Origin of the sequence: Yersinia sp. Marseille-Q5920, assembly GCF_946902935.1 — a bacterium.
GTDB lineage: Bacteria > Pseudomonadota > Gammaproteobacteria > Enterobacterales > Enterobacteriaceae > Yersinia > Yersinia rochesterensis.
The window spans coordinates 1-57671 of sequence record NZ_CAMPQA010000004.1 but is presented as its reverse complement, the minus strand read 5'-3'; the positions used below and the strand labels follow the sequence as shown (position 1 = coordinate 57671).

Sequence of the window (57671 nt, the reverse complement as noted above, 5' to 3'; positions counted from 1 at the left end):
CGGGCCGAGGCACGCCACAGCACGCACACGTTGCGGTTCTAAATACCCCAAACGAACCGCCACATTGGCACCAAAACGGAAACCAAAAACACTGACGCGCTGGTGATCAATCCAAGGAACTTTTGGCAATGCTTGCAACACTTGCTGATGCAGGAAACTGGTGTCTTGAGTAAGTTTCCACTTTGACGAAGCCCCGACGGACGGCATGTCGATGGTCAACATCGCTATCCCTTTGGGAGCCAGATAGTCTCGGAACAGGCGATAATAATCACTTTGCAATGTATCCAGCCCGCCGCACATCAGTACCGTCGGGAATGGCGCGCTGCCGATGGTTGGCAGATGCAGGAACCCATTAAGAGTCCCGCCATCTGAAATATCAAAACTAAGCTCTTTCAAAGTGTAAGGCAGATGCTTGGCGGCGGCTTCATAAGCGCGGTTAGACAGCACCTCGACTTGCTCGGCCAACTCATCACCTTTCAAATGTGGATAACCGGCGATGCTGTATAAATTAGCCGCATTTAGCCAATACTGGCCGGCATTCATTGGGTCCGCTTCATCCATGGCTTTTTGCTGCCACTGCATCCCCTGATGGGCCCATTCATAAATCCAATTACCGTTACGATAACCCACCACGGTATCCAGCAAGTCATTATCGCTGTGTTCCGCTTTCGAGCAGGCAATCCGTGATAATACCTCTTCGATTTCCAGAGGATCAACACCACGCCAAGTCCAGATAAGGCGGTTAATCATGCGGTACCAATGATGGGTAGTATCGCCATCCAGTGCCGAGTGAACCGTCACCGCATTATTGCAGTGAGCATGCCGCACTAAAGTAGAGGTTTCAGGATGCTTGAATTTTGGTTTGAACAGAATTTCAGAAAGGTTGGCTTGTGCCATAGTAACAATAGCCTCCATAAGCCGTGATTCAGGCCCGTTAAGGGCTGGTCAGATGGGGTCAGTGTACTCATACTGCGCGGAAAATGAAACGCCCGGTAGGCACCGGGCATTTAAATTACACTAAATTATTTGCCGCTCAAAGGCGCGACGAAAGTTACCGCCATATCCCACGGCTGCTCAATCCAGGTACCTTGAGGAATATCAATCACATAGTCATCGACTAGTGGACGACCCGCTGGTTTGGCAAAGATGGTCACAAAATGTGCTTTAGGATACATTTCACGGATAGCTTTCGCCGTACCGCCAGTATCAACCAAGTCATCAATCACGATAAAGCCTTCACCGTCGCCTTCTGCGCGCTTCAAAACTTTAAGCTCACCTTGGTTATCATGGTGATAGCTGGCGATGCAAACGGTATCGACATAACGAATACCCAGCTCGCGCGCCAGAATACCCGCCGGCACTAACCCACCACGGCTAACCGCGATGATACCTTTCCATTGTTCAGCAGGCAGTAAACGCTGTGCCAATTTGCGGGCATGAATTTGCAACATATCCCAAGTAACGACGTATTTTTCGCTCATAAAGTGTAATCCCAGCCAGTATAGAAGTGGCTTGCCATGATTCAGAAAGGGGAAAAAAGGTTGCGCGAGATTATAGAGAGCCAGCCGAATAAAAACCAGCAATTATCCGGCTAATTAGTAAAAATTGCGGGTATCAAACTGGTATAAAAAGCAAAAGTCACTGTCAAAAATGCCATCAAATGGCGTATGGTCGAATGCTTCAAGAGAAGCTGTAAAGTCGAAGACCCCCGCCATAATCAGAAACATTGATGACCACAGTGCTTTGTTGTTTAACAACACCAATTTTAACAAAAATCTAAATTTTAAAATGAAAGAACTGCGGTAATAATTTAATGATACTTTTACAGAAGACTCAATAAGACCACATAACATCTCATCATAAAATCTTAATACATAACAATTAGTTAAGTTTTATTGGCAGCTCACGAATCAGCCTTAGACACACAAATCTACTCATCATCAGATATACACAACAAAATGGTGGGAAAAGAATGATGGGGAAGTCGCCCACACCACATATGTGCCGCCACTCAAATAAATAACACTAAACTAATTATCACGTTTCGCTTGTAATTCTAGAGTATAAATACGAAAATAACTGAAATATGTGGGATTGTTATAACACAAAAATCTGGGTTGTTGAGTCAAAATATGACGCCCCTTAAGCTAAATGGAAATTGTGTAGAAACGCCCGCAATTAGCCACTAAGATAAGAGCGCAATATCAGTGCGTTGGCAGCTGTAAGCCAAGGGCGGTAGCGTGGATAATTGCGTTAGAGGTAGAGTACAAATAGACCAGAACATTTCTCTAAGTATATTTATCCACTAAGAAATTGGTTTTTTAGTTGTTCTTCCTTTAGGACTTACTCCTATTCCATAATTACTATTTGTAAATCATATCATGTTAATAAAACAAGTTGCTTCTCATTAATAAAAGAAGAGTTGAGCTTTACTAAAAAATACAATAATTAGATAATTAATATACAGATAAATATTAACACTTTTAGTCCGTAATAGGAAAAAGATAAATGATCGATTAAAATACAACCATTGAATCTCTGAACTGCATCAAGGGGGAAATTTGATTTAAAATAATCAAACTCCAAACTCTTCATGGCATTTTATTAAATAATCACCCTGCAAGAACATTGTTATTATTCAAAAACCAAAATTAATCATTATAAATTATAATTGTTAATTTTGGTTTTAGTCATTGTTATAGTAAATATTTCAACTAAGACATGTCAATTAAACTTAAATTTTAAGAATATATAATTTGGATTAACCATGAAAACAATAATTACATTTGGAACATTTGATGTTTTCCATGTAGGTCATATAAATATATTGGAACGTGCGGCATCTTATGGAGATAAACTTATTGTTGGTGTTTCATCAGATGAGTTAAACTTTAGCAAAAAGAAAAGATATCCTATTTATTGCCAAAATGATCGAGTGAAAATTATTAGCTCATTACGATTTGTTGATGAAGTATTCATTGAGGAATCTCTAGAGCTAAAACTAGATTACATCAAGCAATATAATGCAGCAATTTTAGTCATGGGCGATGATTGGGTCGGGCGTTTTGACTGGGTGAAAGAAGCCTGTGACGTCATTTACTTACCAAGAACACCATCAATATCTACCACTGAAATTATCGAAGTTGTAAGGTCAATGCCCAAATGATAAGTAAAAAAAAAGCCGCTAGAATTATAAAAAAAGTAATTAGTGCTATAAGTGGAATCATACCTAAAAACAATAAAAAAATAATATTTAAGAGTCGACCAGATATCTCAGGGAATGCTAAAGCACTAAGTGAATTTATAAGTAAAAATCACAATGATTACAAAATAATTTGGCTCGTCGAAAGCGACTGTAAAGCTAATGATCTCAATATTAATATAATTAAAACAGGCACATTTAAGTCTCTCTACCATTATTTTACTAGTAAATACATTATTACAACCCATAATGAAATGATTGGAACTAAAGCAGCTTCACAGATATATATTAGTTTATGGCATGGAATGCCTCTGAAAAAAATATGCTATCTAGGTGAGTTTGATAACGTAGGTATGGAAGACTATTCTGCAAATAGAATAGCTACATCCGAGATCATGCGTTCTATAATTTCAGCCTGTTTCAGAGAGAAAGCGAATAATGTATATATAACAGGGCAACCTAGAAATGATTTTTTATTTCAAAGTCGACCGATAGATGTTACAGATAAAAAATCCAGAATTAATAAAAAGAAAATAATATATGCTCCAACCTTTCGAGAGAATCAAACAGCATTGCAGTACTCGGATGGCAGTGCAATTAAAGAAAATAACTTTTTACGTGTCACTGACTTTAACATAGAAGCTCTGGATACTTTCCTTGATGAAAATAATGCAGAACTTTTTATTAAACTTCATCCTTTCGAAGAAAAAACATTCATTTCAACTGAATTGACCAATAATATAACAATAATAAAGACAGAGACCTTACATGAAATAAATCTAGATATCAATCACTTGCTAAACAAGATGGATATTTTAGTTACGGATTATTCCTCTATCTATTTCGATTATATGCTGCTCGATCGGCCTATTTGTTTTCTTGTCCCCGACATTGATGCATATGGGAACTCAAGAGGTGGTTTTACACTTGAACCCGTTAAATTTTGGATGCCAGGAGCTCACACCTTCAGTCAGTATTCCTTGCAAGATGAATTGAAAAAATTGCTCGATGGACAAGATGATTATCAGGAGCAGCGTAATATAGTTAACAATGTAATTAATTTTTATAAGGATGAAAATAGCAGTGAGCGAGTTTTCCAAAAATTCTTCATCTCCAATCAATAAAAAGATAGCAATCAAGATTTTATTAGGAGATATTTCATCCAGAGGAGGAATAGAGAGGGTATCTGTTTCTTTAGCTAATGCACTTTCAGATAATTATGACGTTGAAATAATTAGTTTATATAAAACAAACTCCGAATTATATTTTCAACCGTCGAAAAAGGTTAATATTCACATTCTGAAAAATGAATATGAAGAAAGCATGTATAATAGGAAAAAAAAACTTATTGAAGGCATGTTATTTGATTTAAGATATATAAATAAAAAAAAGAAGTCGCTAGAAAAATCAATTGGACACAATGACATTGTCATATCATGTGATACAAAAATGTCACTATTAGCAAAATTATCCGGTAGCAAACACATCATTGCTATTGAACATTTTGAATATGACGTTATCAATCCAATTTTAAAATATATTCGAAAAATTATTTATAAAAAAATATCAGCAGTTGTTACTTTAACTAATGAAGATGCAAAGAAATACTCTTGGCTTCCCTCGCATAAACATAAAATAATTCCAAACATTGTTGAAATACCAGAAAAAAAATCATTAAAGAAAGAAAATAATGTGTTAGCTATAGGGCGTTTTGTCGAGCAAAAAGGGTTCGACCTCTTGCTTTCAGCCTGGTCTAAAATATCAACTGAAGGCTGGTCTTTGATAATAGTTGGGGATGGGCCAGATAAACCTCTACTTGAAAAATACATTAACGATAATAAATTAAGTAACGTAGTGCTAGCCCCATTCACTGATAATATAGGAAAGCATTACGAACAAGCTAAGGTATTCGTTTTATCATCACGCTATGAAGGCTTGGGCATGGTCCTTATTGAAGCCCTTTCATATGGTCTACCTTGTATAAGTTTTAATTGTCCAGCAGGACCGAAGTCAATACTTAACAAAGATAATGGAATTTTAGTTAAAGCGGAAAGCAGTGAGGAATTATCAATAGCAATTAAAAAGCTTATGGATGATGAAAGCTTAAGAGAACTATACTCCGCCAAAGCAGTACCCAGTATCAAAGAGTATACTAAAGAGCAGGTATTAAAGCTCTGGGTTGAAATCATTGAGCAGGATGTTAAATGAATACTTACGATTTTATTTTTATTACTAATGTTCCTGCATTCTATAAAGTGAATCTTTTTAATAGACTGGCCAAGCATTGTCGAATCAAAGTGATTTTTATCGCAAAAAAATCAAAAATGCGAAATGATGATTTCTACAATTATAATCATGAGTTTAATAGTGAGTATATAAATACTGGTGATTTTGAAAATCGTGATAAATTAAAAACACTTATCAAAATATATAAAACAATAAGAAATGATGAGTTCACGAAACTTGTTTACCCAGGCTGGGAAATAAAAGAATTATTATTTTTATCTTTTCTAGTGAGAAGGGATAAAAATTCTGTTGTTATTGAAAGTAGTATAAATGAAACAAAAACAGATGGTTATGCATGGTTATTAAAAAAGTTTTTCTTAAAAAGAATGAGTTCAGCCTACCCTTCTGGAGTTTTACAAAAAAAAATACTAGAAAAAATAGAGTTTAAAGGAAAAATAACATTTACTCATGGTGTAGGTATTCCTAATTATATAAGGAGTCCTTTTAAATATTCTTATAAGAAAAAAGATGATTCAACATTAACCTATCTGTATGTTGGAAGATTATCTGAAGAGAAAAACTTGTCATTTCTAGTAGATATATTTAATGAAAGACCCGAAAAGTTGATTATTGCCGGCGATGGGCCAGAAGCAAATAACCTAAAAAGAAAATCTAAGAGTAATATTAGTTTTTTAGGTTATATAAACAATACAGATCTAAATCAGATTTATAAATCAGCTGATGTTTTTGTTCTTCCATCTAAGTCGGAACCATGGGGACTAGTAATTGAGGAAGCGCTTACTTTTGGTTTACCTATCATAGTAAGTAATAAAGTGGGGTGTAAGGACGATTTGGTAACTAGCGAAAACGGACTGGTTTTTGATATCGATAATAATAATTCATTTGAAAATTGCTTAGACGAGATGAATAAAAATTATAAAAAATACTTTGAACATGTAAATGCTTCAGATATGTATTTGATATACGAAAAACAAGTTGAATCCTATTTGATATCGCTAAAATAAAAATGAAATCTAAAACATTAACAGATTTTTTTAATTATGCTCTTGGTGATGTATTCGTTAAGGGCTTCTTATTTATTTCCCTACCGCTACTTTCTCGTTTACTTGACCCGATACAATATGGATATCTCTCTCTAATTAATACAGCAACAATAATTTTATATGTATTTATTAGTTTAAACTTGCAAAATGCAATAACTAATAGATTCATGATAACGAGTGAACATTTTGATAGCTATTTATTAAGTATTCTTTGTTTTATTATCCCATTTCAGATCATATTGATAATACTAGAACCTTTATATAGAGCCCCCGTCAGCTCCTTTCTTGGCATAAATGAGAAAGACTTTATATCCGTATTATCAATATGTGTAATGCTTTCATATATATATATATACACATGTTATCTACAAGCATCGAGACAAAGTAAACGTTATGTCATTTTTAATATAGTCGCTAAAATTAGCGAAATGATACTAATTTTTGCTTTTGCATATTTTTTAACATCAAATCAATATATGTCAAAAATCTATGCTCAGATGATTGTCAATATAATCCTTATTACATACGTTTCAATGATTTTATGGAAGCTAAGTCGTGGTAAGTTCAATTTTCTCTATCTAAAAGAAGCACTAATATTTTCGTTACCCTTAATTGTACATGTTCTTTCAAATTCACTTTTATCGCAAGCCGATAGACTTATTATCAATAAAATAATGGGCACTTATTCAGCGGGCATCTACTCTTTTGCATATAATTTAGGTATGTGTGTTATTGTTGTTATTATGGCATGGAATTCATCATGGCAACCCAAGCTTTATAAATTAATCAATATTAGAGATGATGAGGCAATAAAAAAAGCAACATATGCAAGTACAGTATTGATATTCTTAATCTGTGCCCTCAGCATGTTGTTTTCTAAAGAAATGGTGGTATTTCTCGCTAGTGATAAATATTATGATAGCATTCCAATATTACCATTAATAATTATTGGGAATTCATTAATTCATATCTATTTGGTTTATGTTAATTTTATTTTTTATAAAAAGAAAACAGTTATTATTTCTTGTGCTACGTTGGGAGCATTAGGGATTAATATCATCTTAAATTATTACTTAATTCCAAAATTCGGTATTGCCGGTTCTGCTTGGGCTACCGTTGTAGCTTACTTTTTCTTAGCTGCACTCCACTATACAACAGCTACTTATATTACTAGAAATAATATCATTCCATTTAAATATCTTATTTTCTATAGCGTTGGGTTATTATTAGTTTATCCCGTAACATTATATTTAAATGAGATGGACTTAATTTCGGGACTAGTCTTAAAACTCATAATTTTTCTAATGGTCATAGTGTTTGTAGCCAAATCTAAAATTTTAAAATCACTAAGTGAGTAATATGATAATTTATGGTTTGTTTTCCGTACTAACATTACTCATTGCTAATATTGATATTGCTTTTTCTAAAAATAAATTAATTGTTAAATATGTTTTATTCTTACTAATTATTTTAGTGATTGGATTACGTTATGAACTTGGGGTAGATTGGCTTTTTTACCGAGACTCTTTTAACGGTAATAGTACAAATACTTTAACAATAGAACCGGGATACCAACTGCTGTCCTCATTTATAAGTTATTTGGGTTTTGGATTTTGGTCTTTTGTATGCATGATAAGCATATTTATATTATTTATCCTTTATCGGTTCTTTAAAAAATACTCACCTTTTCCACTTTTTTGTTTAAGTATTTATTTTATTTCATCTTTTGGTTTTAATATTGAAGCCTTAAGGCAAATCATTGCTGTTGCTATTTTCTATATTGCACTTAGTTACTATTTAAATGGTAAGAAGAAACATTATATAGCTTTATGTTTACTCGCTTCATCTTTCCATATATCAGCGATAATATTGATAATATTACCATTTATAGATAATGCAATATTTAAGCGACTAATGAAAATTAGTGTGCTGTTTGGTGTAGTAATGTCCGTGGTTGGATTATATCCAATAGAAATTATTTTAGAAGCATTAACATTATTCTCTTATAATCCCTATCTTGAAAAGATTCATCTTTACACTTTAAATGCTAGCACTGGAAATATATTTACATATAATCTACTCGTCAAAATTATTATTATTTCTTATTACTTTATCAAGAAAAAGCACATTTACTTTGAGTTTGCCAATAAAAAATTACCATTAAACTTCGCATCTAGTTTAGAAACGATTATATTAACAATGCTAATCATTGATGTTTATTTTGGCAAATATGGAACTATCACCTCCAGAGTTGATGAATACTTTGCTCCAATATTTATAATATTAGTTAGTTACTTAATAATGATAAATAAAAGTATAGCTAATAAAGTAGCCTTCTCAATTTTATTTTCTTGCTATATACTAATCGCTTTTATTAGATTCACCTCAAATGAATATTTCCAAAATCAGTATCTACCCTATAGAAATTCTCTCTATTCTAAAATAATAGGTGAAAATGCGTCGTTGGCTCGAGAGCAAGCTGTAAAATTACATTGGATTGAAAGGAAGAAATGATGCTATTAGTCAATGCCAGTAACTTATATATTGGAGGGGGACTCCAAGTTGGTATTTCAGTTATTGAAGAATTTACTGCACTAAAAGTTAATTTTATTGCTGCGGTATCACCAGTGGTTTTTGAACAATTATCCAGCCAAGCACAAAAATCATGCGAAGTGATTGAATCAACACCATCAGGTATATTCAACTTCTCAACAAGAAAAAGATTAGATGAGCTGGTAAAACAATATCAAATAACAGATGTATTTACTATATTCGGCCCAAGTTACTGGAAACCTAAGGTTAAAAATCATTTAGTCGGTTTTGCTCAAGCTTGGTTAATTTATAATACATCTGTTATTTTTAACAAGCTTTTATTAAAAGAAAAAATAAAAATTATAATTCTTAGTTTTATTCAACCTTTTTATTTTAAGAATAACTCAACTAAACTTGTTACTGAAACAGATGATGTTAGGCTAAAAATTGGAAAGCGTCTTAAAATTAATCCTCAAAATGTGTTTACAGTTTCAAACACAATTTCATCTGTATTTTACGAACCGAAAAAATTTGATCGCCAAGTTCTAAATAGACTTCCTATTAAAAATGATGATATTTGGCTACTCACAATCTCACATGATTATCCGCATAAAAATTTAGCTATTATTGCTGATCTTGTAGAAAAGCTTCCTTCTAGATTTAAATTTATTTTAACAGTCAGTGACGAATTTAAGAAAAATATTCCAACAAAATATCAAGATCGGCTTATCATATTGGGTAAAGTAAGTAGTGCACAGTGCCCTCCTCTATACGAAGTATGTGATGCATTATTCCTGCCTACACTATTAGAATGTTTTAGTGCCTCCTATGTAGAAGCGATGTACATGGGAAAACCTATTTTCACTTCAAATCGAGCATTTGCAAAAACGGTATGTGGAGATTCGGCTTATTACTTTGATCCGCTAAAAGCCGATGATATTGCCAATACTATTATTACAGCCTATGAAAATCCATTAGTTATAAATAAAAAATGTTTGGATGGAAAAGAACTCGTAAGTCGGTTTCCATCCGCAAGAGAACGAGCTGAAAAATATTTGAGTATTTTATATGCTAAATGATATTAAAGAAAAAAGTATTGTTTTACTTGTTGATGACTATATTCCTGATAGTACAAAAGTCGCAGCAAAAATGATGCATGAACTTGCTTGTGAATTAGTTCAACGAGGATATAAAGTAACAGTAATAACACCATCTAGTCATTTAAAAAGTAATTATCATAGTGATTATATCGATAATGTTGAGGTTGTAAGATTCAAACTTGGCCCAATAAAAAATTGCTCACTTATCAAACGAGCTATAAATGAATCACTTCTTCCATTTAAAGCATGGTTATACACAAATAGACATCTGAAAAATAAAAACTTTGACTTAATTATCAGCTATTCACCATCTATCTTCTGGGGATGGTTTGCTATAAAACTTAAAAAGAGATTTCAGTGCTCTTTGTATTTAATTTTGCGTGATTTCTTTCCTCAGTGGATCATAGATAACGGAATTATAAAAGCCAATAATCCTATCACTAAATATTTCAGATTTATAGAAAGATTAAATTATAGCTCCGCAGATGTTATCGGAATTCAGTCTATTGCTAATATTAAGTATTTCAAAGAGTGCTTTAGTGACCGTTACAAAACTCGCCTGCTATTTAATTGGGTTAGCCCTAACTTAGAGAAAAATAATATAGACTTCAAAAAACACTTAGGTCTAGAGAATAAAGTTTTATTTTTCTATGGGGGAAATATTGGCAAAGCACAGGACATGAAAAACTTAGTGAGACTTGCCAAACGCCTTCAGCATAAATCGGAAGCACATTTTGTTTTTCTGGGACAAGGAGATGAAGTCACACTTATTAAGGATATGGTAATTCAAGATAAAATAAATAACGTCACTATATTACCATCGGTATCACAACAAAAATTCAAAGCTATTTTGCACGAAGTCGATGTAGGTCTATTCTCTCTTTGTCGTAATCATAAAAGTCATAACTTTCCTGGGAAAATACTAGGCTATATGGCTAATAGTATACCTATCTTAGGAAGTGTAAACAAAGGAAACGATCTGCAAGAAATAATACAAGAATACAATGCAGGCTTCGTTACTATTAATGGTGAAGACGATATTCTTTATCACAATGCACTGACTCTTCTTGAAAATGCTTTATTAAGAAAACAGTTAGGAATTAATTCAAACCGTCTATTACATGCAAAATTCACAGTTGCTGCTGCTGCTGATGAAATTATCAATAATCAAGGTTAAAAATGTTCAATTCAAAAACATTACTTATTACCGGTGGGACAGGCTCATTTGGCAACGCTGTCCTCGATCGTTTTCTGGAAACGAGTATCTCTGAAATTCGAATCTTTAGTCGTGATGAGAAAAAACAAGATGATATGCGTAAGAAGTACAAAAATGATAAATTGAAGTTTTATATAGGTGACGTTAGAGATTACCAGAGCATTTCTAACGCAATGCGTGGTGTAGACTATATTTTCCATGCAGCGGCTTTAAAACAAGTCCCTTCTTGCGAGTTTTATCCTCTTGAAGCAGTTAAGACAAATGTCTTGGGGACTGAAAACGTTATTGAATCCGCAATAAATCATAACGTTAAACGTGTTGTTTGTTTAAGTACAGATAAAGCAGTTTATCCTATTAATGCAATGGGTATTTCTAAAGCCATGATGGAAAAAATTATGGTGGCAAAATCCCGTAATTTATCTTCCTCTAACACAGTTGTTTGTGGTACTCGATACGGAAATGTGATGGCATCACGTGGTTCTGTTATCCCGCTGTTTGTTAATCAGATTTTAAAAAATGAGTCTGTCAGTGTAACTGATCTTGAAATGACACGCTTTATGATGACTCTTGAAGATGCCGTTGATCTGGTTATCCATGCTTTTACCCATGGCTCAAATGGTGATATTTTTGTTCAAAAAGCACCGGCAGCAACAATTGAAATTTTAGCAAAAGCTATTACTGAACTTATGAGTAAACCTGAGCATCCGATAAATATAATCGGAACGCGCCACGGAGAGAAACTCTACGAAACATTGTTGACCCGAGAAGAGATGCTTCATGCAGAGGATCAAGGAAACTATTACCGTATTCCCGCAGATAACCGTGATTTAAATTATGGTAAATTCTTTGAGAATGGTGAGAAGAAAATAACTGAAATTGCTGATTATAACTCTCATAACACAACCAGACTAAACCTTGAAGATACAAAGAAATTACTACTAAAACTGAAGTTTATGCGGGAAATAGTTAGTGGTAATACTGTACAGCCGGAGTATTAATTATGCGTAAAGTACTAATCACTGGCTCTAATGGTTTTATAGGTAAAAACCTGAGTGTAGCGCTTAAAGAACGTGGTCTCATAGTGCTAACGTTTACACATGAAGATGATATATCTGAGCTTACCAATAAAGTCATAGCCGTAGATATAATTTATCACTTAGCTGGCGTTAATAGGCCATTAACTGATGATGAGTTTGTTAGTGGAAATACTGATTTTACAGAAACTCTAGTCAAAATTATTGCTGAGAGAAATCCTAAAGCCTCACTGATTTATTCATCATCAATACAAGCTGAAAAAGATAATGCCTACGGAAAAAGCAAATTAAATGCTGAAAGAATAATTCAGGAGGCAGTGACAAAATCAAATATTAATGCATCTATCTACCGTTTACATGGGGTTTTTGGTAAATGGTGTCGACCAAATTATAATTCAGTAGTTGCTACTTTTTGTCATAATGTTATTAATGATATACCATTAACCATCGACAATCCTTCATTTAACCTAGAGATTGTTTATATCGATGATGTTATTGAGGCATTTGTTAGCCATCTGGATATTAAAAATAACAATGATATTTTTTATGATATTCCAGTTAAATATAAAATATCACTCCAAGATTTGGCGGATAAAATAATAGGGTTTAAATCTTCACGCAATGATTTAACTATAGATTCGGTGGGTGAAGGTATTAGCCGTGCCCTTTATGCTACTTATCTTAGTTATTTGCCCCCTGAAAAATTTTCATATTCCGTTCCGGTATATGAAGATCCCCGAGGTAGTTTTGCTGAGTTGCTGAAAACACCAGCTTATGGCCAATTTTCATTTTTTACCGCTAAACCAGGCATAACTCGCGGTGGACATTACCATCATACTAAGAATGAAAAATTCATTGTTGTATCTGGCAAGGCACTATTTAGGTTTGAACATATTATAACTCATGAAGTTATTGAGTTTGAAAAAAACGCTGCCAATATTGAAATTGTTGAAACAATACCGGGTTGGGCACATAACATCAAAAATATAGGTTCTGATGAACTCATTGTAATGTTGTGGGCAAATGAAATTTTTGATCGTAATAAACCTGACACAGTAGCTTGGGATATGTCATATGAAAAATAAATTATGCGTGCTTAGTGTTGTTGGGACACGACCTGAAATTATCAGACTCTCAGCAGTCCTTAAGAAGCTTGATGTACATTGTGAGCATATCATTGTTCATACGGGTCAAAATTACGATTTTGAATTAAATGAAATTTTCTTTAATGATCTTGGTGTTAGAAAACCAGATTATTTTCTTAATGCAGCAGGTGATAATGCAGCAACCACGATTGGTAATATTATTATTAAAGTGGATGAACTACTTTCTAAAATAAATCCCGATGCTATGTTAGTGCTGGGTGATACCAACAGTTGCTTAGCTGCATTGCCTGCCAAAAGAAGAAAGATACCTGTTTTTCATATGGAAGCAGGCAATAGATGCTTTGACCAGAGAGTTCCAGAGGAAATTAATAGAAAGATCGTTGATCATATTTCAGATGTCAACTTAACCTATTCAGATATTGCTCGTGAGTATCTTATTTCTGAAGGTTTAAGCCCAGATCGTGTAATAAAAACTGGCAGTCCAATGTTTGAAGTTATTAATCAGCATATTGATAAAATTCATAAATCAGATGTACTTACCCGAATTAAACTCGAACCTGGTAAATTTTTTATTGTCAGTGCTCATCGTGAAGAGAATGTAGACAGCCCAAGCAACATTAAAAAATTAGCAGATATCTTAAATAAGATTGCAGAGAAATATAATTTTCCGGTTATCGTTTCAACACATCCTCGAACTCGGAAACGTATAGAAGAAAATAATCTTACTTTTCATCCCAATATTCAACTTCTAAAACCTTTAGGCTTTATTGATTATATTAAATTACAACTTGAAGCCAAAGTGGTACTTTCGGATAGTGGCACCATTACGGAAGAATCATCTATTCTTAACTTCCCAGCATTAAATATTCGTGAAGCACATGAAAGGCCAGAGGGAATGGAAGAAGCTTCGGTAATTATGACTGGTTTAAGTGTTGAAAGAGTTATGCAGTCATTGTCTATTTTGGAAAGCCAGCCAACTGGTGAACATCGTTTACTACGACCAGTGAGCGACTATTCTATGCCCAATGTTTCGGATAAAGTTGTGCGTATAATACACAGCTATGTTGATTATATTAATCGTGTCGTTTGGAAAAAATATTAATTTCTTATCGCGGAGGTTAAGTGTTCCTTTTTGACGAAAAATTTAAAATTGATTTATATAGTAAAGCTGCTACATCCCCGCGTCGACGTGATCATTTCAATATTCATAATGATTATCAGGACCCAGTACAAAGGATTGCTATTGCTTTACTGCATGGAACATACATTCCACCGCACAAACATACACAATCTCATCAATGGGAGTTTTTCCATGTTGTTGAGGGAGAAGTAAAACTAATACTCTTTTCAGAACAAGGGACAGTAACAGAAATCTATTTATTAGGTGATAAACATAAAGTTTTTGCCGTGCAGCTTCCACCCAATATATTTCATACCTTGGTTTGTATCTCAAGCAAAGCATTTATTTTTGAATGGAAGCAAGGCCCATTTGTTCTCGATACTGCTAAGGAGATGCCACACTGGTCTATGCCTGAAAACGACATAAATATATCTTCAAAAGTTCAACACCTTGAAAAGGTGATCATCGGTGATAACTTTACTGATAACATTTAAATTTTAGCGACTTTTGTCCTATCGGGTAACATTTTTATTACCTACCATAAAGTATTGTTATCTTAGTCGATATACGCAGTAGTAATAACCTCATGATTTTCTGAGAAGAATATATTTAGTTTTCTTTATTTTTAATAGATTGGATATTTTAAATATGAGTGATAATAGTAATAAAAATGATACTGCGCCGATAAAAAGTCAATATTATGACTTCTCTACATTATCTCCGCAAAAGGATGATATTAACTTCTTTGAATTGATTACAGTTATTTTAAATTCTAAATTTAAAATAATAATAGTTACTCTTTTATTTATAGCGGCCGGTTTTACTGTAGCTTATACGCTTCCTAACCAATGGACAAGTACTGCTATTGTAGTCAAACCAAGTGATGAATCAATTCAAGTTCTAGATAAAATAACCTCTGATTTAGCGGCATTAGATATTGCAATAGATATTGATTCGGATTATTTATTATCCACATTTAAGCAAAATTTTGACTCTCGAGATATGCGTGCTGAATATTTGGTCAGTACTAACTATTTTAAGAGGTTAATGGAGGAGGATCCACAAAATGAGGCACGGAGAAGATATCTAATTGAAAAAATAATCAATCAAGATATTAACTCTGTTGGTTCTCAACAAGATAAATCTGATGATAAATCTGAATACCGTTATTATAAATTATCTCACAGAGCAGATACGGCTAATGATGCCCACGATCTTTTACTGGGATATATAAATTATGTAAAGAAAATCGTTGATGCTGATATTACACGAAAAATAAAACGAACTATTGATACAGCTAAAAACCTTAGTACAGAAAAATATAATTTAGATTTATTAAGAGCTAAAAACAATCAAGAAGTTAGAATTGAACGATTAAAATATGCAATTGATATGGCTAATGCCGCTGGCATTAAAAAGCCTATATATGGTAGTGGCACTGTGATTAATGATGACCCAGACTTCCCGATTACTATTGGTTCAGACACATTGAACAAAAAGTTAGAAATTGAGAAATCCATTACCGACCCAGCTTTAATTGATCCCGACCTTTTGAATCGTAAGTTATATATAGAAAAGTTGAACGGATTAAAAATTGATGATATCGATATAGTTCCCTTTAAATATCTACAGCAACCGACAGAACCGACAATAAAAGATGCATCTAAACGTTTACTGGTTCTAATATTCTTTACACTGATTGGTTTCGTGGGTTCTGTAAGTTTCGTTTTGATAAAGCATTTTATGCGTGAGTGGAAGCAAAAAAATCAAGATACCCATATTGGTTGATATCAACAGTTAAACACGGCTCATTTATCCAATAGCTAAAGTAGCTTCACCGCCGAGCTATTGGATAAGATCATTACCAAGATAGAAATCCATTACTTTGTACGCGTAATAAACTAACAATATAACCAGATGATTTATATAATAATCATCTGATATCAATCTCGATCTAACTTTGTACAGGAGACTTACAGTGTCTGAACTGTCTCAACTTTCGCCTCAGCCGTTGTGGGATATTTTCGCAAAAATCTGCTCGATTCCCCATCCGTCTTACCACGAAGAAGCACTGGCACAGCATATTATGACGTGGGCCAAGGAAAAAGGTCTACATGCGGAGCGTGATAAGGTCGGTAATATCCTGCTGCGTAAGCCAGCTACCAAGGGGATGGAGAACCGTAAGCCCGTTGCGCTACAAGCTCACTTAGATATGGTGCCACAAAAGAATAATGATACGGTACATGACTTTACCAAAGACCCTATCCAACCCTATATCGACGGTGAATGGGTTAAAGCCCGTGGCACCACATTAGGTGCGGATAATGGCATTGGTATGGCCTCCGCATTGGCGGTGCTGTCTGACGATAGCGTCGAACACGGCCCACTTGAAGTGCTGCTGACCATGACCGAAGAAGCCGGTATGGATGGCGCATTTGGTCTGCAACCTAACTGGTTGAAAGCCGATATTCTGATTAATACCGATTCCGAGCAGGAAGGTGAAATCTATATGGGTTGCGCCGGGGGTATTGATTTTATTACCACTTTAGCACTAAAGCGCGAAGCGGTTCCTACCGGTTACCAGACGTTGAAGTTGACCATTAAAGGTTTGAAAGGCGGTCATTCAGGCGCTGATATCCATTTAGGGCTAGGTAATGCCAATAAACTGCTGGCCCGATTCCTGTTCGACCAGGCCAAAGATTTAGACCTGCGGATATTGGATTTGAATGGCGGCACGCTGCGTAATGCTATCCCACGTGAAGGTTCTGTGACCTTGGCGATTGCCGCAGATAAAGTCGATCAGCTGAAAAACCTGAGCCAGGAGTATCTGGCAACCTTGAAAAATGAGCTGGCCGCAGTTGAAAAAAATCTGACTGTATTGCTTGAGCCGCTATCTATTGATAATGCTAAGGCTCTGACAAAAGATACCCAGCAGCGCCTGATCGCCTTATTGAATGCCACGCCAAACGGTGTCATTCGTATGAGTGATGCAGTAAAAGGTGTGGTTGAAACCTCACTGAATGTGGGTGTGGTTACCATGAATGAGAATGAAGTAGAAATCATCTGCCTAATCCGTTCTCTGATCGACAGCGGCAAAGATTACGTGGTGGGAATGTTGACTGCGATTGGTCAGTTGGCTGGCGCAGAAACCTCGCCAAAAGGCGGCTACCCTGGCTGGCAACCTGACCCAACCTCGCCGGTGATGGCATTGGTGCGGGAAACTTACCAAAAATTGTTTAACAAAACACCCAATATCATGGTTATCCATGCCGGTCTGGAATGTGGTTTATTTAAAAAACCTTACCCAGAGATGGATATGGTGTCGATTGGGCCAACTATGACAGGGCCACATTCACCGGATGAACAAGTTCATATCGAAAGTGTGGGTCAATATTGGCAATTACTGACTGCGCTGCTGAAAGCGATTCCTGAGCGCGCATAAGAAACCCGGTTTTGTTTTATATGATTAACGGCGGCGCTTAGGCCCGCCGTTTTTTATTCGTCAGAGTTATTCCCAACTCAACAGTAATTGCCGCTCGAGTTGCGGATCCAGCAAAGTGACATGTAACCCCACCAAACGCACCCCCCGCTCCGCCCGCCGCTCATTCCATGCTGCCCGCGCTACTTGCAATAAGTCCGCTTTATTCAGCTCCGGCCAAACATGCTCTTGTGTAGTTTGCTGAAAATCATGAAATTTTAATTTTACCCCTTGTCGGGCGATATGCAGATCCGGCCTAACCTTACGAAGACGGGTTTCCAGCTCAATATAAAGCTTTTCAATCAATAACTCACAGCTTTCCCAATCATGAATATCCTCAGCCAGTGTCCGCTCGACCCCAACCGATTTGCGCAAACGGTCGGGAGAAACTTCGCGCTCATCAATACCGTGGCTGCGCTCCCATAGCACATGACCAAACTTACCAAAGCGCTTTAATAATTCAGCCTGTGGATAGTTTTGTACATCACTACAGGTTATCAGCCCCAGCTCTTGCAGACGTTTCGCGGTCACTTTGCCCACACCCGGAATTTTACTCAGCGGCAAGTCAGACAAGAAAGGCAATATTTTATCTGGGGTTATCACATACTGACCATTGGGTTTATTTAAATCAGACGCGATCTTGGCTAAAAATTTGATGGGAGCAATGCCCGCAGATGCAGTTAGATTAAGCTCCATAGCAATAGACTGGCGGATTTCTTGTGCAATTAATGTGGCGGAACCACTGCATGCCAGACAATCAGAAACATCCAGATAGGCTTCATCCAGTGAAAGTGGCTCAATCAAAGGGGTGTAGCGCGCAAAAATCTCACGGATATGTAGCGACGCTTCTTTATATGCCGCCATTCGGCCAGGGATCACTTTCAGTTGTGGGCAGAGTTTCAGCGCCATAGCGGTCGGCATCGCGCTGCGAACCCCATAACGTCGAGCAGGATAATTGGCGGTGCTAATGACACCGCGCCTGTCCTGACTACCGCCAATCGCAATAGGAATATCACGCAAACTGGGGTCATCGCGCATTTCAACAGCCGCGAAGAAGCAATCCATATCGACATGAATAATTTTCCGCATGTTTATCCCCCGCCAAAACCACTGTATAAGAATACAGTTAAATCGGAGAAATTCAAGATTAACCGAGATCCTGACCACGCAAATTTCGTGATAGCGAAAAACTAGCCTGGAAGCAGAGCAACCGCTTCAATTTCCAAGGCCAAATCATGATGTAAAACGGACACTGGCACCACGCAACGAGCCGGTTTGTGTGGCCCTAACCAATCAGCATAAAGCGCATTGAAATGTGGCCATAGGGCAATATCACACAGATAAACTCGCACCTGAACCAAGCTATTTACACTGCAATGGCAGTCCGCGAGTATCCCTTCAATATTGGCAAAAACCTGCATAACCTGAATATCAAAAGGTTGGTTTGATAATGCCACGCCCTGCGCCGTGACGGGCAGTTGGCCAGAAAGATAGACCATACCGCCCGCGCAGACAGCATGGCTATAATGGCCTGCTGGCGGCAGGCCCGCTGTTGAATTTATTAAGATAGGCTCGGACATCATCAAGACTTATCAATAAAGTGGGCCAAACGCGCTAAATCGACATTGCCGCCCGAAATAATCACCCCGACTCGTTTACCACGTAAATCCAGCTCATCACCAAAAGCGACAGCCGCCCCTAAGCAACCGGTGGGTTCAACCACAATCTTCATTCGGCTGGCGAAAAACTTCATTGCCGAGATCAATTGGTCATCGCTGGCAGTCAGAATATTATCAACCCACTCCTGAATAACCGGGAAAGTATAGTGACCCAAAGCCTGAGTTTGCGCGCCGTCCGCAATAGTCACTGGCGTGTCAATTTTAACAATTTTTCCGCTGCGGAAACTCTGCTGCCCATCATTACCGGCGGCGGGTTCCACCCCAAATACCTGGCAATTGGGATAGAGCGCTTTGGCCACCGTGGCACAGCCGGACAATAACCCGCCGCCGCCCAATGGCACCAGCAGCACATCCAGCTCGCCCACTTCTTCAAATAATTCTTTTGCCGCCGTCCCCTGCCCGGCCATCACATCCGGATGGTCATAAGGTGGAATCAAGCTTAGCCCCTGCTCTTGTGCCAGTTTACGGCTAATGGCTTCACGGTCTTCAAGATAGCGGTCATATAGCACCACTTCGCCGCCATAACCTCGTGTCGCCGCGATTTTAGCTGCTGGCGCATCTTTAGGCATGACAATAACCGCGCGAATACCTAATTTACGCGCAGACAAAGCAATAGCCTGCGCATGATTCCCCGACGAGAAAGCAATAACCCCTTTTGCTTGCTGTTCCGGCGATAATTTCACTAACGCGTTATAAGCGCCACGGAATTTAAACGCCCCCATATGCTGGAAATTTTCGCATTTAAAAAACAACTGCGCACCGGTCTGCTCATTGGCGGTGGAGGAAGTCAATACTGGGGTTTTAAGTGCAAAACCTGCAATCCGCTGATGTGCTTGGATAATATCGTCATAACTGATGACTAATGGGGCCATCTTCAACTTCCTTCAGTAGGGAGATAGGTATAAACAGTAGAGCGGGCGACGCCCAGATTATTAGCAACCACGGTCTGGGCATTCTTCAAATCCATCAAACCCGCTTGCGCCAGTTGACGGACAATTTCACGTCGCTGTGCCGGGTTTAGCGCGCGTGGAGTGGTATTGTGCGCGGCAGCGAATTGCTCCAGTTGAGTGCGCAGCATCTCAAGGCGAGGTGATGCCAGAGACTCCTGAACCTCTGCCGGTGTCGTTTGGATCAGTTGAGATAAACTGGCGCTAACGGCGGAAAACAGCGAGATATCCATATTTAGACAAAGTGCCCCGATGAATTCCCCTTTGCTATTTTTCAAGCCAATTGATGTACTTTTTGCCGGGCGACCATCAGGAAATTGATTCGGATAGTTAACAATAACTTCAGGAAAGTTAGGGTCGGCAATACGGCTCAACCCCAGTTCAGTCGCTGGCTCACCGATTTCACGACCGGATAAATTGTTTGAAATCGCCGCAATGGCATGTTCAGGTTGAGTCAGGTCATGCAAAACAAACTCCACTAAGGGTGCAAATGTTTTTCCCAGTGCCTCAACGATTTTTTTGCTCTCCCGCAACAGGAGTTGATCTTCTGTAAGTTTCATAATTAAAATATTGTCATTTATTGACGATTTGTCAAGTCAATTCTAACAGCAATAAAAAAGCTGCCCGAGGCAGCTCTTTTTTCAGAGAATAGCGGTAGTCAGTCTTATTTCAGGATGGAGCTTTTCAGCGACTTATCTTGCTGATGGCGCTCTAAAGCCAACTCAATCAGTATGGTGATCAATTCTGTCGAGCCCACACCGGTGGCGCGCCATAATTTGGGGTACATACTGATATTAGTAAATCCAGGTAACGTATTTATTTCATTGATAATTACGCGGTTATCTGGGGTTAAAAAGACATCCACCCGCGCCATACCACAGCATTCGAGCGCTCGAAATGCTGCTAAAGCTACCGCGCGAATATTGTCACTGGCAGCACTGTCTATTGGCGCAGGAATGATGACTTGAGCACCGGTTTCATTTATGTATTTAGTGTCATAAGAATAAAACTCGTCGCTGATAACTACCTCGCCACACAAACTGGCTTGCGGGTTGTCATTGCCCATGACGGCACATTCAATCTCCCGCCCAATAATAGCCGACTCCACCAACACTTTATGGTCAAAATCAAAGGCTAACGTCACCGCCTGTTGATATTCGGCCGCATTGCGCACTTTACTCACGCCCACCGAGGAGCCCTGATTCGCCGGTTTAATAAATAAAGGTAATCCGAGTTTTTCTGAAACCTTTTCAAAATCGTAGCTGTCTTTATTGCCACGTGTCAGTGTAATAAAAGGGGCGATATTCAACCCAGCATCACGCAGTAACCGCTTAGTGATGTCTTTATCCATACTAACCGCAGACCCCACGACACCTGAGCCGACAAAAGGAATATTGGCCATACGCAACAGGCCTTGCAAGGAACCATCTTCCCCTAATGTCCCGTGTACAATAGGGAAAATGACATCCAACTGAGCCAATGCAGCTGCATTATCCGTAGCAATGAGTTGCTGACTCTCTTGGCCAAGGATCAGCGCTACATTTTTGTTTGAATGATTCAGGGAAATCAACGCCGGATTTTCTGCATTTAACAAGTAACTGGATGCATCATTAATATGCCATTTACCTTGTTTATCAATGCCCAACAGTGTCACTTCAAACTTTGCTTTATCAATCGCATCCACGATATTTTTGGCCGACTGCAATGACACTTCATGTTCAGCCGATTTACCGCCAAAAATCACACCAACTCGCAATCTCGACACACTACATTCCTCTTTAGGACCGAGTACTTAGGGGCACGACCACCCCATAAAATTACACGTATACCCTAATACAACCTTTAGCTGCCCAACTAATGTTTTTTAAGATTTATTAAGGATTTTCTCATTATGCTGTGGGATGAGCTTTGCCGCCTTAGACGTGAATTTAGCCCCCAACCTCCCTCAAGAACATCACAAATGAAATCGCCATCGGTGATATTAACAATTATCCTAATCAATATGACAACCATTTTAGAAAAAAACAGAATTGAATTCTGTTATTGGTTTTTTTATTCTTTTTGTCATTTATTTTTAATGAGAAATCATTAAATTCGACAAAGCCGAAGAATATTGGCTATATGATTAACATCAACTTTTAAAAAATTCATTAGTCAGTCAATGGATGGAAACTAAATATTATGCGAAATTATATAATGGCAACTTTATTACTCTCTGCTAGTTGTGTCACAAATGCTAATTCAGCTTCTTCAACGGCCCCTCAACAAACACCACAAATTATTGCTCACCGGGGTGGAACTGCCGATGCCCCTGAAAATACGATTCCAGCCATCAAGAAAGCATTGGCTAATGGTGCGGATGCAATCTGGATAACAATACAGTTATCAAAGGATAATATTCCGGTTTTGTATCGCCCATCTGAACTCCAGGAATTGACCGATAAGTCGGGTAAAGTTTCTAGCTATACCGCGCAGCAACTCGCCCAAGCCGATGCCAGCTTTAAGTATAATAAAACTCATAATATTCAGCCAAAAACAGGTTCACATATCGGCATCCCTACGCTTGATAACGTATTGAAAACATTTCCTAAAACACAATTTTACCTCGATATTAAATCCCCAGATGCAGACCCAGTAACACTCGCCAAAGCGCTGAAAAAAACACTGGATGCAACCAGTAAAAATGAAGAAAACCGACTGAGCCGAACTCGCGTCTATTCAACTGATGATAATTATTTGACAGCGTTGGATAAAGTGAATGAAAGCAGCGATGCTGCACATAAAATCCAACGATTTGAAAGCCGTGATTTTACACGAACACAATTAGCCAATATTACTATGGATCATAAGTGTGAATTACCGGCGGACAATAAAGAGCGCTGGTATGGTCTGGAGTTACACCGAAAAGTTGAGGTTGTAGAGAAATATACTCTCGGTGAAGGCCGCTCTAACGCAATATTAAGTTGGGATAAAGAAGCCGTTGACTGTTTCCGTAAAAATACCAACGCACATATTATTTTCTTCGGAATTAATACCCCAGAAGATTATCATAAAGCAAAAGAATTAGGTGCCAATGGCGTGATGGTTGATTCTCCGGCCAAATTTAAGAAGATAATCCACGACAATAAATAATTACACCCGCCATACTTCAAGCTGTATGTATGTTGGTTTACTGCAACTCAAATTATTTAAGATATATAAAACAAAAATCCCCGCTCAACTCCATATTGAACGGGGATTTTTATATACAGAAAGACAAATCATATGTCCGTTAGAGAATGCGATATTGCTCCAATGCTTTCTGGCGCGCAGCCTCTTTAGCTAACCGTTTTTTGCGTGAATCACAAGGCTCGGGGCAATCACACACTTTTTCCATTCCCAAAGCCCCAATACCTCCGCAACTGCCCTGCAAGGTTTTACGTTTTACGATATAACCCAGTGACAATCCCGCGATGGCTAAGAGAAAAAAAACAAAAGACGCGATAAAAACAGTCAACATAATCTTCTCCTATCAAAGCCGCTTTTGTAGATACGGTTTGAATGACTCAGAAGAGTGTTCCTCAAAGCCTTCATCAGTTTTGACTATCATAAACACCGGAATACCCAGCAAATTAGCCAATGCCATCCCGCGTTCTGGCCCAAGGACACCTAACCCCGTCGAGAGCCCGTCGGCCGTCATACAACTCGGATCTAAAACCGTAATTGAGACTAAACGATGGTTAATTGGCCGACCTGTTTTGGGATCAATGGTATGTGAGTAACGCACACCATTTTGCTCAAAATAATTACGATAATCACCAGAGGTGGCTACCGCCATGCGACCAGGTTCGATAACCTCTTGAGTACTTTGTGAGGAGCCGGCAACAGGTTTTTCAATTGCGATGCGCCAAGGTTTATTTTCCCCATTATTACCCCGGGTCCGGACTTCCCCGCCAATATCGACCATATAGTTATCGATATTCTTCGCTTCCAAATATTCAGCAACCACATCTACGCCATACCCTTTAGCTATAGCAGAAAGATCGACATACAGCTCGGGAATGCGTTTTACCAAGGCACCATTTTCTACTGCCAAATTATCAATGCCAACCCATTCCTGGCGTTTAGCAATTTCAGCATCTGTCGGCACCACATTTGGCCGCCCTTCAGGGCCAAAGCCCCATAGATTAACCAATGGCCCGACCGTCACATCCAGCGCCCCATCAGTCAAACGGTTAATACGGATAGCCTCCCGTACCACTTTGGCTGTCGCGGCTGAAACAGGAAATGCCGTATTCACTTTCTGACTTTTGTTGAAACGGCTCAATTCAGAGTTTGGCCGGTACGTCGACATTTGATCATTAACCTGTTCCAGCTTGCGGTCTATTTCCTGCTGTAGCTGCTCCGGGCTGAGAGTTTTTGAGTCACTCATATACTTAATTGAATATGAGGTGCCCATGGTTTTACCTTCGAGATTGATTTGCTCAGGGCCACAACCCGTTAGCAGCAAAACGCCCACCGCAGCCATCAACCAATGCATTATATGTCTTCGCGCTATATGTCTTCGCACAATATCCCCAATTGCAGTCAAAACCCGAGTGGCGGCAAATCAGCCACCGAAGTCGTCGAGCATAATGTTTTCATCTTCCACACCAAGGTCTTTTAACATCTTGATGACTGCCGCATTCATCATTGGCGGGCCACACATATAGAATTCACAATCTTCAGGTGCCGGATGATTTTTAAGATAATTTTCTAATAACACGTTATGAATGAAGCCGGTATAGCCCGTCCAATTGTCTTCTGGTTGCGGGTCAGACAAAGCAACATGCCAACGGAAATTATCATTTTCAGCCTGTAACTGATCAAAATCTTCTTCATAGAACATCTCGCGCCGTGAGCGCGCGCCATACCAGAAGCTAATCTTGCGCTTAGAATGCAGCCGTTTAAGCTGATCAAAGATATGCGAACGCATAGGCGCCATACCCGCACCACCGCCAATAAAGACCATTTCGGCATCAGTATCTTTGGCAAAAAACTCACCAAATGGCCCAGAAATAACGACTTTATCACCCGGTTTCAGTGACCAGATGTAGGAAGACATGATCCCCGGAGGAGCATCCGGAACTGACGGTGGCGGCGTGGCGATACGCACGTTCAGCATGATAATACCGCGTTCTTCTGGGTAGTTTGCCATGGAATAAGCCCGCACGGTCGGCTCGGTAACTACTGACTCAAACCGGAACAAATTGAATTTATCCCAGTCGCCGCGATATTCCGCTGGTACATCAAAATCAGCGTATTTTACTGTATGAGGCTCGGCCTCAATTTGAATAAAGCCCCCAGCACGGAATGGTACAACCTCACCATCAGGAATTTTAAGTTTCAACTCTTTGATAAATGTCGCTTTATTATCATTAGAGATAACTTCACATTCCCACTTTTTCACCCCAAAGATTTCTTCCGGCAATTCAATTTTCAGGTTTTGCTTCACACTAACCTGACATGCTAACCGGCAACCTTCTTTTGCTTCCCGCTTGGAGATATGAGAAAGCTCGGTCGGCAAAATATCCCCGCCGCCTTCTTTGATGGTTACCCGGCACTGCCCACAAGAACCGCCACCGCCACACGCAGAGGAAACGAAAATGCCATGGCTGGAAAGCATGTTGAGCAGCTTATCCCCTGCCGGAGCAGTAAAACTTTTATCCGCATCTTCATTAATATCAACTGTGATATCACCGGTATTCACCAACTTTGACTTGGCAAATAAAATCATCACCGTCAATGCTAGTACAATGAGGGTGAACATGACTACGCCCAGAATTATTTCCATGAATTATTCCTACCTTTATAGGTTTACGCCAGAGAAAGACATAAACCCTAAGGCCATCAATCCGGTGGTGATAAAGGTGATCCCTAAGCCCTGTAAACCTGCGGGCACATTGGCATATTTCATCTTTTCGCGAATACCCGCTAACGCGACAATCGCCAGCATCCAACCGATACCAGAGCCAAAGCCATACACAATGGATTCAGGGAAGTTGTAATCACGCTGGGCCATAAATGACACACCGCCGAAAATGGCGCAGTTCACCGTAATCAGTGGCAGGAAAATACCCAGAGCGTTGTACAGTGCGGGGAAATAGCGATCAAGAATCATCTCCAAAACCTGTACAATGGCAGCAATTACGCCAATAAAAGTGATGAAATTCAGGAAGCTGAGATCAACACCTTCAACCAATGCGCCATCTCGCAGAACCAGGTTATAAACCAGATTGTTAGCAGGTACGGAGATGCCCAACACCACTGTTACTGCAATGCCCAGGCCAAAAGCAGTCGAGACTTTCTTGGAAACCGCGAGGAAAGTACACATCCCCAAGAAGAACGCTAACGCCATATTCTCGACAAACACTGCGCGGACGAACAGACTGATGTAATGTTCCATCGTCAATTACTCCTTCTCAATCTGCGCAGGTTTCAGGGTTCGTAAGCCCCAAATCAGCAAACCAATGATAAAGAATGCGCTAGGTGCCAGCAGGAACAATCCATTAGGCTGATACCAACCACCATTCTGGACAGTTTCTAACACTGTTACGCCAAATAATTTACCCGAGCCAATCAACTCGCGGACAAAGCCTACCAGCACTAGCACTACGCCATAGCCCAAGCCATTGCCGATGCCATCCATAAAGCTTTCGATTGGCGGGGATTTCATTGCATAAGCTTCGGCACGCCCCATCACAATACAGTTAGTGATAATCAGGCCAACAAATACTGAGAGCTGTTTAGATATCTCATAGGCATAGGCCCGTAGGATCTGATCCACCACAATCACTAGCGAAGCAATAATCACCATTTGAACAATGATGCGCACACTGTTTGGAATATGGTTGCGAATCAGTGAGATGAAGAAGCTGGAGAACGCCGTAACCAAGGTGACCGCCAGTGTCATCACTAAAGCGGTTTCCAGTTTGGTGGTGACGGCCAGTGCTGAACACACGCCCAGAATTTGCAGCGCAATTGGGTTGTTATCAAATAACGGCCCCAATAAAACCCGTTTAATTTCTTTGCTATCAGCCATTTTTTAACGCCCCTTCGCGTACTTTTTTCAGGAACGGGCCAAAGCCGTTTTCACCGAGCCAAAAATCAAAGCTGTTTTGTACACCATTGGAGGTCAGCGTTGCGCCGGACAAACCATCTATGGCATGAGGATCGTTAGCAGGCGCTCGCCCTTTAACAATACGAATAGCCGGTTGCCCTTGATCATCAAATAACCGCTTACCAATCCATTGGTTACGCCAGATAGGGTTCTCAATTTCTCCCCCTAGCCCCGGTGTTTCGCCTTGATCGTAATAGGTAATACCGCGGACTGTTTTACCGTCAGTATCAATGGCAACAAAGGCATACATCATTGACCACAAACCAGAGCCGTAAATCGGTAACACGATTTTGTTTATCTGCCCGCTGTCATTGCGTACCAGATAAATTTCAACCACATTAGCCCGGCGGCGGATACCCGCAATATCCTGTGCTGGTGTCAGCGCAATGCTCATTTGGTTATCGCGTAGTGCCTGCGCGCGATCAAATGTCGCAGGATCTTGTTGAATAAACTCACCACTTTGCAAATCGAGCAGGCGCGGTTCAATCCGCTGTGCAAACTCACTCTGCACTTTTTCTGCTGGCATTCTCGGTTGCAGTAAACCGGCCACCGCCAGAATATTACGTTGCTTATCCAACAAGCGCTGTTCTTGTTGCTTGGCTTTCAAACCTACCGCCGCGCCAGCCACGATGACTGAACACACCAAACACAGCACAATCACCACCAGCAGTGTTTTGCCAATGCTGTCATTGTTTCTTGGTTTATCATTCGCCACGGGCTTTCCTCCGCTTGATATTGGCCTGAACAACCACATAATCGAACAGTGGTGCAAACAGGTTAGCGAACAGAATCGCCAACATCATTCCCTCCGGATACGCCGGATTAGCCACGCGGATCAAAACACACATCGCGCCAATCAAGCCGCCATACCACCACTTGCCTTTATTGGTAAAGGAAGCGGACACCGGATCGGTCGCCATAAAAATCATGCCGAAAGCAAAACCGCCGAGCACCAAATGCCAATACCACGGCATAGCGAATAATGGGTTGGTAGTTGAGCCGACCCAGTTAAACAGGTAGGCCGTCGCCACCATGCCAATCATCACCCCGGCCACAATTCGCCAAGATGCCACGCGCCCGAAGAGGATAATGGCACCGCCAATCAAGATCATTAACGTGGAGACTTCACCAATAGAACCAGGAATATTGCCGAGGAAAGCATCCATCCAAGTGATAGGTTGGCCGCTAATCGTATTGACCAAACTGTGGCTACCATTAACACTCCATTGCGATAAAGGCGTCGCACCAGAAAAACCATCGGCGGCAGTCCAGACCAAGTCACCGGATATTTGTGCTGGATAAGCAAAGAACAAGAAAGCGCGCCCCGCCAGCGCCGGGTTGAGGAAGTTGCGCCCTGTCCCGCCGAAGATCTCTTTACCAATTACAACCCCAAATGAGATCCCCAGCGCCGCCTGCCATAGTGGCAATGTCGGCGGAACTATCAGGGAAAACAGAATCGAGGTCACAAAGAAACCTTCATTGATTTCATGCTTGCGAATGATAGAGAACACCACTTCCCAGAAGCCGCCCACCACAAACACGACGGCATAAATAGGCAGGAAGTAGACCGCCCCCAGCACCATTTTACTTACCCAACCAGCATCTGATGCCAATGAAGCGCCCAGCATTTGTGCCAGCCGGTAATGCCAATCGCTGGCAATAATCTGTTGCAGCTCCGCGCCATGGTAGAGTTGGTTCAAGGCCGGAATCGCCTGCCCACCGACGTTATACATCCCCCAGAACATTGCTGGGAATACCGCCAGCCATACCAAAATCATCATTCGTTTCAGATCAATAGCATCGCGAACGTGAGAGGCACCCGGTGTCACTTTACCTTGCGTATAAAAAATAGTGGCAGCAGCTTCATACAGCGGGTAATACTTCTCGAGCTTCCCACCGACTTCAAAATGGTGCTCTATTTTTTCAAGAAAACTTTTCAGGCCCATCGGTTATCCTTCCTGCTCAATCTTGGTCAGTATGTCGCGCAATACCGGCCCATATTCATATTTACCGGGACAGACAAATGTACACAGAGCCAAATCTTCTTCATCCAATTCCAGACACCCCAGAGCTGCCGCGCTGTCGGTATCGCCAGATAACAGGTCACGTAGTAAATGAGTGGCCAGAATATCCAGTGGCATAACGCGCTCATAGTTACCAATCGGCACCATAGCGCGCTCCCCACCGTGCATATCAGTGGAGAAAGCAAACAATTTGCGCTTGAAGAAATGGCCCAATGTGGTGCGAGTAATGGAATATTTATCACGCCCAGGCATCACCCAGCCGAATAGTTCTTTCTCTCGCCCTTCGCGGATGACGGACACTTGCTGATGGAAACGCCCCAGATAACCATGAGTGGCAGAGAAAGCGGTGCCGCTGAGCACCGAACCGGAGATAATGCGGTTATCCCCCTCTTTCAGCCGACTGGCGGTCAATTCAGATAAACTGGCCCCGAGACGAGTGCGCAGCAAAACTGGCTGATTTACTTGTGGGCCTGCGACAGCGACGATACGGTCAGTCCACAGCTCACCACGGGTAAATAGTTTGCCAATGGCAATGACATCCTGATAACCCACATGCCAGACAATCTTGTTCAGACTGACCGGTTCAAGGAAGTGGATGTGAGTCCCGACCAGACCGGCGGGATGCGGGCCGGAGAACTCATTGTAAGTCACCTGCGCATTGGGATGACTGGCCACTATTTGCCCCGGCGCATGACAAACATGCACTTTGCCCTCCGTCAGACGGGCTAATACTGTTAAGCCTTGATTGAAAGCATCAGACTCGGTGGCAATAATCACTTGCGGATCAGCAGCCAGCGGTTGGGTATCCATGGCGCTAACAAAAATAGCCCGTGGACGGCTATCAAGGGCCGGAGTTTTGCTGAAAGGCCGGGTCCGCAATGCTGTCCATAAGCCGGATACCTGCAAAAGCCGCTGCACTTGTTCTGCACTCAGTTGGCTGAGAGATAATTCATCATAATGCTCGAACGGGATTTGCTCATCGCCGTCAATGTCAATCACAACAGATTGTAAAACCCGGCGCTCACCGCGGTTGATGGCGCTCACTTTGCCACTAGCAGGGGCGGTGAATATCACGCCTGGATTTTTTTTATCTTCAAATAGCGCCTGGCCTTTCTTAACCCAATCACCTTCCTCGACCAACATTGAGGGGCGCATTCCCACGTATTCTTCACCGAGCAAGGCCACATGATGAATTGTTGGCCCCTCTTCTATGATCTGTGCGGGTGCTCCAGCGATGGGAAGATCTAGTCCTTTCTTTATTTTAATCATAGAGTTGAACTACTTTATTAGTTATATCAAATGCTGCACTTAGCCCAGAATGTACAGCCACACAAAGGGAAGATTCTTTCATAGTTCAGTTAAATGGCACTTTAATACTGAGTCAATTAGACAAACATGAATATCGACTGAAAGAGCCTCAGAAATTAATGCTGACACCCATACAAGGTGTTAATGAATAGAAAATAACCATTAATTGAACAGGTCATCAGCAGTGGGCAATTTTAGCATTTCCCTTTGGCACTGTCTGACAAATGCAGTGACCTGAGTCAAGCAAATACAAATAATTTACTGCAAATTTGTATATGTATTCGGTAAAATCGTATTGTCAATTCACCTTTACCGACTTTGTATTTATTTTATACAAAACATATATTGCTAAAAAATTTCTGACTGATAATCTGCGCCTATAAATCAAAGAATGCAGTGGCATAATTTACATAATATAAGTAGGAATAATAAATGGGCAAAATCGCGCCGTTATTTACGACGAGAATGTTTGCGATGAGACTCTTTGCAACCATAACGTTTGCAGCGATAATTTGTTTGCCTGCGGTATCTTTCACCAGCTCAGCCAGCGAGCCGGTGGCGGTATCCAAAGAGCTAAAACAGCAATTACTCGGATCCTCAGTCTATATTCAAATCTTCAAAGAAGAACGTACCCTGGAATTATATGCCCGGTTACAAGGTGAATATCGTTTGGTACAAAGCTACCGTATCTGTGAATTCTCAGGTGGACTTGGCCCAAAGCGCCGTGAAGGGGATTTTAAAAGCCCGGAAGGTTTTTACACTATTGATATGCGTCATTTGAAACCTGACAGTAAGTTTTATCGGGCAATCAATATTGGCTTCCCAAATGATTATGATAAGTCGCAAGGTTATTCAGGCAAATATCTGATGATTCATGGCGCTTGCAAATCAATCGGCTGTTATGCAATGACCGACGCCTATATGGACGAGATATTTAACTACGTGCAAACGGCATTTATCTTTGGTCAGGAAAAAGTAGATATCAATATCTACCCTTTCCGCATGACTGAGCAAAATATGCAACGTCACCGTAACTCTTCGGATTATAACTTCTGGCGTCAATTGCAGCCGGGTTACGAATATTTTGCCAAAAACCGCATGCCGCCGTCAGTTTCTGTGGTCAACGGGCAGTATGTGCTTAGCCGCCCGCCAACCTCCAGTGCGCCAGAGTCGCAATACGCCCTGATAAAATCAGATGCTCTGACCAAAACCAATGCGCTCACCAAAACAGAATAATGCAAACTCACCTGGTGCAATTTTGTGCCAGGTTTCATTACCGGTTAAGGGCTGCGTAGCAATCACCGTGACCACATCGTTGGGTGTGGTCTGGCGCTGAAAATCGATTTCAACATCTTGATCCAGTAAAGTCGCTTTACCGAAAGGGGCGCGGCGCGTTATCCAATATAAATTGGTCGAACAGAACGCCATGACAAAACGCCCATCCGAAAGCAACATATTAAACACCCCTTTAGCACGCAATTGCTCACACAAGGTGCCAATATAGCGAAATACCGCGGGCCAGTTACTCGGCGTGCGGGGGTAGCGTTTTGCCAGTTGATTCAGTAGCCAGCAGAAAGCATATTCACTGTCTGTTTGGCCAATAGGCCGGAAAGTTCCGGTATCCCATTGGCGATAGCCTCTAAGTTGGCCATTATGAGCATAAGTCCAGTTTCGCCCCCACATTTCGCGGGTAAAAGGATGAGTATTTTCTAATGCCACTTCACCCCGATTTGCCTGACGGATATGGGAAACCACCGCACAGGATTTGATGGGATAATCTTGCACCAACCGAGCAATGGGCGAATTAAAGCTGGGTTGGGGATCTTTAAACGTGCGGCAGCCATTACCTTCATAGAAAGTAATTCCCCAGCCATCTTTATGTGGGCCAGTTCCCCCACCCCGCTGCACCAGACCGGTAAAGCTAAAGCAAATATCCGTCGGAACATTTGCGCTCATTCCGAGCAATTCGCACATATATTCCTCCGCGCACCGAATAGGGCTTCAAGCGCCGTATTGTTCACTCAGCCACAAGGTGATCAACTGACCGTTGATCACCCCAGAAAATCAGGCTTTTACCATCTCTTTTTCAATCAACTGAATCAAGATGTGAATCACTTTAATATGAATTTCCTGAATACGATCTGCATAGCCAAAATGAGGAACACGAATTTCGATATCCGCAGAACCCGCCATTTTGCCGCCATCTTTACCTGTCAGGGTAATGACTTTCATGCCTTTAGCACGCGCAGCTTCAATTGCTTTAATGATATTACCGGAATTCCCTGAAGTGGAAATACCGAGCAGCACGTCGCCTTCACGGCCTACAGCTTCAACATAGCGAGAGAAAACATAGTCATAGCCAAAATCGTTACTGACACAAGAGATATGGCTGACATCTGAAATCGCAATCGCCGGATAACCAGGGCGGTTTTCTCGGTAACGGCCGGTCAGTTCTTCGGCAAAATGCATGGCGTCACAATGGGAGCCACCATTACCGCATGACAATACTTTACCGCCAGCTTTAAAAGAATCAGCCAATAATACGGCTGCGCGCTGGATGGCACCGATATTGGCATCATCTTTCAGAAAGTTTGCCAGTGTGTCTGCGGCTTCGTTCAGTTCACTGCGGATTAAATCCTGGTACATGGGAGCCTCTTTATCGTTCTATACCTAAATATTCGTCCGCCATCAGTGTACCGGATAGCATAAACTGCGAGAAGCACTGTAATGAACTTGCCAGTAGAGTTTTGAACTAACCCATATAGTTTTGAACTAACCCATGGAGTTTTGAATTAGCCAGTACAGTTTTAGCGGTTAGCGCTGCCAATTTGTGAGGTGAGTTGTAAATAATATGTAATGGTATTGATAAAAACAATGAGATGAACTACAACAAATGTATCACTCAACAGGTCAGACCTCCTACATCTCAGGAGCTTCATTATGATGGTTCTTAGCATTGTTGCCTTGCTGGTTCTTATTGGTGTGCTGTTTTATCACCGGGTGAACCTGTACCTCAGTAGTTTGGTTTTGGTGGTTTACACCGCCGCTATGGGTGCTGCGCAGTTATGGTCATACTGGGTATTATTGCCGCTGGTGATTGTTCTGCTACCTCTGACCCTCACGCCACTGCGCCAATCCCTATTTTCAGCACGTGCATTGCGCATGTTCCGTAAAGTCATGCCGGCCATGTCTCGCACTGAAAAAGAAGCGATTGATGCGGGTACCACTTGGTGGGAAGGGGATTTGTTCCAGGGCCAGCCGGACTGGAAGAAGCTGCACAATTATCCCAAACCGCAATTGACCGCAGAAGAACAAGCTTTTATCGATGGGCCGGTTGAAGAAGCCTGTCGGATGGCGAATGACTTCCAGATTACCCATGAATTAGCAGATTTACCGCCAGAACTGTGGGCTTATTTGAAGGAAAATCGCTTCTTTGCGATGATCATTAAGAAAGAGTACGGCGGCCTTGATTTCTCGGCCTATGCTCAAGCCCGGGTACTGCAAAAACTGTCTGGCGTGTCGGGTATTTTGGCCATCACCGTCGGCGTACCTAACTCCCTTGGCCCCGGTGAATTACTGCAACACTATGGGACTGAAGAGCAAAAAAATCATTATTTACCGGGTTTGGCCCGTGGCGACGAAATTCCTTGTTTCGCCCTGACCAGTCCGGAAGCAGGTTCAGATGCCGGTGCCATCCCAGATACCGGGATAGTTTGTATGGGGGAATGGCAAGGTAAACAGGTGCTGGGCATGCGCCTGACCTGGAACAAACGCTATATTACCCTCGCGCCTATCGCCACTGTACTTGGGCTGGCATTCAAATTATCTGACCCTGAGCATTTACTGGGTGAAACCGTTGATTTGGGGATTACCTGCGCGCTTATCCCGACCAATACTCCAGGGGTAGAAATTGGTCATCGCCACTTCCCGCTGAATGTGCCATTCCAAAATGGCCCAACTCGCGGTAATGATATCTTTGTGCCCATTGACTACATTATTGGCGGGCCTCAAATGGCCGGTCAGGGCTGGCGGATGCTAGTAGAATGTCTGTCAGTCGGGCGCGGAATTACATTGCCGTCCAACGCCACAGGTAGCTTGAAAAGTGTGGCGATGGGGATTGGCGCTTATTCCTATATCCGCCGTCAGTTCAAAGTCTCAATCGGTAAAATGGAAGGGATTGAAGAGCCATTGGCGCGCATTGCCGGTAACACTTATGTGATGGATGCTGCCGCCACCTTAATTACCAGCGGCATTATGTTGGGCGAAAAACCAGCGGTATTATCCGCCATCGTCAAATACCATTGTACTCATCGTGGCCAACGCGCGGTCATGGATGCGATGGATATTGCTGGCGGTAAAGGTATCTGTCTTGGCCCGGCCAACTTTATTGCCCGCGGTTATCAGGGCGCACCTATCGGTATCACCGTGGAGGGCGCTAACATACTGACTCGCAGCATGATTATCTTCGGTCAGGGCGCTATCCGTTGCCATCCATTCGTGCTTGATGAAATGGCAGCAGCACAATCTAACGATGTGGCCGCCTTTGATAAAGCGCTGTTTGGTCATCTGGGCCATGTGGGTAGCAGCAAAATCCGCAGCTTCTGGCTGGGGCTGACCAGTGGCCGCACCAGTGCCACGCCAACCAAAGACAGCACTCGCCGCTATTATCAACATCTCAACCGGCTGAGCGCCAATCTGGCATTGTTATCTGATGTCTCGATGGGGGTACTGGGTGGCAGTCTGAAGCGTCGCGAACGTATTTCTGCCCGCTTGGGGGATATTCTTAGTCAAATGTATCTGGCGTCGGCTACCTTGAAACGCTATGAAGACGAAGGTCGTCAGAAAGAAGATTTGCCGCTGGTACACTGGGGTGTGCAAGATGCCCTGAATCAGGCGGAACAAGCGTTGGATGATTTACTGCGTAACTTCCCGAATGGCTTTATTGCCGGGGTAATGCGGTTGGTTGTCTTCCCATTGGGTCGTGTACATAAAGCACCATCAGACCGTCTGGATCACCAGTTGGCGCAACTGCTGCAAGTGCCGTCGGCCACCCGCAGCCGCATTGGTCGTGGTCAATATCTGACACCGAGTGAGTTTAACCCGGTGGGTTTACTGGAGGCGGCATTGCTGGATGTCATTGCAGCAGAGCCGATTCATAAGCGTCTGAGTAAAGAAGCGGGTAAGAGCCTGCCATTTACCCAACTGGATAAACTGGCTAAACGCGCATTGGCTGAAGGGAAAATTAATGCTGAGGAAGCTGCAATACTGACCAAAGCAGAAGCTAGCCGCCTGCGCTCTATTAATGTCGATGAATTCGAGGCTGATGAGCTGGCCGCCAAGCCGTTGGTAAAGCAGCCCACGAAACAACGGCAGACTGAGGCCGCATAGTGGTATTAACCTTATTGATGTGAGTGTCTAACTCTTAACATAAAGCCCTGCATTATTATGCAGGGCTTTATTTTGTGACAATGATTATCTATCGCGCCGAGGTACGCAATTTCATTACCCATTTTGCCGAATGCGGGCAATAAACTCATCAATACTATCAATGTGCGATGCGGCCAATATCAAAGTACGCCCCAAACTCAAAACCTGGCGTTGGCATGCCCTGCGCATCTCATTATCAACAATGCTATCAAGATCAGCCACATGGGCCAGTCCAATGGTGCGGCGGATCAATTCACTGCCACAATATCCCACGGCATCTTGCCAAACCTGCTGCAAAAATAGCTGCGCATAACCAGCAGTTGCCAAAGCTGTATCCTGCGTTTTTTCCTCACTTAAGGCCAGAAAACGGCTGGCGAAGGTATTCCACAGAATATGAATATCTTTCAACCGCTGTTCACGACCGGCCGCCGCATCACGCGGGCCAGCTAATCCCGGTAAGCCACAGTAATTAAGCAATAAATTTCCCAGAGCTGTACCGACATCAAAACCTATTGGGCCATAGAAACCAAACTCGGCATCAATGGCTTTTAGCCGCCCCTCAGCAACAAAAATGGAGCCGCTGTGAATATCGCCATGCAGCAATGCCTCGGCCTTGCTCAGGAAACGGTGCTTTAGTGAAGCCACCGCTAGCTTGAGTGCATTATCCTGACGTAAAACCAACACATCGGCCAATAGCGCCGGATCGAAATTATTACGCTCATGGTCAATATAGGGGTCAGTAAAGAATAAATCTTCGGTGATTTGGCACAACTCCGGGTTGGTATAGCGGCTCACTGCGGCCTTTTTAGCTTGGGCCGACTGATAAAAATCGGAGGTATGAAATAGGGTTTGCGCTAAATACTCAGCCAATTGCCCCGCAGCCTGCGGATAGTATTTTCCCTTAACCAATTCATTGCGCCAAATTTGATGGTCAGATAAATCTTCCTGCACCATCACTGCCAGTTCTGCATCGTGGTGCAGGACATTAACCGTATGTTGTGGGCAGAATTGGCGGTGGGTTAGCAGAGTTTCGGCTTCAATTCTGGCGCGATCCAAGGTCAGCGGCCAGGATTCCCCCACACAACGCACGTAAGGCAGCGCCTGTTTCACAATCACCCGGCTGATTCCGGCAGCATCGCGAATTTTAAACACCAGATTGAGATTCCCATCCCCAATTTCATCCGCTGACACCAAAGCCTGTGGATCGGCCATCTGACCAAATTGACGAGCATATTCAACGGCATCCGTAGCAGTAAATGTGTGGTAGCGCGACATCTTCAACCTCATTATTCTTTATCTGATTCTGATTCACTCACCGCCAACCATTTGCTTAGCCGTGAAATTATTCCCTGTTCGAGCAAAAAAATCCGTATTTAGGCGTAAAACCATATAGACGTCTACACATCCGTAAGATATGTTGGCAGAATAAGAAACCAGATGCAATAACGCAACATGGATTTAACTGACAATGCAGACGCTTAACACGATCGATTTACAAACCACCAGCTTAAAAATTATCGATAATCAGCTTTGGATACTCGACCAACAGGCTTTGCCACAGCGCCAGGAATGGCTATCCGCCGATAGCGTGGAATTACTGATTGAGCATATTCAAGCGCTGCGGGTGCGTGGTGCGCCATTGATCGGTTTATCAGCCAGCTTACTGTTGGCTTTGTTGGCCGATCGCGGTTTACCGCAAGCTCAGCTTGAGCAAGCGCTGATTGCGCTGCGGGAATCACGCCCAACCGCAGTGAATTTAATGAATAATCTGGCGCGGATGCAGCAAGCGCTATTGCAAGCCAATTGGGTTGAAGCCATGGCTCAAGAGGCACGGCGTCTGGTCGAAGAAGACCGCGAGTTATGTGAACGCATTGCCCAGCACGGCGCACAATTAGTTAAACCCGGCAGCAACTTGCTCACTCACTGCAACACCGGCGGCCTCGCCACTGCGGGCATTGGTACGGCTATCGGCGTATTACTGCGCGCTCATCAGCAAGGCAAAATCCGCCAGGTGTGGGTCGATGAAACCCGACCTTTGCTGCAAGGTGGGCGCTTAACCGCCTGGGAACTGGGCGAGTTGGGTATTCCATATCAATTAATTTGTGATTCAACGGCGGCCAGCCTGATGGCTCAGGGCAAAGTAGATGCTATCTGGGTTGGCGCTGACCGCATTGCTGCCAACGGCGATGTCGCGAATAAAATTGGCACCTACAGTTTGGCGGTATTGGCGCATTATCACCGCATTCCATTCTATGTGGCGGCCCCACATACCACTCATGACCCCGCCTGCCCGAATGGTGCGGCAATCCCCATTGAGCAACGTGATGCCAGCGAAGTCAAAGGGGTTTCTGGGGGTTTTGGTCATTGCCAATGGGCACCTGAGAATGCACCGGTGTACAACCCAGCATTTGATGTCACCCCAGCCGCATTAATCAGCGGTTGGGTATTAGACAGCGGCGTTATCACGCCAGAGCAAGTCGCAGCGGGCTTCTTCCAGCCGAAGAATTAAGCAGTATTTGAAATTTTATCCCCAAAGTCATTGGAGTCGCAGGTAGGCGAGCGCAGCTAACGCCCCTGCGGCTTTAAGGACTAAGGGGATTAATTCAGACGTGGGTAGGCATCGGCAATCTTATCGCCGGTAAAACGCGCTATCCAACCCTCGGGATTATCAAATACTCGAATAGCCGTGAAATTCGGTGCTGACCCCATATCAAACCAATGGCGAGTATCTGCTGGCACTGATAGCAAGTCATTCTTTTCACACAAAATTTGATAAATCTTGCCATTCAGATGCAAGCAAAATAACCCGCTCCCCTCGACGAAGAAACGCACTTCATCTTCACCGTGGGTGTGTTCTGATAAAAATTTCTCGCGCAATACTTCGCGCTGCTCATTATCAGGGCGCATGCTGATCACATCCCAACTCTGATAGCCTTTTTCCGCCACCAGCCGGTCAATTTCATGCTGATAAGCTGCAATCACCGCTTCCGGTTGTGGGTTTTCGCCCAGTTCGCGATCCGCCTGCCAGCGCTCAAACCGCACACCAATAGCGGTCAATTGCTGTTGAATTTCCTCAGCATTGCGGCTTTGCCACAGCGGCTGTTCTGGCTGCTCATCACTAAAAATGGTTAATCCGCTCATGCTGTAAAACCCTCTATGTCTATCTCATCAAAACGGCTGACTTGGGGATGACGGCTTTCGCTGTCGGGAAGATCTCGAATTAACTGACAAGTTTGCCAACCGGCAAGCTGTGCGGCGTCCAGTTCCTGGCGAATATCAGATAAAAACAGTAATGCTTGCGGGGCAATGGCCAACTGATTGGCAATATTCTGGTAAGCGCTCACTTCGCGCTTCGCCCCAACATGGGTGTCAAAATAACCATTGAATAATGGCTGTAAATCCCCCGCATCACTGTAACCAAACAATAATTTCTGCGCAGCAACCGAACCGGATGAATAAACATACAGTTTCAGCCCTTGCTGCTGCCAGTCCGCCAGTTGCGGGGCAACATCTGAATACAAGTGACCGCGAAAATCCCCTTGCAGATAACCGCTGCGCCAAATAATGCCCTGAATGGCTTTTAGCGCGGTGGATTTGCGGTCTTCATCCATAAAACCATGCAACGTGGTGGTCAGCGTTGCAATATCGGCATCCGGCTGTTCAATCTCGTGCCGTAAACTGGCCAATGCGGCGGCAACCTCTGCATCCTGTTGATGTTGTTGCAAAAAAGACGTCAGCCGCTCGCGGGCATAAGGGAAAAGCACTTGGTGGACAAAACGGATGTCGGTGGTGGTGCCTTCAATATCGGTCACTATTGCCTGAATCATTTTGCCTCCGCTTTATAATTTGTGTCCAACAGGCGGCGTTGCAGTTCACACTGGAACAAAAACTCCAGCCCTTCCAAATGGCGGCGGGCTTCAGACACGCTATTGCCCCAGCAATACAAACCGTGCCCGCGCACCAAAAAGCCGTAACGCAATGGATTATTATCCGCCAGCGCAGCAACCCGCTGTGCCAATGCAGGAATATCCTGATCATTATCAAAAATGGGGATCACCACGCTGTCCAGGTGGCTGCGCTGCCCCGCGAGAGATTTCTGCATCTCATAGCCGTGCAATACCAACTCATGGCTGCGCTCGACCCGTGATAGCACCGTGGCATTCACCGAGTGAGTATGCAAGACCGCATTGATTTCTGGATACAGACGATAAAGCAAAGTATGCAGGCCAGTTTCCGCCGACGGGGTGCGCCCGCCAGGGACATGGTTAGTCGCCGTCTCCACCAGCAAAAAATCATCGGCGGTCAAACTCCCTTTATCTTTGCCCGACTCCGTCACCAAACATTGGGCTGAATCCAATCGCAGGGACATATTGCCGCCAGTCGCCGGGCACCAGCCCTTCTCACCAATCCAGTGGCAGGCGGCTAACAGCGCGCCAAGTTGTACATTTTCGGTCATTGCATATCCCTGTAGTGGTTTTGGCTGTAGTGATGTTGGCTGTAGTGATGTTGGCTGTAGTGGTGTTGGCTGTAGTGGTGTTGGCTGTAGTGATATTGATATCAGAACATATTCCCATGGCAAGCGGCCTGACGATTACCCTTAGCACAAATTTATCTATACTTAGTCAATTAAGTCATTTAGCCGTTTAAACATCCAAACGTCTTGATTGCCAAATATTAACATCGTGATATATTTACGGCAACATACAGCGCCAGGAGTATTCACCTGCCATGAGCTCTTTATCTTTTATTCCAGACAGTAAATTACCCACACAGGGCACCACAATATTTACGCAAATGAGTGCCTTAGCACAAAAGCATCAAGCTATTAACCTGTCGCAGGGCTTCCCGGATTTCGATGGCCCAGATTATTTAAAGCAACGATTAGCCTACCATGTGAGTCAGGGGGCTAACCAATATGCTCCGATGACCGGCGTGGCTCCGCTGCGCACGGCTATCGCGGCGAAAACAGCTAAAATCTACGGCTGGCAGCCCGATGCCGACAGCGAAGTCACTGTCACCACCGGTGCCAGTGAGGCCTTATTTGCTGCCATTACCGCGCTGGTGCGCCCTGGCGACGAAGTGATTTGCTTTGATCCCAGCTATGACAGCTATGCTCCGGTGGTTAAATTGGCTGGCGGCATCCTCAAGCGCATTGCGCTCAAACCTCCGGCATTCGCCACCGACTGGGCGGAGTTTGCCGACCTGATTTCTGAGCGCACCCGGCTGGTGATTGTGAATACGCCGCATAATCCATCGGCGACGGTTTGGCGCGCAGAAGATTTTGAGCAACTGTGGCAAGTGATTGCTGAGCGCAATATTTATGTTCTCAGTGATGAAGTTTACGAACATATCTGTTTCAGCCCGGCGGGCCATGCCAGCGTATTGGCACACCCACAATTACGCCAGCGGGCCATTGCGGTTTCCTCTTTTGGCAAAACTTTTCATATGACCGGTTGGAAAGCGGGCTATTGCATCGCACCAGCCGCGATCAGTGCAGAAGTACGCAAAATTCATCAATATTTGACATTTTCAGTCTGTACTCCAGTACAGTTTTCACTGGCTGACATGCTTAATAGTGAGCCGGAACACTGGCAACAATTGCCGGAATTCTATCGCGCTCGTCGCGATCGTTTCGTCAATGCGCTCTCCACCAGCCGCTTCAAAATTCTACCCAGTGAAGGAACCTACTTCCTGCTGGCCGATTACAGTGCTATTTCAGATCTCGACGATGTTGAGTTCTGCAAATGGCTGACCGAGCATGTGGGTGTGGCCGCAATACCTTTATCCGTCTTCTGCGAAGGCCCCTTCCCCCATAAACTGATCCGGCTATGCTTCGCCAAACAGAATGCCACGCTGGACGCCGCCGCGGAGCGATTGTGTCAACTTTAAAACTGACTTTGCTGCAACAACCGCTAGTGTGGCTGGATGCAGCGGCGAATCTGCGTCACTTTGAGATGCTGCTAGAATCCATACAGCAGCGTGATGTCATCGTGCTGCCAGAAATGTTTACCACAGGTTTTGCGATGAATGCGGCGGAAAATACCCTGCCAGAATCCGAGGTTATCAACTGGTTGCGCTATTGGTCGGCGCGCACCGATGCTCTGATTGGCGGCAGTGTGGCGCTAAAAACAGCCGACGGCGCAGTTAACCGTTTTCTGTTAGCGCAGCCGGATGGGAAAATCCATCACTATGACAAACGCCACTTATTCCGCATGGCCGGTGAGCACCATCACTATCTGGCCGGGGCCGAGCGCAAAATTGTCGAGTGGCGCGGCTGGCGAATTCTGCCGCAAGTCTGTTATGACCTGCGCTTTCCGCTGTGGTCACGCAATCAGCAAGATTATGATTTAGCTCTGTATGTGGCTAACTGGCCAGCCGCGCGCGCCAAACATTGGCAAACCTTGCTGGCGGCGCGGGCGATAGAAAATCAAGCTTATGTCGCGGGCTGCAATCGGGTAGGTGATGATGACAATGGCCATTATTATCAGGGTGATAGTGTCATTTTAGATGCTCAAGGTGAGATTCTGACCCAAGCAGAAGTGGGGCAAGCGGCGCAACTGGATGCGGAATTATCTTTGGAAGCGCTGCTGAGTTACCGAAAAGCATTCCCGGCATGGCGTGATAGCGATAAGTTTTTGTTGTTGTAAATAGTGAACTATCCATTGGTGTATCCCACTTATTTATCTAATACTGTTTCTCTTCTCAATTTCGAATAATTTCTCATGATACAAAAAACTGAAAAACTGGGGCTGAGTCCAGCCTTGATCGCGCTAATGTCGATCGCCACCGGACTGGCCGTCGCCAGCAACTATTATGCACAGCCATTGCTGGAAACTATCGCGCAAGCCTTTAATCTTTCAGTCAATCAGGCCGGTTTTATCGTGACCGCCGCCCAGTTGGGCTATGCGGTGGGGCTAATGTTCCTGGTTCCTTTGGGGGATATGTTTGAACGGCGCGGGCTGATTGTCAGTATGACCCTGTTGGCTGCGGGTGGGATGTTGATTACCGCCATGTCGCAAAATCTCACCATGATGATTGTCGGCACCGCCCTCACCGGCTTGTTCTCTGTGGTAGCACAATTACTGGTGCCATTAGCCGCCACACTGGCCGCCCCCGAAAAACGCGGCAAAGTAGTCGGTATTATCATGAGCGGCCTGTTGCTGGGTATTTTACTGGCGCGAACCGTGGCGGGCGCATTGGCCTCGATTGGCGGCTGGCGCACCATTTATTGGGTTGCCAGTATCTTGATGATAATTATGGCGTTGATTTTATGGCGCTATCTGCCGCGCTATAAGTATCATAGCGGCCTGAATTATGGTCAGTTGCTCAGCTCAATATTTTCTTTATTTATCCGCACTCCGGTGCTGCGCACCCGCGCCTTGCTTGGTGCTCTGTCATTTGCCAACTTCAGTGTCTTGTGGACCTCTATGGCTTTCCTGCTGGCTTCGCCACCTTTTGGTTATTCAGAAGCCACTATCGGGTTGTTTGGTTTAGTCGGGGCGGCGGGGGCATTAATGGCCACCAAAGCAGGCCAATTGGCAGATAAAGGAAAAGCCCGCATCACCACCAGTGCCGGCTTGGTATTATTGCTATTGTCATGGATACCAATAGCTTTGGGGCAACATTCAATCATCGCACTGATTATCGGGATTATCGTGTTAGACCTGGCCGTTCAAGGGGTGCATGTCACCAACCAGAGCGTGATCTACCGCATGATGCCGGAAGCCAGAAATCGCTTAACTGCGGGCTATATGACCACTTATTTTATTGGTGGGGCTTTGGGTTCATTGATTTCTGCCGCCGCCTATCAACATGCGGGTTGGTATGGCGTCGCCAGCGCCGGGCTGGTGTTATGTATTTTGAACATTACCACCTGGCTACTCGGTAAACGATTTGATCCCCCGGCCAATCAACCTGTGGAGTGATCTTGATTAGTTAGCTAACTAATAATCAATTGAGATATAAATTTGGGTTATAGGGTATTAAGACAATTACCACTCTGGTAATGTGACTTAACTTTATCCCGTAGCCCAAATAATCTATAGATGATTCTATGCCAAGCCAAATCACCGACGCCCCCTCGACGGATCAGTCGACAGCTACATTCACTGAAGGAATAACAGATAGCCTCCCCATTGTTATTGGTTATTTGCCCGTGGCTTTCGCCTTTGGTTTGAGTTCGGTAAAACTTGGCTTCACCCCCTGGGAAGGCATTTTCTTTTCTTGCATCATTTATGCCGGAGCCAGCCAATTCGTCATCACCGCCCTGCTCAGTGCCGGGATGTCCTTGTGGGTTTCCGCATTAACTGTCATGGCAATGGATGTTCGCCATATCTTGTACGGCCCCGCACTGAAACACCGCATTGTGGCAAAGTTATCCGGCAAAAAAACCGCCCTGTGGGCCTTTGGCCTGACGGATGAAGTGTTTGCCGCCGCCACCACCAAATTAATGAAAGACCAACGGCGCTGGAGTGAGAATTGGATGCTCGGCATCGCGTTCACCTCTTGGTTGTCTTGGGTGGCAGGCACCGCCATCGGCGCGATGTTTGGTAATGGCCCGCTGGAAAATTATCCGGCCATTGAAGCTTCTCTTTCTTTTATGTTGCCAGCGCTGTTTCTCAGTTTCCTATTGGCATCATTTAAACGCCAATACAGCCTCACGGTGATGGCCTCTTTGACCGGCGCATTGCTCGGTGTGTTGTTGTTCTCTATTCCAGTGGCTATTTTGGCCGGAATTGGCGGCGGATGTCTGGCGGCCTTACTCCAACCCGCGCCAGAAGCGGCCGTAGAATATGCTGAGAGTGATAAACAGGAGCAGAAACCATGAATTTGGATGTGCTGATTATTGGCCTGGTGGTGGGAACTGTAAATTACCTGTTTCGCTATTTGCCGTTGCGCCTTGGGCCAGCACGCAAACAAGCGGGTCTGCAACGCGGTAAAGTGTCACTGTTGCTCGACAGCATCGGGATCGCCTCGATTTGTGCTTTGTTGGTGGTATCCAGTACACCGGAAATTATGCATAACCCACAAAAATTAGTTCCTACACTTATTGGTTTTTTGGTTATCTGCGGATGCTTTTATAAAACTAACAGTATTATCTTTGCCACGTTACTGGGGGCAATCAGCTACGGCCTGACATTTAAGTTACTGATGATTTTAGCGTAACAATTTGCCTGATTTCTTAACTAAAACATAATATCCTTACAATCAATAAGACTAATGACTCACACACAGTGACTGAATAACACTAATTGCTAAATTTTTCTCTTATTAACCCGTTTACATTATTAGTCACTACCGTTACTGTACCACTTGAAATCAATGAGGCTCCTTATAATGGAAAGTTCCTTTAGTCCCATAGAACAGATGCTTAATTCTCGAGCCAAACGCCAGAAAGATTTCCCTTACCAGGAAATCCTACTGACGCGATTATGTATGCATATGCACAGTAAATTGTTGGAAAACCGCAACAAAATGCTGAAAGCGCAAGGAATTAACGAAACCCTGTTTATGGCGCTAATTACGCTGGAAGCACAAGCGAGCCACAGTATTCAGCCGTCAGAATTAAGTGCTGCATTGGGGTCTTCACGTACCAATGCCACCCGTATTGCTGACGAGTTGGAAAAGAAAGGCTGGATTGAACGTCGTGAAAGCCACAATGACCGCCGTTGTTTGCATTTGCATCTAACCGAAGCGGGCCTTGAGTTTTTAAATCAATTACTGCCCCCACAACATAAGTGTCTGCATTTTCTTTGGTCAACACTTGACGCCGACGAGCAGCAACAGCTTGAAACGCTGACGCGCAAGTTACTGACGCGTTTAGACCAAATGGACATATCGGAACAATAATTCCAATATATCTACACCCTAAATAATTCGAGTTGCAGGAAGGCGGCAAGCGATTGATAAATGGGTTGTAAACCATTTTGAACAGCGCTTGCGCTGGCCTGCCAGCAGAGCCTCTGATGAGGCTCATTAGTACTGGAAGATCCCCAACTTAATGCTTTGATGACCCCAAAGCTTGCAAACCTCACCTTCGCTAAAACAAGCGGCGGCGCGATGAACTGTTGATTAGCCAGTCACAATATCTACAACAGCAGCAATCCTAACTCAGTGCCAGCAACAATTTATTGCAGGCCAAGATTGGTTTGATCCGTTCACTCGGCGGTGGCTATCAAGCGCCCATCAGTGATGGTTCACAAAATAAAACAAAATAATATAGAGCGTGGAGAACACCATGAGTGCAAGCGCGGAAGCTCAAGTGCCGCAACAACCGCAGAATAAAAAGAAGCAACGTAAACGCGTGCTGCTGTTACTGACGGGTATTTTTATTATTATCGGGGTGGCTTACTTTATTTATTGGTTCCTGGTGCTGCGTCATCACCAAGAGACTGATAACGCCTATGTTTCGGGCAATCAGGTACAGATAATGTCGCAGGTTCCCGGCAGTGTCGTCAGTGTTAATTTTGAAAATACTGACTTGGTCAAAAGTGGCGATATTCTTCTGATACTTGACCCAACTGATGCCGAACAAGCTTATGAGCAGGCAAAAACCGCACTGGCAAATAGTGTGCGCCAAACCCACCAGCTCATGATTAACAGCCAGCAATATCAAGCCAATATTGCGCTGAAAAAAACCGAGCTGAGCAAAGCACAAAATGACCTGAAACGCCGTGTGGTGCTGGGTTCTGTTGATGCCATTGGCCGCGAAGAACTGCAACACGCCCGTGATGCCGTGGATGCTGCACAAGCTTCATTGGACGTGGCGATTGCACAATATAACGCCAATCAGGCGCTGGTGCTGAACACTCCGTTGGAGAAACAACCGGCCGTCGAGCAAGCTGCTGCCAAGTTGCGCGATGCCTGGCTTGCCCTGCAACGCACCAAAGTGGTCAGCCCCATCACCGGTTTTGTGTCGCGCCGCAGTGTGCAAGTGGGCGCGGAAATTGCCAATGGTGCGCCACTGATGGCGGTTATTCCAGCTAACGAAATGTGGATTGACGCCAACTTCAAAGAAACACAGTTAGCCAATATGCGAATTGGCCAACCCGCCACGGTAGTGACTGATTTCTATGGCGATGATGTGGTTTTCCAAGGAAAAGTTGTTGGCCTAGATATGGGAACGGGCAGCGCTTTCTCACTGCTCCCCGCGCAAAATGCTACCGGTAACTGGATCAAAGTGGTTCAGCGCTTGCCGGTGCGTATTCAGCTTGATGCCAAACAGTTGGCTGAGCATCCGCTGCGCATTGGCTTATCGACCAGGGTGCGGGTAGATACCGCCGATGTCGAAGGCCAAGTGTTAGCACAAAACGTGCGCAAAGAACCGGCATTTGTCACCAACGCGCTGTCCTTGGATTTAGCGCCGGTTAATCAAATGATTAGCGATATTGTTCATGCAAATGCGGGTTAATATTGATGCAAATGCAAGTTAAGCGCACCGGGGGCCACTGTGGCACAAAAACCGCTTGAAGGTGCCCAACTTGCCTGGATGACCGTCGCGCTATCATTAGCGACTTTCATGCAGGTGCTGGACTCCACTATTGCTAACGTAGCTATTCCGACCATTGCCGGGGATCTTGGCTCGTCCAACTCCCAAGGTACATGGGTTATTACTTCATTCGGCGTAGCAAATGCGATTTCCATCCCTATCACCGGTTGGCTGGCAAAACGCATCGGTGAAGTCAGATTGTTCCTGTGGTCGACGGGGTTATTCGCACTGGCCTCATGGCTGTGCGGCGTGTCAAACAGCCTGGGGATGCTTATCTTCTTCCGGGTTATTCAAGGGTTGGTCGCAGGCCCATTGATCCCATTGTCACAAAGTTTGCTACTGAATAACTACCCGCCCGCGAAGCGAAGTATGGCCCTGGCATTGTGGTCGATGACGATTGTTGTCGCCCCAATCTTTGGGCCGATCCTCGGCGGTTATATCAGTGACAACTATCACTGGGGCTGGATCTTCTTTATCAACATCCCAATCGGGCTGGTGGTCATTTTAGTGGCGGGCAGCACCCTGAAAGGGCGCGAGACCAAAACTGAAATCAAACCTATTGATACCGTGGGGTTGGTATTATTGGTGGTGGGTATCGGTGCCCTACAAATCATGCTTGACCAAGGTAAGGAGCTGGACTGGTTTAACTCGACCGAGATAATCGTCCTGACGGTCATTGCCGTGATCGCCATTATCTTCCTGATAGTGTGGGAGCTAACCGACGACCATCCGGTGATCGATTTGTCATTATTCAAATCGAGAAACTTTACCATTGGTTGTTTGTGTATCAGCCTGGCCTATATGTTGTACTTCGGCGCGATAGTCTTGCTGCCACAGCTATTACAGGAGGTATATGGCTATACCGCCACCTGGGCCGGCTTGGCATCAGCGCCGGTGGGGATATTACCGGTGCTATTGTCACCCATAATTGGGCGCTTCTCACATCGAATTGATATGCGTCAATTAGTCACATTCAGCTTCATTATGTATGCGGTTTGTTTCTATTGGCGAGCATATACATTCGAACCGGGAATGGATTTTGGTGCCTCGGCGTGGCCGCAGTTTGTGCAAGGTTTTGCTATTGCCTGCTTCTTTATGCCACTGACGGCGATTACTTTGTCCGGTTTACCGCCAGAGCGTATGGCGGCGGCATCCAGTTTATCTAACTTCCTGCGAACACTGGCGGGGTCGATTGGTACTTCAATCACCACCACTTTGTGGACGCAAAGAGAATCGATGCACCATTCACAGTTGACGGAATTTGTTAACCCGTTTAACCCGAATGCCACGCAAATGTATCAGGATCTCGAGAAACTGGGGATGAATCAGCAGCAAGCATCGGCTTATCTGGCACGGGAAATTACCAATCAAGGGCTGATTATCTCGGCTAATGAGATTTTCTGGCTCTCGGCGGGCGTGTTCCTACTGCTACTGGCACTGGTGTGGTTTGCTAAACCGCCATTTACCTCCGGCGGCGGAGGCGGTGGCGCGCACTAGCAGCAAAAACTGACTAATAAAAAAAGGGCGCTGACTTATCATCAGCGCCCTTTAAGGTTATCAACCAAGCTATTTTATAGTTCGGAGATTAGCGGGGTGACTGCACCAATGGGCGCTCCGACGGCTTACGCCGTTACGACCCATTCGGCACATTTCCCCGCTTATCAACTTGTTACTTTATATTTTAGCTATTGCAACGACGAATGAATTAAGCCTGATTTTGACGCCACCACTCCGACAGCAAAATACCGGTCGCCACTGACACATTCAAACTTTCAACTTTGCCAGTACCGCCAATAGAGACACTCACATCGCCCTGCTGCCAAGCGCTGTCAGTCAGGCCATCACTCTCTTGCCCTAAGACCAACACCATTTTGGCTGGTAGCTCAGCTTTCGCCAGACTGACACCTTTATGGCTTGAGGTGGTCACTATGGTGTAGCCCGCTTTACGGAAAGTATCCAACACAGAAAGGAAGTCATCAGCATTGATTGCTTTGATATGCTCTGCACCGCCTTCTGCTGTACGAACAGCCGCACCAGACTCCAACACTGCGGGGTCTTGCAGCAACACGCCATTGATACCAAAATGCGCACAGGTCCGCATAATGCCGCCCAGATTATGTGGGTTACCCACATCTTCCAGTGCCAACACGCAATCTTTCGCCTGAGTCTGTTGTTGCAGATAAGTTTCTGCATCCAAACCCTGACGTTTTTTAATCAGGAAGCACACGCCACCGTGGTGTTCAGTGCCAGATGCTTTAGCCAGTTCATCTTCTTCAACCACATGGTAAGCCTTGCGGTTAGCCGCCATCCATTTCAATGCTTCACGGAAACGAGGGGTAACTGACTGCACAAACCAAGCGCGCACAATAGCATCAGGACGGCTTTCAAACAGCGCTTTACAGGCATTTTCGCCATAAACGCGTGTTTCTTCAGCCCGCTGACGGCGCAATTGCGCTGGGTCTACATGGCTTTTACCGCTGATACCGCCGTGATCAAACTCGGGTTCTTCAGTGGGGGCGCGAGACACCGTTTTCCACGGTGAATCGTAAGGGCCACTGCTGTCAGAACGCGCCGGACGGCTAGGACTCGTGCGTTCATTACGGCCTGAATCATTACGACGTGAGTCATTATTACGCGATGAGCTGCCGCGACCGGCATTATCACCCGGGCGGCCTTTGCCTGCCGGACGCGGGTTTTTACCACGGTTATTGTTACTACGGTCGTCGCTGCTGTTTTCGTCACTACGGACGTACATCACTTTAACTTTGCCGTTTTTGCCACTAAATGAATCGTTCATTGTCTTCTCCACCAACGCGCAGGGCGCGAAGATTACCTGATGTCTGCTCGGTTAGCCATAAGCAAGCGCTAAAAGCTAGCAACTATCGTATTCATCGAATAAACCATTTTGGCACTAACTTCATTTATATCCATAATAGATAACAACAACGAAACAATTCAGGTCACATTGACTGTATGGTTTCCCTCAATCTACTCAGATACTCAATAAAGGCTAATTTATGAATACGGTATGTACAGCTTGTATGGCGACCAATCGCCTACCGGAAGCACGTATTGATGACGGCGCTAAATGTGGGCGCTGCGGCCACTCTTTATTTGATGGCGAAGTCATTAACGCCACCGCCGAAACACTGGATAAACTGCTGCAAGATGACCTGCCGGTGGTCATAGACTTCTGGGCACCATGGTGTGGCCCTTGCCGCAGCTTCGCGCCCATCTTTGAAGATGTTGCCGCAGAGCGAGCCGGAAAAGTTCGCTTCGTTAAAATCAATACTGAAGCAGAACCCGCACTCAGCGCGCGTTTCCGTATCCGCAGCATTCCCACCATTATGCTGTATCGAAACGGCAAAATGGTCGACATGCTTAGCGGCGCATTGCCAAAGGCACCTTTTGATAATTGGTTAAATGAGCAATTATCAGTGGAACCTACCGCGCGCTAAGCTAGTTTAACTCATTTATCACCCTTCGGGGCCACTCAAGTGCCCGATAAAGTGTGGTTATAATCCAAAACAGCACCCTGACAGTTTTCTGTTGGAGTGTTGTTTTTTCTTTTATGGTATGACTGGGCACAAGGGTTGATTAGAATAGCGCTATTTCTTCAGGAGTCCGTCGTGACTGAATCATCCACCACCGACCCTATTTTACCGACGGTCATAAATGCTTTACCGACGGAAAATGCAGTATTGCGTTTGCGCCAGCAGCGGTTATCCGCATCCACCCGCCCTTATCGCGCCCGTGGTTGCCGTGCTATTCGCTGCCAAGGCTGTCTGTTAACTGAGCGATTTTGCTTGTGTGACACCATCAAACAACAGCCGGCCAACAGCCGTTTTTGCCTGATAATGTTTGATACTGAACCCCTCAAGCCCAGTAATACTGGCCGCTTAATTGCTAATATTCTGCCAAACACTCAAGCTTTTCTCTGGGCGCGAACAGAAGTTTCCCCTGAGCTGTTAGCCGCGATACGCGACCCTCAGCGCCAACCTTATGTGGTTTTCCCAGAAAAATATGCCGACCCCGAGCGGCAAGTCTTCAATCAATTACCTGTCAGCGATAAACCACCGTTATTTATTCTGCTGGACGGTACCTGGACTGAAGCTAAAAAAATGTTTCGTAGAAGCCCGTATCTTAGCGGACTACCGATATTGTCGCTGAATGTCAGCAATACCTCGGATTATATGCTGCGAGAAGCAGCACGCCCGGAACAACATTGCACCGTCGAAGTTGCTGCAGCCCTACTCCAGCAAGCTGGTGATATTCATGCCGCCGATGGATTAACTGCCCATTTTCATTATTTCCGCCAGCAATATTTAGCAGGAAAACCTCACCATCCAGTGGGCCGAGTCACAGCAAATACCGAAAAAATCGCATAAAATCAATAAAGCTGTCTTTGACTGACCCCCAATAGATTTGAGGGGACAGGAAGACGGCAAGTAAGTGCATCCCGATAAGTCTATTTATTTTAAGGTCACTGACCAGTCAGTGATTCGGGAACAAATTTGAACGCTGTTTGCGGCAACCTCGTAGAGGCGATGGCCATGAATGGGCTGAGTAACCGGACGCAATCAACACTCCTGCAACTTGAAAGATGACGGGGATAATATGAGCCAACGTGGATTAGAAGCCCTACTACGCCCCAAGTCTATTGCGGTCATTGGCGCATCTGAAAAACCGGAGCGCGCGGGTTTTCTAATGATGCGTAATTTGCTCGATGGCGGCTTTAATGGCCCGATTCTACCTGTTACTCCTACTCATAAAGCCGTTTGTGGTGTGCTGGCTTACGCAAATATCGCCAGCCTACCCATTACCCCCGACCTGGCCATTTTGTGCACCCATGACCGCCGTAACCTATCACTGCTGGAAGACTTAGGGACTCGGGGTTGTAAAGCGGTGATTATCCTGTCGGCGGCAACTGAACAATTCCCTGAACTGAAAGCCTGCGCGCAACGCCACCATATGCGCTTACTTGGCCCAAACAGTCTGGGTTTACTGGCTCCGTGGCAAGGGTTAAATGCCAGCTTCTCGCCAGTGCCTATCAAAAAAGGGCGGCTGGCGTTTATCTCCCAATCAGCGGCAGTTGCCAACACCATTTTGGACTGGGCGCAGCAACGCGAAGTGGGATTCTCTTACTTCATTGCTCTCGGTGATAGCCTGGACATTGATGTCGATGACTTGCTCGACTTCCTCGCCAGAGATGGGAAAACCAGCGCTATCATGTTGTATCTTGAGCATATCAGTGATGCGCGCCGCTTCTTATCCGCCTCCCGCAGTGCCTCGCGCAATAAACCCATTCTGGTGGTCAAAAGCGGCCGCAGCCAACGTGCCCAACAATTACTCAATGGCCAACAAGGGTTGGATGCTGCCTATGACGCAGCCATTCAGCGCGCGGGTCTGTTGCGGGTTCAAGATACTCACGAGCTATTTTCGGCAGTCGAAACACTAAGCCATATGCACCCATTGCGCGGGGAGCGGTTACTGATTGTCAGCAATGGCGCAGCCCCGGCGGCAATGGCCTTGGATGAGTTGATTAGCCGTAATGGCAAGCTGGCAACACTGTCTGATACCACGCAATCCGCCCTGAGCGCGGCACTACCGCCTTTTGTTTCCTTACGAAATCCGATTGACCTGCGGGATGATGCCAGCGCTGAGCGCTATTTAGCGGCGCTTAAACCCTTATTGGACAGCACCGATTACGACGCGCTGTTGCTTATCCACTCACCGAGCGCAGCGGCACCGGGCGGTAAAACCTCTGAGTTATTGATATCGGCCATCCGCCAGCACCCGCGCGGTAAGCGCATTACCTTGCTAACTAATTGGTGCGGTGAATATTCATCACAAGATGCCCGTCGTTTATTCACGGAGGCCGGTATTCCGACCTATCGCACGCCAGAAGGCGCGATAACCGCCTTTATGCACATGGTTGAATATCGCCGTAACCAAAAGCAGTTAAAAGAAACTCCAGCCTTGCCTATCGGCCTCACGGCCAATACCGCCCATGTGCACCAGTTAATTCGCCAGGCCCTGGCAGAAGGTACGACCCAACTTGATACCCATGAAGTGCAGCCGATCCTTGAAGCCTATGGCCTCAGCATGTTGCCAACCTGGATTGCCAGTGACAGTGTCGAAGCAGTACATATTGCTGAGCGGTTGGGCTATCCGGTTGCCATCAAATTACGCTCGCCAGATATTGCGCATAAATCCGAAGTTCAGGGAGTCATGTTATACCTGCGTACCGCAATCGAAGTGCAACGGGCAGCGGACGATATTCTTGATCGCGTGAAACGCACTTATCCCCAAGCCCGTATCGACGGTTTATTGGTGCAAAGTATGGCAAACCGCGCTGGGGCGCAGGAGCTACGGATTGCTGTGGAACAAGATGCCATTTTTGGCCCACTCATTATGCTGGGGGAAGGCGGCATTGAATGGCACCATGAAACGCAGGCCGCAGTTGCATTACCGCCTCTCAATATGGCATTAGCCCGCTATCTGATAATCCAGGCGGTCAAAGGTGGAAAAATCCGCAGCCGCGGCTCACTGCAACCTCTCGACATTCCTGGCCTGAGCCGTTTGCTAGTACAAGTTTCCAACTTGATTCTCGACTGCCCTGAAATCTCGCGTTTAGATATTCACCCCGTGCTTGCTTCTGGCAGTGAGTTCACGCTGCTGGATGTATCAATGCAGTTAGCTCCCGTCACTGGCGACCCACAAGCGCGACTGGCTATCCGCCCCTACCCGCACGAGTTGGAACAAACCGTGATACTAAAAGACGGCTCTCATTGCTTATTCCGCCCTATCTTGCCGGAGGATGAGCCGCTGCTAAAACTGTTTATTGATCAAGTCACTAAAGAAGATCTCTACTATCGCTACTTCAGTGAAATCAACGAATTCAGCCACGATGATTTGGCGAACATGACACAGATTGACTATGATCGGGAAATGGCCTTTGTTGCGGTGCGTCAAAATGCAACTGGCCCGGAAATTATTGGTGTCACGCGCGCGCTATCTGACCCTGACAATATTGATGCGGAGTTCGCTGTCTTGGTGCGCTCAGATTTAAAAGGACTGGGGCTGGGGCGGGAGTTGCTCGAGAAAATGATCCAGTACACCCGCAGCCATGGGTTAACTCGGCTAACAGCAGTCACCATGCCCAATAATCGGGGTATGATTGGGTTGGCGAAGAAACTGGGTTTTAGTATTGATGTGCAAATGGAAGATGGCATCGTTAATCTGGAGCTGACACTTTGATTTCAATCACCTGAATCGCTGTGATATAGGCCACATAGATAAGTGATTCGGTCTACGGTTGGCAAAACTTGCGCACAATCCAGAAAAGTAGTGGTATTATCGCCCGACTCTATGGATTAGTGTTTTTTTTGATATGGCGGTTCTGCCATCAAATAACAAGAGAAGAAGCGCACTGTGATGTTGTCAAAATTCAAACGTAGCAAACATCAACAACACCTTGCACAACTGCCCAAACTCCCCCAGTCAGTTGATGATGTCCAAACGCTTTATTGCCCCAAAGTTTTCCGCTCAACTCTGCTGGAACTAATAGGCCAGGCGACCAAACGTATCTATCTGGTGGCGCTTTACCTTGAGCAGGATGATGCAGGCCGTGATGTGATGAGCGCTCTCTATCAGGCCAAACAGCGGCATCCTGAGCTGGAAATTTGTGTATTAGTGGATTGGCATCGCGCCCAACGAGGCCGCATCGGGGCCGCCGCTGTTAATACTAATGCAGATTGGTATTGTGAGATGGCAAACAAGCACCCAGATATCTGTGTTCCGGTTTACGGTGTCCCGGTGAATACCCGCGAAGCCCTTGGTGTGTTGCATCTGAAAGGTTTTATCATTGATGATACCGTAATTTACAGTGGTGCCAGCATCAATGATGTCTATCTCTATCAAAACGATAAATATCGTTATGACCGTTATCAATTAATTACGAATCAATCATTAGCCGATATTATGGTTGATTATGTGAAGCAACGAGTTCTGAGTGCAGGTGCCGTTCAGCGTCTCGATCGCATTGATCGCCCCACTAATCCTGAGATCAAAAACGAAACTCGGCAGTTTCGATCATCACTGCGAGATATCGGTTATCAATTTCCAGCACAAGCTGGCAATGATGAATTAGCAGTCACTCCGCTGGTTGGGCTAGGTAAAAAAAGCCAACTCAACAAAACTATTCATCATTTAATGGCTTCCGCTGATGAACGCCTCACTATTTGTACGCCCTATTTCAACCTGCCCGCATTGTTAGTTCGTAATATCATTTATCTACTGCGCGAAGGTAAACAGGTTGAGATTATTGTTGGTGACAAAACAGCGAACGACTTTTATATTCCCGAAGATCAGCCGTTTAAAATCATTGGTGCTTTACCATACCTATATGAAATCAACTTGCGCCGCTTCCTTAGCCGCTTACAGCGCTTTATAGATAATGGTCAACTGATTGTTCGTTTATGGAAAGATGGCGACAATACTTATCATCTGAAAGGGATGTGGGTAGATAATAACTGGCAGTTGATCACGGGGAACAATCTGAATCCACGTGCATGGCGTCTGGATCTGGAAAATGCCATTTTGATCCACGATCCTAAGCATGAGATGCATGAGCAGCGTGCAAAAGAGCTGGAATGTATTCGAACTCATACTAAAGTTGTTTCACACTACCTTGAACTTGAGAATATTCAGCAGTATCCGGTCAAGGTGCGTAAACTGATCCGCCGCTTACGCAGAATTCGTATCGACCGACTCATTAGTCGTATTCTGTAAAATTCAAACAAAAAACCCGGTTCTATTACCGGGTTTTCTGTCTCCAGCCAGGGGAGGAACGGCATGTGGTGCCCACCTTATCTTCGCCCTTTAATTATTGCCCCGTTACTTTTCACCAGCTCTGCATGTACCCATATGGCCAACGATAGCTGGACGGGAAAAGATAAAGCCCAACATTTTTTTGCCTCTGCAGCACTAGCCGCTGCGGGTACAGCTTATGGTGAACATCAGAATTGGTCAGATGCCAAAAGCCGCAATTTCGGTTTACTATTTTCGATAAGTATCGGCGCAGCTAAAGAGCTATATGATAGCCGCCAAGCTGGCACGGGCTGGAGTTGGAAAGATTTTGCCTGGGATGTCGCTGGCGCAGTCACTGGCTATAGTCTTTATCAGGCAGTTAACTAAGATTACCTATAGAACTACTGGCGCTAGTCTAACCGATCAATATACTCATATTGTATCTTGTTTTAAGTGGATACATAAAAAAAGCCCTCTGCGCAGCAGAAGGCTTTTCTCTTTTTCTTTTCCACATAGCAAAAACCCCACGCTTTTGGCATGGGGTCTCGGCTTTATTTGATGCCTGGCAGTGTCCTACTCTCGCATGGGGAGACCCCACACTACCATCGGCGCTACGGCGTTTCACTTCTGAGTTCGGCATGGAATCAGGTGGGTCCACCGCGCTATGGCCGCCAGGCAAATTCTGTTTCAATTAACCCGCTATGCAATATCACACAGCCAGCCAATCCAATCTCGGAACTTCGCTGAAAATCTTAATTTCTCTCAAATCAC

53 protein-coding genes, 1 rRNA gene and 1 pseudogene (1 of these 55 running past the window's edge) are annotated in these 57671 nt (G+C 44.2%); 32 read left to right on the top strand and 23 right to left on the bottom strand.

All coding sequences use genetic code 11. From position 1 onward, the window contains the following. Positions 1-897, bottom strand: the 5' portion of a protein-coding gene (gene frsA, locus OVO64_RS07115) for an esterase FrsA (protein WP_145510232.1). 351 nt of this gene lie to the left of the window's left edge; 897 of the gene's 1248 nt are visible here — the first part of the coding sequence; its start codon is at positions 895-897; its stop codon lies beyond the left edge, outside the window. A 125-nt stretch (positions 898-1022) separates the two neighbouring features. Then, entirely contained in the window at positions 1023-1481 is a 459-nt protein-coding gene (gene gpt, locus OVO64_RS07110) for a xanthine phosphoribosyltransferase (RefSeq protein WP_038631403.1), read from the bottom strand. Between the two features lie 1286 nt (positions 1482-2767). On the opposite strand from gpt, the gene OVO64_RS07105 reads away from it, so the two are divergent. From OVO64_RS07105 to pepD, 14 genes are all read left to right on the top strand, one after another. Beyond that, positions 2768-3166: an adenylyltransferase/cytidyltransferase family protein gene (locus OVO64_RS07105; protein ID WP_038631400.1), complete on the top strand. Its 399-nt coding sequence runs from the start codon at positions 2768-2770 to the stop codon at positions 3164-3166. Continuing rightward, the gene (locus OVO64_RS07100) at positions 3163-4326 is read left to right on the top strand and encodes a CDP-glycerol glycerophosphotransferase family protein (RefSeq protein WP_267248682.1); all 1164 of its coding nucleotides are present in this window, start codon (positions 3163-3165) and stop codon (positions 4324-4326) included. Before OVO64_RS07105 ends, OVO64_RS07100 begins: the two co-directional genes overlap by 4 nt. Next, positions 4286-5410: a glycosyltransferase family 4 protein gene (locus OVO64_RS07095; protein ID WP_230852375.1), complete on the top strand. Its 1125-nt coding sequence runs from the start codon at positions 4286-4288 to the stop codon at positions 5408-5410. The genes OVO64_RS07100 and OVO64_RS07095 overlap by 41 nt, the downstream gene beginning before the upstream one ends. Next, on the top strand, positions 5407-6453 hold the full coding sequence (locus tag OVO64_RS07090; protein WP_038631396.1) for a glycosyltransferase family 4 protein: 1047 nt from the start codon (positions 5407-5409) through the stop codon (positions 6451-6453). Before OVO64_RS07095 ends, OVO64_RS07090 begins: the two co-directional genes overlap by 4 nt. Before the next feature lie 2 nt (positions 6454-6455). Continuing rightward, positions 6456-7850 carry an oligosaccharide flippase family protein gene (locus OVO64_RS07085; RefSeq protein WP_038631394.1) on the top strand — a complete coding sequence of 465 codons (1395 nt, stop codon included), beginning with the start codon at positions 6456-6458 and terminating at the stop codon, positions 7848-7850. Position 7851: 1 nt separating this feature from the next. Next, positions 7852-9006: an EpsG family protein gene (locus OVO64_RS07080; protein WP_038631391.1), complete on the top strand. Its 1155-nt coding sequence runs from the start codon at positions 7852-7854 to the stop codon at positions 9004-9006. After that, positions 9003-10103, top strand: coding sequence for a glycosyltransferase (locus OVO64_RS07075; protein ID WP_267248681.1), 1101 nt, complete (start codon positions 9003-9005; stop codon positions 10101-10103). The genes OVO64_RS07080 and OVO64_RS07075 overlap by 4 nt, the downstream gene beginning before the upstream one ends. After that, on the top strand, positions 10093-11301 hold the full coding sequence (locus OVO64_RS07070; protein ID WP_038631385.1) for a glycosyltransferase family 4 protein: 1209 nt from the start codon (positions 10093-10095) through the stop codon (positions 11299-11301). Before OVO64_RS07075 ends, OVO64_RS07070 begins: the two co-directional genes overlap by 11 nt. Before the next feature lie 2 nt (positions 11302-11303). Then, positions 11304-12338, top strand: a complete 1035-nt coding sequence (locus tag OVO64_RS07065) for a polysaccharide biosynthesis protein (RefSeq protein ID WP_038631383.1) — start codon at positions 11304-11306, stop codon at positions 12336-12338. A 2-nt stretch (positions 12339-12340) separates the two neighbouring features. Beyond that, positions 12341-13459 (top strand): UDP-2-acetamido-2,6-beta-L-arabino-hexul-4-ose reductase, encoded by a 1119-nt coding sequence (gene wbjC / locus OVO64_RS07060; protein ID WP_038631381.1) that lies wholly within the window; start codon positions 12341-12343, stop codon positions 13457-13459. Further along, positions 13449-14582, top strand: coding sequence for a non-hydrolyzing UDP-N-acetylglucosamine 2-epimerase (gene wecB, locus OVO64_RS07055; protein ID WP_038631380.1), 1134 nt, complete (start codon positions 13449-13451; stop codon positions 14580-14582). Before wbjC ends, wecB begins: the two co-directional genes overlap by 11 nt. Before the next feature lie 20 nt (positions 14583-14602). Beyond that, positions 14603-15094, top strand: a complete 492-nt coding sequence (locus OVO64_RS07050) for a WbuC family cupin fold metalloprotein (protein ID WP_050291399.1) — start codon at positions 14603-14605, stop codon at positions 15092-15094. A gap of 154 nt (positions 15095-15248) precedes the next feature. Next, positions 15249-16388, top strand: a complete 1140-nt coding sequence (wzz(fepE), locus tag OVO64_RS07045) for an LPS O-antigen length regulator Wzz(fepE) (RefSeq protein ID WP_038631378.1) — start codon at positions 15249-15251, stop codon at positions 16386-16388. A 190-nt stretch (positions 16389-16578) separates the two neighbouring features. Then, the gene (gene pepD, locus OVO64_RS07040; protein WP_038631376.1) at positions 16579-18042 is read left to right on the top strand and encodes a beta-Ala-His dipeptidase; all 1464 of its coding nucleotides are present in this window, start codon (positions 16579-16581) and stop codon (positions 18040-18042) included. Positions 18043-18108: 66 nt separating this feature from the next. Here pepD and dinB read toward each other — a convergent pair whose 3' ends face one another. The 5 genes from dinB to ddlA form a co-directional block, all read right to left on the bottom strand. Next, positions 18109-19167 (bottom strand): DNA polymerase IV, encoded by a 1059-nt coding sequence (dinB, locus tag OVO64_RS07035; protein ID WP_038631374.1) that lies wholly within the window; start codon positions 19165-19167, stop codon positions 18109-18111. Between the two features lie 101 nt (positions 19168-19268). After that, a complete protein-coding gene (locus OVO64_RS07030; protein WP_038631372.1) occupies positions 19269-19661 on the bottom strand; it encodes a RidA family protein in 393 nt (130 codons plus the stop codon). Next, positions 19661-20629, bottom strand: coding sequence for a threo-3-hydroxy-L-aspartate ammonia-lyase (locus OVO64_RS07025; RefSeq protein ID WP_038631370.1), 969 nt, complete (start codon positions 20627-20629; stop codon positions 19661-19663). The genes OVO64_RS07030 and OVO64_RS07025 overlap by 1 nt, the downstream gene beginning before the upstream one ends. Positions 20630-20631: 2 nt before the next feature. Further along, positions 20632-21264 carry a helix-turn-helix transcriptional regulator gene (locus OVO64_RS07020; protein ID WP_038631368.1) on the bottom strand — a complete coding sequence of 211 codons (633 nt, stop codon included), beginning with the start codon at positions 21262-21264 and terminating at the stop codon, positions 20632-20634. A 104-nt stretch (positions 21265-21368) separates the two neighbouring features. Further along, on the bottom strand, positions 21369-22469 hold the full coding sequence (gene ddlA, locus OVO64_RS07015; RefSeq protein WP_050291400.1) for a D-alanine--D-alanine ligase: 1101 nt from the start codon (positions 22467-22469) through the stop codon (positions 21369-21371). Between the two features lie 416 nt (positions 22470-22885). Here ddlA and OVO64_RS07010 point away from each other — a divergent pair, with 416 nt between their 5' ends. Beyond that, positions 22886-23836 (top strand): glycerophosphodiester phosphodiesterase family protein, encoded by a 951-nt coding sequence (locus tag OVO64_RS07010; protein ID WP_038631364.1) that lies wholly within the window; start codon positions 22886-22888, stop codon positions 23834-23836. 139 nt (positions 23837-23975) lie between these two features. Here the strand turns inward: OVO64_RS07010 and nqrM are convergent, their stop codons facing one another. From nqrM to OVO64_RS06970, 8 genes are all read right to left on the bottom strand, one after another. After that, a complete protein-coding gene (nqrM, locus tag OVO64_RS07005) occupies positions 23976-24203 on the bottom strand; it encodes a (Na+)-NQR maturation NqrM (protein ID WP_038631362.1) in 228 nt (75 codons plus the stop codon). A 12-nt stretch (positions 24204-24215) separates the two neighbouring features. Then, the gene (locus OVO64_RS07000; RefSeq protein WP_038631360.1) at positions 24216-25223 is read right to left on the bottom strand and encodes an FAD:protein FMN transferase; all 1008 of its coding nucleotides are present in this window, start codon (positions 25221-25223) and stop codon (positions 24216-24218) included. Between the two features lie 69 nt (positions 25224-25292). Continuing rightward, a complete protein-coding gene (nqrF, locus tag OVO64_RS06995; protein ID WP_038631358.1) occupies positions 25293-26516 on the bottom strand; it encodes an NADH:ubiquinone reductase (Na(+)-transporting) subunit F in 1224 nt (407 codons plus the stop codon). 15 nt (positions 26517-26531) lie between these two features. Further along, positions 26532-27128 carry an NADH:ubiquinone reductase (Na(+)-transporting) subunit E gene (nqrE, locus tag OVO64_RS06990; RefSeq protein WP_004392325.1) on the bottom strand — a complete coding sequence of 199 codons (597 nt, stop codon included), beginning with the start codon at positions 27126-27128 and terminating at the stop codon, positions 26532-26534. Between the two features lie 6 nt (positions 27129-27134). After that, a complete protein-coding gene (locus tag OVO64_RS06985) occupies positions 27135-27764 on the bottom strand; it encodes an NADH:ubiquinone reductase (Na(+)-transporting) subunit D (protein WP_005160493.1) in 630 nt (209 codons plus the stop codon). Beyond that, positions 27757-28557: a Na(+)-translocating NADH-quinone reductase subunit C gene (locus OVO64_RS06980; protein WP_038631354.1), complete on the bottom strand. Its 801-nt coding sequence runs from the start codon at positions 28555-28557 to the stop codon at positions 27757-27759. Before OVO64_RS06980 ends, OVO64_RS06985 begins: the two co-directional genes overlap by 8 nt. Beyond that, complete coding sequence (locus tag OVO64_RS06975; protein ID WP_038631352.1) at positions 28547-29788, bottom strand: NADH:ubiquinone reductase (Na(+)-transporting) subunit B; 1242 nt, start codon at positions 29786-29788, stop codon at positions 28547-28549. The genes OVO64_RS06980 and OVO64_RS06975 overlap by 11 nt, the downstream gene beginning before the upstream one ends. Positions 29789-29791: 3 nt before the next feature. Next, entirely contained in the window at positions 29792-31135 is a 1344-nt protein-coding gene (locus OVO64_RS06970) for a Na(+)-translocating NADH-quinone reductase subunit A (RefSeq protein WP_038631350.1), read from the bottom strand. A 471-nt stretch (positions 31136-31606) separates the two neighbouring features. Here OVO64_RS06970 and dpaA point away from each other — a divergent pair, with 471 nt between their 5' ends. Further along, positions 31607-32410, top strand: coding sequence for a peptidoglycan meso-diaminopimelic acid protein amidase (gene dpaA / locus OVO64_RS06965; RefSeq protein ID WP_050291402.1), 804 nt, complete (start codon positions 31607-31609; stop codon positions 32408-32410). On the opposite strand, the gene OVO64_RS06960 is transcribed toward dpaA, so the two are convergent. Then, positions 32366-33148: a class II glutamine amidotransferase gene (locus OVO64_RS06960; RefSeq protein ID WP_038631348.1), complete on the bottom strand. Its 783-nt coding sequence runs from the start codon at positions 33146-33148 to the stop codon at positions 32366-32368. The two genes, dpaA and OVO64_RS06960, sit on opposite strands and share 45 nt — an antisense overlap. A 90-nt stretch (positions 33149-33238) precedes the next feature. Further along, complete coding sequence (lpcA, locus tag OVO64_RS06955; protein WP_038631346.1) at positions 33239-33820, bottom strand: D-sedoheptulose 7-phosphate isomerase; 582 nt, start codon at positions 33818-33820, stop codon at positions 33239-33241. Between the two features lie 294 nt (positions 33821-34114). Here lpcA and fadE point away from each other — a divergent pair, with 294 nt between their 5' ends. Then, on the top strand, positions 34115-36562 hold the full coding sequence (fadE, locus tag OVO64_RS06950; protein WP_038631344.1) for an acyl-CoA dehydrogenase FadE: 2448 nt from the start codon (positions 34115-34117) through the stop codon (positions 36560-36562). A 114-nt stretch (positions 36563-36676) separates the two neighbouring features. Here fadE and mtnK read toward each other — a convergent pair whose 3' ends face one another. Then, on the bottom strand, positions 36677-37876 hold the full coding sequence (gene mtnK / locus OVO64_RS06945) for an S-methyl-5-thioribose kinase (protein WP_038631342.1): 1200 nt from the start codon (positions 37874-37876) through the stop codon (positions 36677-36679). Positions 37877-38069: 193 nt separating this feature from the next. Between mtnK and mtnA the strand changes: the two genes are divergently transcribed. Continuing rightward, positions 38070-39110, top strand: a complete 1041-nt coding sequence (gene mtnA, locus OVO64_RS06940; protein ID WP_145510025.1) for an S-methyl-5-thioribose-1-phosphate isomerase — start codon at positions 38070-38072, stop codon at positions 39108-39110. Positions 39111-39199: 89 nt separating this feature from the next. Here mtnA and OVO64_RS06935 read toward each other — a convergent pair whose 3' ends face one another. From OVO64_RS06935 to OVO64_RS06925, 3 genes are read right to left on the bottom strand one after another with little or no spacing between them, the layout of a single operon-like run. After that, positions 39200-39742 (bottom strand): 1,2-dihydroxy-3-keto-5-methylthiopentene dioxygenase, encoded by a 543-nt coding sequence (locus OVO64_RS06935; RefSeq protein WP_038631338.1) that lies wholly within the window; start codon positions 39740-39742, stop codon positions 39200-39202. Beyond that, positions 39739-40428 (bottom strand): acireductone synthase, encoded by a 690-nt coding sequence (gene mtnC / locus OVO64_RS06930; RefSeq protein ID WP_038631336.1) that lies wholly within the window; start codon positions 40426-40428, stop codon positions 39739-39741. Before mtnC ends, OVO64_RS06935 begins: the two co-directional genes overlap by 4 nt. Next, a complete protein-coding gene (locus tag OVO64_RS06925) occupies positions 40425-41057 on the bottom strand; it encodes a methylthioribulose 1-phosphate dehydratase (protein ID WP_038631334.1) in 633 nt (210 codons plus the stop codon). Before OVO64_RS06925 ends, mtnC begins: the two co-directional genes overlap by 4 nt. A gap of 272 nt (positions 41058-41329) precedes the next feature. Between OVO64_RS06925 and OVO64_RS06920 the strand changes: the two genes are divergently transcribed. The 9 genes and pseudogenes from OVO64_RS06920 (at position 41330) to emrB (ending at position 49586) form a co-directional block, all read left to right on the top strand. Continuing rightward, on the top strand, positions 41330-42490 hold the full coding sequence (locus OVO64_RS06920) for a pyridoxal phosphate-dependent aminotransferase (RefSeq protein WP_038631332.1): 1161 nt from the start codon (positions 41330-41332) through the stop codon (positions 42488-42490). Then, the gene (locus OVO64_RS06915) at positions 42478-43248 is read left to right on the top strand and encodes an amidohydrolase (protein WP_050291404.1); all 771 of its coding nucleotides are present in this window, start codon (positions 42478-42480) and stop codon (positions 43246-43248) included. Before OVO64_RS06920 ends, OVO64_RS06915 begins: the two co-directional genes overlap by 13 nt. A gap of 78 nt (positions 43249-43326) precedes the next feature. Beyond that, a complete protein-coding gene (locus OVO64_RS06910; protein WP_267248711.1) occupies positions 43327-44526 on the top strand; it encodes an MFS transporter in 1200 nt (399 codons plus the stop codon). A 128-nt stretch (positions 44527-44654) separates the two neighbouring features. Continuing rightward, entirely contained in the window at positions 44655-45428 is a 774-nt protein-coding gene (locus OVO64_RS06905; RefSeq protein ID WP_038631325.1) for an AzlC family ABC transporter permease, read from the top strand. Next, a complete protein-coding gene (ygaH, locus tag OVO64_RS06900) occupies positions 45425-45766 on the top strand; it encodes an L-valine transporter subunit YgaH (RefSeq protein WP_038631323.1) in 342 nt (113 codons plus the stop codon). Before OVO64_RS06905 ends, ygaH begins: the two co-directional genes overlap by 4 nt. Positions 45767-45937: 171 nt before the next feature. Further along, entirely contained in the window at positions 45938-46450 is a 513-nt protein-coding gene (mprA, locus tag OVO64_RS06895; protein WP_038631321.1) for a transcriptional repressor MprA, read from the top strand. A 206-nt stretch (positions 46451-46656) separates the two neighbouring features. Next, positions 46657-46818, top strand: a pseudogene (locus OVO64_RS06890) (transporter); the annotation flags it as partial. A 20-nt stretch (positions 46819-46838) separates the two neighbouring features. Next, positions 46839-48011 (top strand): multidrug efflux MFS transporter periplasmic adaptor subunit EmrA, encoded by a 1173-nt coding sequence (emrA, locus tag OVO64_RS06885; protein WP_145510024.1) that lies wholly within the window; start codon positions 46839-46841, stop codon positions 48009-48011. A gap of 39 nt (positions 48012-48050) precedes the next feature. After that, the gene (emrB, locus tag OVO64_RS06880; RefSeq protein ID WP_038631317.1) at positions 48051-49586 is read left to right on the top strand and encodes a multidrug efflux MFS transporter permease subunit EmrB; all 1536 of its coding nucleotides are present in this window, start codon (positions 48051-48053) and stop codon (positions 49584-49586) included. 208 nt (positions 49587-49794) lie between these two features. On the opposite strand, the gene OVO64_RS06875 is transcribed toward emrB, so the two are convergent. Continuing rightward, positions 49795-50886: a tRNA/rRNA methyltransferase gene (locus tag OVO64_RS06875; RefSeq protein ID WP_038631314.1), complete on the bottom strand. Its 1092-nt coding sequence runs from the start codon at positions 50884-50886 to the stop codon at positions 49795-49797. 220 nt (positions 50887-51106) lie between these two features. On the opposite strand from OVO64_RS06875, the gene trxC reads away from it, so the two are divergent. The 5 genes from trxC to OVO64_RS06850 all read left to right on the top strand — a co-directional run bounded on the left by trxC (position 51107) and on the right by OVO64_RS06850 (position 57287). Then, positions 51107-51547 (top strand): thioredoxin TrxC, encoded by a 441-nt coding sequence (trxC, locus tag OVO64_RS06870; RefSeq protein WP_038631312.1) that lies wholly within the window; start codon positions 51107-51109, stop codon positions 51545-51547. Positions 51548-51718: 171 nt separating this feature from the next. After that, positions 51719-52477 (top strand): tRNA-uridine aminocarboxypropyltransferase, encoded by a 759-nt coding sequence (locus OVO64_RS06865; protein ID WP_145510023.1) that lies wholly within the window; start codon positions 51719-51721, stop codon positions 52475-52477. A gap of 229 nt (positions 52478-52706) precedes the next feature. Beyond that, entirely contained in the window at positions 52707-55349 is a 2643-nt protein-coding gene (locus OVO64_RS06860; protein ID WP_267248680.1) for a bifunctional acetate--CoA ligase family protein/GNAT family N-acetyltransferase, read from the top strand. Between the two features lie 180 nt (positions 55350-55529). After that, entirely contained in the window at positions 55530-56882 is a 1353-nt protein-coding gene (pssA, locus tag OVO64_RS06855) for a CDP-diacylglycerol--serine O-phosphatidyltransferase (RefSeq protein WP_390613834.1), read from the top strand. A 63-nt stretch (positions 56883-56945) separates the two neighbouring features. Then, positions 56946-57287, top strand: coding sequence for a YfiM family lipoprotein (locus tag OVO64_RS06850; protein ID WP_038631304.1), 342 nt, complete (start codon positions 56946-56948; stop codon positions 57285-57287). Positions 57288-57460: 173 nt separating this feature from the next. On the opposite strand, the gene rrf is transcribed toward OVO64_RS06850, so the two are convergent. Beyond that, a 5S ribosomal RNA gene (gene rrf, locus OVO64_RS06845) occupies positions 57461-57576 on the bottom strand. Positions 57577-57671: the final 95 nt, after the last annotated feature.

What these genes read in the sequence shown, in the direction of transcription:
- gpt (WP_038631403.1), bottom strand. Translation starts at nt 1,481, where the DNA reads ATGAGCGAAAAATACGTCGTTACTTGGGATATGTTGCAAATTCATGCC.
- OVO64_RS07105 (WP_038631400.1), top strand. Translation starts at nt 2,768, where the DNA reads ATGAAAACAATAATTACATTTGGAACATTTGATGTTTTCCATGTAGGT.
- OVO64_RS07100 (WP_267248682.1), top strand. Translation starts at nt 3,163, where the DNA reads ATGATAAGTAAAAAAAAAGCCGCTAGAATTATAAAAAAAGTAATTAGT.
- OVO64_RS07090 (WP_038631396.1), top strand. Translation starts at nt 5,407, where the DNA reads ATGAATACTTACGATTTTATTTTTATTACTAATGTTCCTGCATTCTAT.
- OVO64_RS07085 (WP_038631394.1), top strand. Translation starts at nt 6,456, where the DNA reads ATGAAATCTAAAACATTAACAGATTTTTTTAATTATGCTCTTGGTGAT.
- OVO64_RS07080 (WP_038631391.1), top strand. Translation starts at nt 7,852, where the DNA reads ATGATAATTTATGGTTTGTTTTCCGTACTAACATTACTCATTGCTAAT.
- OVO64_RS07075 (WP_267248681.1), top strand. Translation starts at nt 9,003, where the DNA reads ATGATGCTATTAGTCAATGCCAGTAACTTATATATTGGAGGGGGACTC.
- OVO64_RS07070 (WP_038631385.1), top strand. Translation starts at nt 10,093, where the DNA reads ATGCTAAATGATATTAAAGAAAAAAGTATTGTTTTACTTGTTGATGAC.
- OVO64_RS07065 (WP_038631383.1), top strand. Translation starts at nt 11,304, where the DNA reads ATGTTCAATTCAAAAACATTACTTATTACCGGTGGGACAGGCTCATTT.
- wbjC (WP_038631381.1), top strand. Translation starts at nt 12,341, where the DNA reads ATGCGTAAAGTACTAATCACTGGCTCTAATGGTTTTATAGGTAAAAAC.
- wecB (WP_038631380.1), top strand. Translation starts at nt 13,449, where the DNA reads ATGAAAAATAAATTATGCGTGCTTAGTGTTGTTGGGACACGACCTGAA.
- dinB (WP_038631374.1), bottom strand. Translation starts at nt 19,167, where the DNA reads ATGCGGAAAATTATTCATGTCGATATGGATTGCTTCTTCGCGGCTGTT.
- OVO64_RS07030 (WP_038631372.1), bottom strand. Translation starts at nt 19,661, where the DNA reads ATGATGTCCGAGCCTATCTTAATAAATTCAACAGCGGGCCTGCCGCCA.
- OVO64_RS07025 (WP_038631370.1), bottom strand. Translation starts at nt 20,629, where the DNA reads ATGGCCCCATTAGTCATCAGTTATGACGATATTATCCAAGCACATCAG.
- OVO64_RS07020 (WP_038631368.1), bottom strand. Translation starts at nt 21,264, where the DNA reads ATGAAACTTACAGAAGATCAACTCCTGTTGCGGGAGAGCAAAAAAATC.
- OVO64_RS07010 (WP_038631364.1), top strand. Translation starts at nt 22,886, where the DNA reads ATGCGAAATTATATAATGGCAACTTTATTACTCTCTGCTAGTTGTGTC.
- nqrM (WP_038631362.1), bottom strand. Translation starts at nt 24,203, where the DNA reads ATGTTGACTGTTTTTATCGCGTCTTTTGTTTTTTTTCTCTTAGCCATC.
- OVO64_RS07000 (WP_038631360.1), bottom strand. Translation starts at nt 25,223, where the DNA reads ATGCATTGGTTGATGGCTGCGGTGGGCGTTTTGCTGCTAACGGGTTGT.
- nqrF (WP_038631358.1), bottom strand. Translation starts at nt 26,516, where the DNA reads ATGGAAATAATTCTGGGCGTAGTCATGTTCACCCTCATTGTACTAGCA.
- nqrE (WP_004392325.1), bottom strand. Translation starts at nt 27,128, where the DNA reads ATGGAACATTACATCAGTCTGTTCGTCCGCGCAGTGTTTGTCGAGAAT.
- OVO64_RS06985 (WP_005160493.1), bottom strand. Translation starts at nt 27,764, where the DNA reads ATGGCTGATAGCAAAGAAATTAAACGGGTTTTATTGGGGCCGTTATTT.
- OVO64_RS06975 (WP_038631352.1), bottom strand. Translation starts at nt 29,788, where the DNA reads ATGGGCCTGAAAAGTTTTCTTGAAAAAATAGAGCACCATTTTGAAGTC.
- OVO64_RS06970 (WP_038631350.1), bottom strand. Translation starts at nt 31,135, where the DNA reads ATGATTAAAATAAAGAAAGGACTAGATCTTCCCATCGCTGGAGCACCC.
- dpaA (WP_050291402.1), top strand. Translation starts at nt 31,607, where the DNA reads ATGGGCAAAATCGCGCCGTTATTTACGACGAGAATGTTTGCGATGAGA.
- OVO64_RS06960 (WP_038631348.1), bottom strand. Translation starts at nt 33,148, where the DNA reads ATGTGCGAATTGCTCGGAATGAGCGCAAATGTTCCGACGGATATTTGC.
- lpcA (WP_038631346.1), bottom strand. Translation starts at nt 33,820, where the DNA reads ATGTACCAGGATTTAATCCGCAGTGAACTGAACGAAGCCGCAGACACA.
- fadE (WP_038631344.1), top strand. Translation starts at nt 34,115, where the DNA reads ATGATGGTTCTTAGCATTGTTGCCTTGCTGGTTCTTATTGGTGTGCTG.
- mtnK (WP_038631342.1), bottom strand. Translation starts at nt 37,876, where the DNA reads ATGTCGCGCTACCACACATTTACTGCTACGGATGCCGTTGAATATGCT.
- mtnA (WP_145510025.1), top strand. Translation starts at nt 38,070, where the DNA reads ATGCAGACGCTTAACACGATCGATTTACAAACCACCAGCTTAAAAATT.
- OVO64_RS06935 (WP_038631338.1), bottom strand. Translation starts at nt 39,742, where the DNA reads ATGAGCGGATTAACCATTTTTAGTGATGAGCAGCCAGAACAGCCGCTG.
- mtnC (WP_038631336.1), bottom strand. Translation starts at nt 40,428, where the DNA reads ATGATTCAGGCAATAGTGACCGATATTGAAGGCACCACCACCGACATC.
- OVO64_RS06925 (WP_038631334.1), bottom strand. Translation starts at nt 41,057, where the DNA reads ATGACCGAAAATGTACAACTTGGCGCGCTGTTAGCCGCCTGCCACTGG.
- OVO64_RS06920 (WP_038631332.1), top strand. Translation starts at nt 41,330, where the DNA reads ATGAGCTCTTTATCTTTTATTCCAGACAGTAAATTACCCACACAGGGC.
- OVO64_RS06905 (WP_038631325.1), top strand. Translation starts at nt 44,655, where the DNA reads ATGCCAAGCCAAATCACCGACGCCCCCTCGACGGATCAGTCGACAGCT.
- ygaH (WP_038631323.1), top strand. Translation starts at nt 45,425, where the DNA reads ATGAATTTGGATGTGCTGATTATTGGCCTGGTGGTGGGAACTGTAAAT.
- mprA (WP_038631321.1), top strand. Translation starts at nt 45,938, where the DNA reads ATGGAAAGTTCCTTTAGTCCCATAGAACAGATGCTTAATTCTCGAGCC.
- emrA (WP_145510024.1), top strand. Translation starts at nt 46,839, where the DNA reads ATGAGTGCAAGCGCGGAAGCTCAAGTGCCGCAACAACCGCAGAATAAA.
- OVO64_RS06875 (WP_038631314.1), bottom strand. Translation starts at nt 50,886, where the DNA reads ATGAACGATTCATTTAGTGGCAAAAACGGCAAAGTTAAAGTGATGTAC.
- trxC (WP_038631312.1), top strand. Translation starts at nt 51,107, where the DNA reads ATGAATACGGTATGTACAGCTTGTATGGCGACCAATCGCCTACCGGAA.
- OVO64_RS06860 (WP_267248680.1), top strand. Translation starts at nt 52,707, where the DNA reads ATGAGCCAACGTGGATTAGAAGCCCTACTACGCCCCAAGTCTATTGCG.
- OVO64_RS06850 (WP_038631304.1), top strand. Translation starts at nt 56,946, where the DNA reads ATGTGGTGCCCACCTTATCTTCGCCCTTTAATTATTGCCCCGTTACTT.